The following is a 57,671-nucleotide window of genomic DNA, read 5'->3' as shown; positions in this document are numbered from 1 at the left end:
ATGTACCGCCAGCACCGACAACGCCACCATGATCAACGGCTGCCCCATGCCCCGCACCACGATCGAAGGCACGATCACATTGCTGGCACTGTCAGCCGACAGGTGCGCCCCCATCCAGCAGCCCAGGGCCATGATCGCGAACCCCGAGGCCACCAGCATTTTGGCGCTGACCCACTTCATCAAACGCGGCAGAAACGGCGCCATGATCAATTGCACGAGCCCATACGCAATCAAGCTCACACCAATCTCACGGGCGTTGTAGTGCTGCAATTGCGACAGGTAATTGGGCACCAGAAACACCAGCCCATAGGTGCTGGCACCGAAGATGAACATCGCCACACTGGCCACGCCAAAGTTGTAATGCCCCAGCAGCCGCAGGTTGATAAAGGCATGGGCGCCCCACAATTGCCGGGCAACAAAGCCGATCAAGCCCACCACCGCCAATAACGTCATCCACACAATAAAGGGCGAACCAAACCAGTCCTTGCGCCCGCCCTCCTCCAGCACGATCTGCAACGCGCCCAGGCCCAGCACCATGCAGCCGATGCCCAGCCAGTCGCCCTGGCGCAGCAGGCCCAGCTGCATCGGCTGGCGGTCGATGGACCACGCCACCGCCGCCAGCAACGCGATCCCCGGGAACAGTTGCAGGTAAAAGATCCAGCGCCAGGAATACACGTCAGTCAGCCAGCCGCCAATGGACGGCCCGGCCGCCTGGGCGACGCTGTTGGCCAGGCTGAACAACGCCATGCCCAGCGGAATCTTGCTGGCCGGCAGCTCGGTGATGATCAGTTGAAACGACAAGGGAATCAGCACCGCCCCGGCCGCGCCCTGCACCACCCGAATGAAGATCATCACTTGCAGGTTCGGCGACAGCGAACACGCCACCGAGGCCAACAGGAATATCCCCGAGCCCCACAGCATCACCCGGCGCAGGGAGAACACCTGCACCAGCCACGCCGTGAGGGGAATCATGATGATTTCGGCCACCAGGTAGGCGGTGGAAATCCACGAGCCTTCCTCAAAGGTTGCGCCCAGTGCGCCTTCGATTTCCGGCAGCGCCGCGCTGGTGACGTGCACGTTCATCCCGGCCATGAAGCAGCCGAACAACCCGCCGATCACCGCGACCCAGGCGCGAAATGGCACACGCCCTTCACCCTCCATGGACGTGCTCCTGGCGTGCGGCCGGGCGGGTGTCGACCGTGGCGATCACCGACATGCCCGGCAGCATCCGCGACTCGCCCGGCTCCAGGCGGATCTTCACCGGGAACCGCTGGACGATCTTGGTGAAGTTGCCGGTGGCGTTGTCCGGCGGCAACAGGGCGAACACCGCACCGGAGCCGGGGGCGATGCTTTCCACTTGGCCGTGCCAGTGCGCACCGGAAAAACTGTCTACCGAAATGTCCACCGATTGCCCCGGCGCCATGTGCTGCAACTGGGTTTCCTTGTAGTTGGCAATCACATACGCCTGCTCCACCGGCACCACCGCCAGCAGCGGCAGGCCGGGCATCACGTACTGCTGGCGACGGACCTTGCGCTGGCCCACCACCCCGTCGAAAGGCGCACGGATCTCGGTGTCCTTCAGCGCATTGCGGGCCAGGGCCAGGTTGGCCTGGGCTTCACCGACACGTGCCTGGTACTCAACAATGTGCGCCTGGGCCTGTTGCCGACGCGCCTGCAACACTTGCAACTGCGCTTGCTGCCGGGCGACCTGGGCGTTCGCTTGCACCCGCGCGGCCTGGGCCTTGGCCTGGCTGGCGCTGACGGTTTCCAAATGCTGGGTGCTGGCGACCTGCTGCGCGACCAATTCGCGGTAACGCTGGTAATCGAGCCCCGCGCGCCGGGCCTCGGCCTCGCTGCTGCGCAATGCCGCCCGGGCCTGGGCGATGCGTTGCTGCTGCTCGCTCATTTGTGCGTCGAGGGTCTGTACCGAGGCCTGTTGCGCCGTCGCGGCCGCCTGGGCCTGTTGCAGTTGCGCCTGGGCACTGTTGAGGCGCTCGGTGAAATCCCGGTCGTCGATACGCACCAATACATCCCCGGCCTTGACCGGCTGGTTGTCTTCCACCAGCACCTGGGCCACATACCCGGCGATCCGTGGGCTGATGGCGACCCAATCGGCGCGCACATAGGCGTCGTCGGTTTCCTCAAGAAAGCGTCCCCACTGCCACCAATACCCGGCGAACACGGCGAGCCCCAACAACGTCGCGAGGGACGCGGTGGTCACCAGGGTACGACGATGACGCTGCATAACGGTCAGGCGAATGGGTTCAACAGCCTGGTTCATGGCTTGGCTCCAGCAACGATGGGTAAGGGGGCGGTTTGATCGTCACGCTGCCAGCCGCCGCCGAGGGCCTGGAACAGGTCGATCTGGCGGTTGATCACACGCAAGTCGGATTCGGCCACGCGGGCTTCAAGGCCCACCAGGCTGCGTTCGCTGTCCAGCAGTTGCAGGGCATCCAGCGCGCCGGCGTGGTAGCCCCGGGAGGCCAGGTCGAAGGCGCGGCGGTTGTTGTCCAGGGCCGCGGCCAGGGCCTGGCGACGTTGCTGTTCGCCCTGGTACAAGGCCATGGCCTGCTCCACCTGCTTCAGCGCGTTGAGCACCGTGCCGTCAAACGTTGCCAACGCCTGGCGCGCTTCGGCCTGGCTCTGCTTGACCTGCGCCTGGGCGATCTGCCGATTCGGAAAGCGCCAGGACACCAGCGGCCCAACGGAATACACCGTCGCGTAGCGGTCACCCAGTTTGCCCAGGCTGCTGGCGGACGAACCGAGCATCGCGCCGAAGGTAATCCGCGGGTAAAGCTCGGCCCGCGATAGCCCCACCCTCGAAGTGGCGGCACGCAGTTGCCCTTCAGCGCGGCGGATATCCGGCCGGCGTTGCACCAGCGCCCAGCCCTCGCCCACCGGCAGCGGTGCCTGCAACTGCAGGCCTTGGGAACAGTGGTGTGGGGTGACCTGCTCCGGCGGCAAACCGCTGAGCACGGCCAGCTCATACAACGCGCTGCGGCGCCGGGCACTGAACAGTGCCAAGGGTGCGCGGGTTTCTTCCAGCAGGCCTTGCAGGCGACTCAAGTCCAGGTCCGTCGCCGCCCCGGCCTTTTGCAGTTTTTGCGTGACCGCAACGCTTTGCTCCAGCACCTGCACCGAGTGCGCCTGCACCTGCGCCTGCAATCCATAGACACAGGCCTGGGCATAGGCGCGCGTGGTCTGCGCCGCCACCGTCACCCGCAACTCGTCCTCCAGCGCCCGCGCCACGTGGGCATCGGCCCGTGCAGCAGCGATGCGATACCGCACCTCGCCCCACAGGTCCAGGGTGTAGCTCAGGGAGAATTCCGGGGTGTGGCTCCATTCGGCGCCGGCATGACCATGGGTAGCCTGGGCCAGGGTCTGGTCATCACGGCTGCGACCGTAGGCCAGGCCATAGTCCAGGGATGTGGACGGCAGGCGCTCGCCATCGGCCTGTTCCAGCCGCGCCAGCAAGGCGTCGACGTGGGCGGCAGCGGCCTCAAGGTCTTTGTTCTGGCGCAGGGCCCGCGCCACCAGGGCGTCCAGCTGCGGGTCACGGTACAGCTGCCACCAACGGGCCGGCAGCGGCGCGGCCGATTCAGCCGACAGCCGCGGCGCTGGCTGCGCCGTGACAGTCGACCGCTCGCCGGACAGGCCACTGCACCCCGCCAGCACGCTCAACAGGCCGCAGGTCATCCATCGATGAAAAGAAGGGCTGTGCATCACAAGGCTCGCTCAAGAAGGAGCCTTGCAGGTTAGGCAGGTGGCGTGTCCGGTTCGCCCGCGTCAGGGCCATGCATCGTCGCTAAACGGACAATATGTTTGCTTAACGCAACTCGAAGCGTTGCTCCTGGACCGCTTGCGAATCCAGGCCCACCTGCACCTTGAACTCACCGGGCTCGGCAACGTAGTGCAGTTGGGCGTCGTAGAACTTCAGGTCATTCTCATCCAGGGTGAACTCAACCACCGTGTGCTCACCGGCCTTGAGCATGATTTTCTGGAAGCCCTTGAGTTCCTTGACCGGTCGACTGACAGACGCAACCACATCACGCAGATACAGCTGCACCACCGTTTCGCCGTCACGCGGGCCGGTATTGGCCAGCGTAACGCTCACCGTGAGCGACTCCCCCCTGTGCAGTACCGGCGTTGACAGCTGCAGGCCCGAAAGCTCGAACCGGGTGTAGCTCAAACCATAGCCGAAGGGATAGAGCGGGCCGTCGGGCTCGTCGATGTATTGGCTGGTGTATTTCTCGGACGCAGCAGGATTGAACGGACGCCCGGTATTCAAGTGGTTGTAATAGACCGGAATTTGCCCCACCGACCGGGGAAAAGTCATCGGCAGCTTGCCTGACGGGTTGTAGTCGCCAAACAACACATCAGCCACCGCGTTGCCGCCCTCCGTACCACTGAACCAGGTCTCCAGCAGCGCATCGGCCTGCGCCTGCTCCTGGGTCAAATCCAGAGGGCGACCGTTCACCAGTACGATCACCAAGGGTTTATTCAACGTCTTCAGTGCACTGAGCAATCGGCGCTGACTGGACGGCAAGTTGATATCCGCCCGACTGATAGATTCATCATTGAAACTCCAGGGTTCTCCCACCACCGCCACGATAACCTCGGCTTGACGAGCAACCTCCAGCGCCTCGCCCAGAAGCGTTTCGGGCGAACGCGGATCAAGCTCCAATGGCGTCTGGTAGAACTTCAGGCGTTCAGACAACTGCTCGTCCGTGGAGACATTCGCACCTTTGGCATAAACCAGCGTTGCCTGGCCTTGAACGGCGCGCACCATGCCGTCGTAGAGACTGACCACAGGCTGGTCGTCGCAGTCACCGCAATAGCTGCCCAGCAAATCACGCTGGCTCTTGGCCAAAGGGCCGACCAGCGCAATGCGGGTCTGCTTGCTCAACGGCAGTGTCTGATGAGCATTTTTCAATAACACAAACGTCTTGCGGGCAATGTCGCGGGCGGCTGCTCGCTGCAGGCGCGCCGCAATGGGCGGCAACGCTACGCTGCCGAGCGTGCGATACGGATCGTCGAACAACCCCAGGTCATATTTCAGGCCGAGCACATGGCGGACAGCCTCATCCAGTAACGCGACATCGACGTCCCCCGACGCAACCAATCCAGGCAAGTACTTGCCATACGCGTCATCGCACAGTTCCATGTCGACCCCTGCACGCAGCGCCAGCGCAGCGGCCTGCCGGGGATCACGGGCGACACCATGATCAACCAACCCCTCAATCGCCCGGCAATCACCCAGGGTTACACCGCCAAATCCCCATTGATGACGCAGCACGTCCCTGATCAACCACCGGTTGGCGGCAGCCGGTACACCGCCGATAGCGTTGAACGCGATCATGACCATGCCCGCGCCGGCGTCGACAGCGGCACGGTAAGGCGCGAAGTAGAACTGGTACATGTTCGCGGTGCTCATCTCGACACTGTTGTAATCCTTGCCGCCTTCAACCGCACCGTACAACGCGAAGTGTTTGACGCCGGCCATAAGGCTGTCGGCGGCGTGAGGATCGTCTCCCCGATACGCCTTGACCAGCACCCCCGCGATACGGGAGGCCAGGAACGGATCCTCACCGTAGCCTTCCGAGACTCTGCCCCACCGAGGGTCGCGGGTCATGTCCACCGACGGACCAAACGTTAAATGAGCACCCTCGGCGCTCGCCTCCCGGGCGCTGATACGCCCCGCCAGGGCAATCGCCGCCATGTCCCAGCTGGCCGCCAGGCCCAGGCTTACCGGAAATACGGTGTGCACGCCATGAATCACATCCGCCGCAAAGAACAGCGGGATCTTCAACCGGCTGCGTTCCATTGCGACGCGTTGCAACGCCTGCCCATAAGGCGGTGAAGCGAGGCCAGCGATACCACCGACCAATCCGGCAGCAATCCTTTGGCGGATATGGGTGTCCGTCTGATCCCGGTCAATACCCACCAGTTCCAGTTGACCGACTTTCTCGGCAAGGGTCATCTGCCCCAGCACGTGCTCAATAAACGCGGCCTTCGTGAGCGAGGGTTGCGCCATAACCTTGCCGCCAGACAGGCTGACAAGCAGGCAAAGCAGCAGGGTTTTTCCCATGAGGCCCATCCTCTGGACGCGTCATTGATTGCCTGCAGCGTTAAGGATTGGGGCGCGAGTGTCTACTGTCAGAACTCACAGGTAGGCTGCCCTTCGGTCATCGGCCACGCCTGTGAAAACCCTACCCAACCGGGCGGAAATGACTCGGCGGATAACCCAACGACTTGCGAAACATCGCACTGAACGCACTTGGGCTCTGATACCCATGTTCCAGCGCCACCTCCAGAATCGACACGCCCTGGGCCAGCAACTTCAAGCTCAAGGCCAGCCGGGCGCGCTTGCGCCATTCGCCGAAGCTCATACCCAACTCGCGCTGGAACACCCGGCTCAGGGTACGGGCGCTCATGTTCAGGCTGTCGGCCCAGGATTCCAGGCTGCTGTCGTCAGACGGGTTGCGGATGAAATGGGTGCACAACCGCGCCAGCCGCGGCTCGCCGGGCACCGGCACGTGCATCGCCACCACGGGCGCGGTGAGCAGCTCCATGCGGATCAATTCGACCATGGCCTGCAGCCGCGGGCTGTTGTGCCCGGCGATCAGGGTGGCGGCGACAATCAGCTCGCGCAACAGCGCTGACACTTCGATCACCTGGCAAGTGCGGCCCAAGCCCGGCTCGGCCTCGGGCATCAGGAACAGCGTGCGCATATGCACCTCGCCGGCCATGCGGATTTCATGGGGGGTACCGGCAGGCACCCACAACGCATGCCCGGACGGCACCAGCCAACTGCCCTGAGCGGTGCTGACCACCATCACCCCGGACACCCCGTGGATCAGCTGCGCCTGGGCATGGCAATGGGGATGCACCACGTCGTCGTTGCGGTAGTTGTCGGCATAGGCTTCAAGCCAGGGCCTGGGCGGGAGGGTCATGGGGAAACGTCTCGTCTCGATCAGGTGTTGATTCTAGCGAAAAGCCCGCTGGCGAAAACGATAGATATGGACAGCCATCGTCGCATTCCAGACAGCCGGTGAACTTGTGGCCCACCCCGCCAGTCAGCTAACTGGGCACTCTGAAAAAGGTTGGGTGGACGATGCGCATTTCGTTGGAACAACAAGTGGCACTGGTGACGGGCGCCAGTTCCGGGATCGGCGCGGGGGCCGCCAAGGCCCTGGCGGAGGCCGGTGCCGCCGTGGTGCTGAACTACAACGCCCAGGCGGCGCCAGCGCAAGCCCTGGCGGCGCAGATCAATGCCAGCGGCGGCCGGGCCATTGCGATTGGCGCCGATGTGTCGAAAGAGGCCGATGTGGAACGGCTGTTTGCACAAACCCTCGATGCCTTCGGCACCCTGGATATTCTGGTGGCCAACTCGGGCATGCAGAAAGACGCCGCCGCCGTCGACATGACCCTCGACGACTGGAACGCTGTGATCGGCGTCAACCTGACGGGCCAGTTCCTCTGCGCCCGCGCCGCCTTGCGCATCTTCAATCGCCAGGGCGTGCGCGAAGGTGTTTCCCGGGCCGCTGGCAAAATCATCCACATGAGTTCGGTGCATCAGGTGATCCCCTGGGCCGGGCACGTGAATTACGCCGCGTCCAAGGGCGGCGTCGAAATGCTGATGCGTACCCTGGCCCAGGAGGTCAGCCAGCAACGCATCCGCATCAACGGCATTGCGCCGGGGGCGATTCGCACGGCCATCAACCGCGCCGCCACTGAAGGTGCGGCCGAGGTGGAGCTGCTCAAATTGATTCCCTATGGCCGGGTCGGTGATGTCGAAGACGTTGCCAATGCGGTGGTGTGGCTGGCCAGTGACGCCTCCGATTACGTGGTGGGCAGCACCCTGTTTATTGACGGCGGCATGAGCCTTTATCCGGAGTTTCGTGGCAATGGTTGACCTGAAAAACGAACCACAAAGTGCCATTGATGCCCACGGCATCATTGGCGACATGCGCAGTGCGGCGCTGGTGAACGACAAGGGCAGCATCGATTTTTTCTGCTGGCCGGAGTTCGACAGCCCCTCGATTTTTTGCTCGCTGCTGGATTCCCCCAGCGCCGGGATTTTCCAGCTCACACCGGACCTGCCCGACGCCCGCCGCGAGCAGATCTACCTGCCAGACACCAACGTGCTGCAAACCCGCTGGCTGAGCAACGACGCGGTGGTGGAAATCACTGACTTCCTGACCATCAGCGAAGAAGTCGACGACCTGCCCATCCTGATTCGCCGGGTGCGGGTGGTCAGCGGCAAGGCGACCCTTCACCTGCGCTGCGCGGTGCGGCATGACTATGCCCGCGCCAAGACCCGGGCCACGCTGGACGACGGCGACGTGTGCTTTGACGCAGCGGACCAGCCCGGCCTGCGCCTGACCGGCAGCCACGCCATGCAGCTGGACGGTGACGCCGCCGTCGCGACCTTTGACCTGGGCCACGAAGAAGGCGCCGAATTTGTCCTCGGCGCCCGGGACGATGTCCGGGTCAAAAGCGACTGCACCGACCTGTGCCTGGAGCGCACCTTGAAATTCTGGCGCGGCTGGATCGCCCAGTCCAACTACCGCGGGCGCTGGCGCGAAATGGTCAACCGCTCGGCCCTGGCCTTGAAGCTTTTGACCTCGCGCAAACACGGCGCCATCCTCGCTGCCGCCACCTTCGGCCTGCCGGAAAGCCCCGGCGGCGAGCGCAACTGGGACTACCGCTACACCTGGATCCGCGACGCCTCGTTTACCGTCTATGCCTTTATGCGCCTGGGGTTTATCGAGGAAGCCAACGGCTACATGCGCTGGTTGAAAGGCCGCGTCGGGGACTGCAGCGATCAGCCGATGAAAATCAATATCCTGTACGGCATCGACGGCCGCCAGGAGCTGCCGGAAACCGAGCTGAGCCACCTCAGCGGCCACGGCGGCGCGAAACCGGTGCGCATCGGCAACGAAGCCTACGACCAGGTGCAGCTTGATATCTATGGCGAACTGATGGACGCGGTGTACCTGGTCAACAAATACGGTGAAGCCATCTCCCACGAGGGCTGGAAACACACCGTGGAAGTGGCCGACCAGGTGTGCGAAACCTGGAACCAGAAAGACGTGGGCATCTGGGAAATGCGTGGCGAGCAGCATCACTTCCTGCATTCGCGGCTGATGTGCTGGGTGGCCCTGGACCGGGCGATTCGCCTGGCGTCCAAGCGTTCGCTGCCGGCGCCGTTTGCCCGTTGGGACCAGACCCGCCAGGCGATTTACGCGGATATCTGGAGCAATTTCTGGAACGAAGAACGCGGCCATTTTGTGCAGCATACCGGCAGCACGGCGCTGGACGGCTCGATGCTGTTGATGCCGTTGGTGCGCTTCGTCGCGGCGACAGATCCGCGCTGGTTGTCGACGCTCAAGGCGATCGAGAAAAGCCTGGTCCGTGACGGCATGGTGTACCGCTACCGCAACGACGACAGCCAGATTGACGGCTTGCAAGGCACCGAAGGCGCCTTTGCGGCGTGCTCGTTCTGGTACGTCGAATGCCTGGCCCGGGCCGGGCAAGTGGAGAAGGCCCATCTGGAGTTTGAACAGCTGCTGCGCTATGCCAATCCGTTGGGGTTGTATGCCGAAGAGTTCGATAACCAGGCACGGCATTTGGGTAATACACCACAGGCGTTGAGCCACTTGGCGTTGATCAGCGCGGCGACGTTCCTGGACCGCAAGTTGAGCGGGGTGAAGACGGTGTGGCAGCCGTGAGGCCGTGCCCCCTCTGACCCCACATGAGTAACCCTGTGGAAGCTGGCTTGCCTGCGATAGCGGTGCTTCAGTTATTGATGCATGAGCTGATCCAACGCTATCGCAGGCAAGCCAGCTCCCACAAGGACCGCACCAGACTTGGAGGCCAAGTATTCCCGATGCACAATGCGTAGCCCTTCGATCCCTGCCAGGACTCCAATGCGCCAGGTTCTACTGATCATCGACGTGCAACCCTCCTTCGCCCCGCCCGACTGGCTGGTGGACGGCACCAACGCCCTGCTGGGCCGCATGCCGTCAGTGGCCACCGTCGAACGTCACGACGAAAGCATCACCCCGTTCGCCCGCCAACTCGGCTGGCAACCAGCGCCCGACGACAACAGCCTGATTGCCGCCGACCATGTCTTCATCAAACACGGCTACGCCCCCACGCCCGAAACCATCAGCCACCTGAAAAGCCTCGCACCGGAGCGGGTACTGGTGTGTGGCATCCAGACCGACACCTGCGTACTGGCGGCCGGGTTTGCGCTGTTTGATGCGGGCTTGCAACCCACCCTGATCAGCGACTTGACCGTGGGTTCATCGCTGGATCGCTCGGGGAAACTGGGCGCGGATTTGTGGCGGCATCACTTCAAACACATCGTCACCCGCGCAGAAATTTGACCCGCCCCCACTGTGGCGAGGGAGCTTGCTCCCGCTGGGGCGCGAAGCGGCCCCAAAAAGCTCACCGCAACCTGCCAGAAAGCACACAGTTAACAAAGCGGTCTGCTGCGCAGCCCAGCGGGAGCAAGCTCCCTCGCCACAGGGTGATCGTCTAGACAAGTCAAGCAATTGCAGCCTTTCGGATGACGTTTGGTCACCTGTTTGGTCTACAGTTGCCCCACGTTCCCTCCTCCCTCGGAGCCTCCATGCCCGCCCTCGCCCCACTGCTGCACATCCGCACCCCCATGCTCGATATCGCCTACGAAGCCCATGGCCCGGAAGGCGCTGAGGTGGTGATTCTGTTGCACGGCTTCCCCTACGACCCGCGTGGCTATGACGAAATCGCCCCGGTGGTCGCCGCGCGAGGCTACCGGGTGCTGGTGCCGTACCTGCGCGGTTACGGCCCGACGCGTTTTATCAATGCCGAGGTGATGCGCTCCGGCCAGCAGGCAGCGCTGGCCAAGGATTTGCTGGATTTCATGGACGCGCTGTCGATTCAAACCGCCACGCTGGTGGGCTATGACTGGGGCGGACGGGCGGCGTGTATCGTCGCCGCGCTTTGGCCCGAGCGGGTGCGGGGGCTGGTGACGGGCGATGGCTACAACATTCAGGATATTGCCGCGTCGACCCGGCCTCGGGCGCCGGAAAAAGAACACCGCCTTTGGTACCAGTTTTACCTTCACACCCAACGCGGCGTGGACGGCTTGACCGCCAACCGGCGTGAGTTCTGCCAGTTGCTGTGGGCGCTCTGGTCGCCGTCCTGGGCCGAGGGGCCAGGGCTGTATGGCAAGACCGCGCCGTCGTTTGATAACCCGGATTTTGTCGAGGTGGTGGTGCACTCTTACCGTCACCGCTTCATGTATGCACCGGGTGACCCGGCACTGGAAAGCATCGAGCAGGCGCTGGTGCAGCCGCCGCCGATTTCGGTGCCGAGCATCTCGTTATGCGGCGCTGATGACGGCGTGGGCCCGGCTCCGGTGGAGGATGAAGACCTGGGACTCTTCAGCGGGTTTTATCGGCGCGAGGTGCTGGCCGGGGTGGGCCACAATATTCCCCAGGAAGCGCCACAGGCCACCCTTGAGGCGATCTTCGAATTGCTGGGCCTCACCCGCCGGCCGGGAGCCTGAAACTGAACACACTGCCCTGACCTGCCACGCTTTCAGCCCATAGCGTTCCGCCGTGGGCCTCGATGATGCCGTGGGAAATGTACAACCCCAGCCCGCTGCCGGTGGGGTTGCCCTCCCGGGAGGTCCAGTAGCGATCAAAGATATACGGCAGTTGCGCCGGGTCGATGCCGATGCCGTTGTCGCACACCCGGAACAACACCTCGCCCCCGGCCGCCTCGGCAATCACTTCGATCACACCGCCCGACGGGGTGAATTTCAGGGCGTTGCCCAGCAGGTTGGAAAACACCTGGAACAAACGCTCCGGGTCGGCCTGCACACACAGCCCGGGCGCCGAGCGCCAGGTCAGGTCCACGCCCTTGGCGGCCGTCAGCGGCTGCCACATCGCGCAGATCTGTTCCTGGGTCGCCGCCACATCGAGCGGTTGCAGCGAAACGCTGTAGCGCCCGGCCTCGATGCGCGAGATATCGATCAAGTCTTCCAGCAGCGTGTTCATGCGGGACGTGGCGTTTTGCATGGTTTCGATCGCGGAGTTGAGGCGCCGGTTCGCCTTGTTGTCGTCGGTCGGCAGCAGGCTGCGCATCATGCCGCATTGCATCAGCAGGATGGTCAGCGGGCTGCGCAGGTCGTGGGAGACCACCGCCACCAGTTCATCACGGGCCCGGACGGCTTCGTGTTCGCGCTGAACCTGGCGTGAGAGGTCATGTTCCAGGGCGTTGCGCCGCAGGTTTTCCACCGCCTGCAATTGCGAGCGTGTCCAATACAAGGCCTTGCCGTCGACCTGCTGCTTCCACAATTCAAACGACAGGCGCGGGCTCAAGGTCGTCCCGCCCGGTTCCTGGTGTTTGACCGGCTGGCCGCTCCACTCCACCGTGGACTGAACCTCCGGGCGAAACCAGATCACCGCGTTGTCCACCGGCTTGGGCAGGCAGAACGCCAACAGACCACTGGCGTGGGCCTGATAGGCCGCCGCCGGGGGAAAGTCCACAGACAGCTGGTGGCTGTGCACCACGCCTTTGCCCTGCCCGCGCACCCATTGGTACAGCGCGCGGATTTCGGCGCGTGTGGGGCAGACGCCAAACAGATGCAGGCGCTCTTCCACCAGTATCGCCAGGCCACCGGCGGCGGTCAGGTTCAGCAGGGTTTGTGCATAGGGCAGCAGGCTCTCCATCACGTCGCACTGATTCGCCGTCATGACTGCCACCAACTCTTCGATCATGGCGGCCTTGTCGAGTTGCTGTCGGCGCTCCTGCTGCTCCTGGAGCAAGGTGATCTGCATCGACAACAACTGGCCGATGCTGGTGCAGCCGGTGCGCAGCTCATGGGACACACGTAGCGGTTCCCGATGCCCACAGGTGATCAGGCCCCAGAGCTGGTCGTCCTTGAGCAGCGAAATGCTCATGGAGGAGCGCACCCCCATGTTCTTCAAATAATGGCAGTGCACCGGGGACACGCTGCGCAACACGGCGAAGCTGAGGTCCAGGGGTGCACCGGTGTCGGGGCGCAGGGCCGGCAGGATCGGCACCGGTTGGTACTCGGCGTCCGGGATCACCCGCACCCAGTTCAGCCGGTACAACTCCCGGGCCTGGGGCGGGATGTCCGAGGCGGGGAAACACAGGCCCAGGTAGGGTTGCATGTCGTCGCTGAGGGCTTCGCCGATGACCTTGCCGTGACCTTCCTGCTCGAAGCGGTACAAGGTGACCCGGTCATAGCCGGTCAGGGCGCGGATTTCGGTGACGCACACCTGGTACAGGCTTTCGAGAGTCTTGGCCGACTGCAGCCGGCGCAACGTGCGGGCGAGTTGGTTTACGGCACCGTACTGAACCGTCAGGGCTCGCTCCAGTTCGAGAAACAGCAGGCCCTGATGGCGGTGCAAAAGGATGTCGTAGGCGTAGCCTTCAAGCGTCAGTTGGTGCAGTTCATCTTCGTCGGCGTCCAGGTCTGCCAAGGCGAGAACCACCTGCGCCGCGGCCTTGCTGCCCAGCACGCTGGCCAGGGCCTGGCCCGATACGCGCTCGGCGTCCAGGCCCAATGCCACGGTCAGGTTGCTGCTGGCTTGCAGCACCTCGAGTGCCGGCTCGCTCAACGTCAACAACAGGCCGTGGGGCTGGATCGACCCGGGAATGTGGATGGGTTCGCGGGCGCAATCGTCTATCAGTGGATCGACCGTGGTCATCGCAGCACCTCGCAGCGGTCCAGCCACTGCTCGAAACACAGAAAGGTCGACGCGCCGACATTCACCGCCGCCAGGCGTTCGGCGGGGGCTTGCAGGCGGTAAAGGCACTCGAGGAAACGCTGCCACAGCGCGCTGGTCTCAACGCCGTACACATTCATGAATGCACCGCCATTGGTGGAGCCGACGCCAATCTTGATCTCGATCAGGTTGCGCAGCACCTGGCCGCCGAGGGTCGCGCCTTCCAGCACGTAGAGGGCACCGAAGGCCTCGGCCACGCTGGTGATGGCGGGCAGTTCCGGGCACATCGGCAAGGCGTCGATGTGCGCGTCTTTGAGGCCCAGCGCCAGCAAGTCCGCGTACAAGTAAGGGGTTTTGCTGCGCCGGCCCCATTCCAGGTCCGAGATGATTTCGCCCCACGGCGCCAGGGCACGCTCCAGCGGGTGATAGAAGCCGTAGTAGGCGCTCATCAGCTCGCGGTAGAGCGCCAGGTCCATGCGGGAAAAAGGCAGGCGGGTGTCCAGGCGTCGATGCAGCGCCATGGTCGCCGCGCGCAATTCGACAAGGATAGGGGGGATTGAATTCATAGGCAGTGCGTACGCCGAAAGGGTCGAAACCGCGACGTAGAGGCCTGGGATCAAGTCACTGCGCAATGGACTGTGGGTAACATAGCACCTTGCTGGAAAAACGTTCCTATTCGTTCAGCTTTGATCAATTTTAACAGGGCGACGAAAATCGTTCGCGGTAGGCCTGGGGCGTGATCGACACCGCCCGCAGGAAACTGCGGCGCATAGTCTCTTCGCAGCCAAAGCCGCAGTGCACGGCAATGCGCTTGATCGACGCACTGCTGTCGGCCAGTTGCCGGCGGGCGGTTTCCACGCGGATCAGCTCGACGGCCCGTGCGGGCGTCTGGCCGGTGTCGGCGCGGTAGTGGCGTACAAAACTACGCTCGCTCATGCCCGCCTGGGCCGCCAGGGTGGCGATGTTCAACTCCAGGCTCAGGTGTTCGGCGATCCAGGCGTGCAACTCGGCAAAACGACTGCCGCCCTTTTGCAGGGACAAGGTCACGCTGAACTGGGACTGCCCACCGGGGCGCTTGAGAAACACCACCAGGTGCCGCGCCACTTCCAGGGCCACGGCGCGGCCCAGGTCCTCTTCCACCAGCGCCAGGCACAGGTCGATGCCGGCGGTGACCCCGGCGGACGTCCACAGGTTGCCCTGCCGGATGAAAATCGGATTGGCCTCCACTGTCAATTGTGGGTACTTGCGGGCCAGCTCTTCGCAGCGGGTCCAGTGGGTGACCACACGGCGGCCGTCCAGCAAACCGCTGGCCGCCAGCAGAAAGGCACCGGTACACACCGAGGTCATGCGCCGTGATCGCCCGGCTTTTTGCCGAACCCAGTCCACCAGGGCCGGGTCTTCGGCGGCGCCGTATACGCCCCAACCGCCGGCGATCACCAGGGTGTCGCATGGCGCGTCGGCGGCCGGCAGCGGCTCGGCCACCAGGGCCAGGCCCGCCGAGGTCATCACCGGTTCTGCCTGGGCGGCGATCACACTGACGGCATAAGGCAGCGGCAAACCCTGCTGGCGCGCCAGGTCATTGGCTGAGGCAAACACTTGCAAGGGCCCGGTGACGTCGAGCACCTGCACATTGGGAAACGCGAGCACGTTGATGATTCTGGGCATGATTGGCGTGATTCGTGGGCTCAATGGCGTATTCGCCAAAGCCTAGGTGACTAGAGTGAAGCCGTCCATCCCTTTATCAGGAGTATTCCCCATGACCTTGCAGATCGGCTTTCTGTTGTTCCCCGGCATCCAGCAACTGGACCTCACCGGGCCCTACGACGTAGTGGGATCGCTGCCGGATGTGAAGCTGCACCTGGTGTGGAAGGACTTGGCCCCGGTCACCTCCAGCACCGGGTTGGTGTTTACCCCGAGCACCACCTTTGAGGAGTGCCCCACGCTGGATGTGATCTGCGTGCCCGGCGGCTCGGGTGTCGGCGCGTTGATGGAAGATGAGCAGACCCTGGCGTTTCTCAAGGCCCAGGCGCAGACCGCGCGCTATGTGACCTCGGTGTGCACCGGCTCCCTGGTGCTGGGCGCGGCCGGCTTGCTGCGCGGGCGTCGGGCAACCACCCACTGGGCCTACCACGACCTGCTCGCCCCGCTGGGCGCGATCCCGGTGCAGGAGCGGGTAGTGCGTGACGGCAACCTGTTGACCGGTGGCGGGATCACCGCCGGGATCGACTTTGCCTTGACCCTGGCGGCCGAGCTGTACAGCGAGGCGGCGGCGCAACTGGTGCAGTTGCAGATTGAATATGCCCCGGCCCCGCCGTTCAACGCAGGCCGGCCGGAGACTGCGCCGCCCCATGTGTTGGAAGAAGCCCGCAAACGCACCGCCGAGTCGCGTAAGACGCGGGGTGAAATCGTGGCGCGGGCGGCGGCGAGGTTGGGTTAAGCGTTCGCACGCCCGTGGCGGTCGGCGGGCACCAGATGCCCGATCGTGCCGTCGCCATACGCCCGCTCCACCTTGGAAATCACCACGTGATAACCACCGTACCAGCGGCGGTACAGGCGCTTGGCTTCCAGGTGGGTCGGGTGGCTGGCAAAGGCGCGGATTGACGCTTCATCGCGCCAGTAATAACTGGCGTTGATCAACCCGCCATCCGCCGAGCGCCACGACTCGGCCCCCACATATCCCGGCAGCCTTGCCGCCAGTGCGTCGATCAAATCCGTGAGGCGCTGGAACTCGTCATCCCGCTCACCCGGCTTGTAGATAAAGGCTGCGATGTACATGGGTAACGTCCTTTTATCAGTGGTTTATCACGCTGGCCGAGACATCAGCGCCAACCGCACGGCCAGCACCATCAGCACGGTGGCCAGACCCCATTTCTGTAAGCCTGCGCTGCCCGGTTTGCCGGCAAAAAACCGGCTCACCGCCCCGCCAAAAATCCCCAGCACGGCATGAAATACGCCGCTGATCAGCGTCAGGATGACCCCAAGTTGCACCAGTTGCAGCGCGATCGGCCCCGCCTCGGGGCTGACGAATTGCGGCAAGAACACCATGAAAAACAGCAACGCCTTGGGGTTGAGCAAACTGTTGAGCATCGCCCGCACAAACACCCGGCCCAGCGGCACGCGGGTGACGTGGGCGGTGTCGAGGGCCGGTGTTTTTTGCAGGGTCTTGAACACCAGCCACAGCAGGTACACCACCCCGGCATAGCGGATCAGGTCGAAGGCCGGCGGCCAGCTGGCGACCAGTGCGGTGACGCCGGTCGCGGTCAGGGCCGTGAGCAGCAGGTCCGCCACGCTGATGCCCAACCCAGACGCCACCCCGCCACGCCAGCCATAGGTCACACCGTGGCTGATGACGAAGGCCATGTTTGGGCCCGGCGATAACAACAGCAGCAGGACTGCACCAGAGAAAACAGCCAGGGTTGCGAGGTCGATCATGCTCAAGCCATCCACCGGGAAAGCCTGTAGATTAATCAGCTCACCTGATACAAACAAAAAATTGATCTAGATACGCTTTGCACAGGAACACGCCATGGCTCAGGTCCGCTACAAACTGATCGTCGATGAACTGGCCACGCGGATTCGTGCCGGAAAGTTACCGCCAGGCACCCAGTTGCCGACCGTGCGCAACCTGATGAACAGCCATCGCATCGCCCTGGCCACCGCCTTGCGGGTGTACAGCGAACTGGAGGCCAGCGGCCTGGTGGTGGGTGAGCCGGGGCGCGGCACTTTTGTGCGCGACACCACGTTGCTGCGGGGCATGGGCCTGGTACAACAGCCGCTGCAACCGGGCACCGTCGACCTGAGCCTCAACTACCCTTCGCTGCCCGGCCAGGCCGAGATGCTGCGCGACGCTTTGCGCGCCATTGCCGCCTCGGGAGACCTTGATGCCCTGCTGCATTCTGCTCCGCAAGGTGGCCGCGCCCATGAACGGCAGACAGCAGCGCGGCACCTGCGCAATCGGCAGATTCGCGTGGGTGGCGAGCAGGTGCTGATCGTCAATGGTGCGCAACAAGGCCTGTCCGTGAGCCTGATGGCGCTGCTGCAACCTGGGGATGTGCTGGCGGTAGATGCGCTGACCTATCCCGGCCTGAAAACCCTGGCCCAGTCCCAGCGCATAGACCTGGAGCCGCTGCCGCAACCGGCTGGCCATACGGATCTGGATGCGCTGGAGGCCCTGTGCAAACGGCGCCCGGTGCGGGCGTTTTATTGCATGCCCACGTTGCACAATCCGCTGGGCACGGTGATGGGTGAAGCTGACCGCGAGCGCCTTGCCGCGTTGGCTGAGCGCTACGATTTTCTACTGATCGAAGACGGCGCCTACGCCTTTCTGGCCGAACCCGCGCCCAAGCCGTTGTTCACCTATGCGCCGTTGCGCACGGTGTATGTGTCCGGCCTTTCGAAGAGCGTGGCGTCGGGGTTGCGGGTGGGGTTTATCGTGGCACCCAACGCGTGGGTGCCGGCGTTGGAGCAAGCCATTCGCGTCTCGACCTGGAGCACGCCGACGCTCACGGTCAACCTGGCGTGCCGCTGGATCGAATCCGGCGCGGTAGATGTGCTGGAAGAACAAAAGCGCACGGATGCGCGCCAACGTCAGGCGCTGGCCCGGGAGGTCTTGCAGGGTTGCGAGGTGATTGCGCATCCGGCGTCGTATTACCTGTGGCTGGTATTGCCCGAAGGCCTGCGGGCGGATGCGGTGGTGGCTGCGCTTGAGGGCCAGGGTGTGCGTGTCACCAGTGCCGAGCCGTTTGCCTGTACGGCGCATGTGCCCCATGCGTTGCGGGTGGCGCTGGGGTCGATTGATCTGGCGACATTGCGGGTGGCCTTGGGGAAAATTCGCGAGGCCATTCGGATATGAATAAAGGGCCAGCAGGGTAAATCCCTTTAATTTGCGGGACGTTTCCGAGACAATCTTTCGGCCTTGTGCCTGTCGGAACCGGTGGCTAGTCTTCGCCCCGTCACTGCTCATCAGTGAACGGGTTTAGTCGCCCGTACCTTCACAAGGCGCATGGTTTCATCATGAGGTTTTATGGTGGCTGTGCGCAGGGCACCCTCGGGTGCGCCGGATTTTCCTTGTGGCCGGTCGACTAACCTGCGTACAGCCGCCACCCATCGTTTAGTCGCGACGGGATCGGCTCCTAATCTCATAAGGAGTTACACCATGAATAAACCCGTCCCCGACCCACCCCTCGACCAGCTTAAAAACCGCGCCGCCTTCAATCGGGCCCTCGAACACTACCTGCCCTCCCAGGGTTTCCACACCGTGAACGAAGACCTGAGCTTCGAAGACGCCCTGCTCTACACCGCCAGCCTGCTCAGCAGCGCCTCGGCCACTGCCCTCGACTGCGGCGAACTGCTGCGAAGCCCCGAACGGGCCAGATTGTTGGCGGTTTGGCATTTGCTGGAAATTGCCAAGACCACGGTTGACCGGTCGATTGAATGTTTGCACGTGCGCAAACCTCAGCACCACGCCACGTAACCCTCAATTTCAAAGGCAGCTTTTAAGCCTAGTCCCCCCAATGTGGTGAAGGCCCCCCTGCCCTCACCACTCGTCGCTTGTCCCCCAAAACCCCCGCATCCCACCTCCGTCAAAAAAAGGTTTTCCTCCCCGACAGGAAAATTCTCAAATTTGTTCCTACACTCCAAAACGCCAGCATTTTGTTCCCGTAAAACCCGGGAACCCGACCAAGACAGTCAACAAACTGTCGCGCGGAGGAGTACCTGAAGTGTCTAGGACGCCAATCTTATAAAAATGTCAAAACCTTGACGAGTCGAACAAAGGGCACCATCATTTAGCCATAAGCCCGCAAATTCCCTGCAAATAGATAGGTGATTGCGTATTACCCAGCGAAGCAAGCCGTTCGTCTGGCGCCTTTTATAAAGCAAGCCCTGCCTTTATGGATGAGCAGCCGAACATGGAAGCCCTGGTGTGCAATGAGGGATGTTTTTATGCGCGAGAAGTCGTCAGTCGACAGCCTGTTTTTAACCCGGGCCGGTTTTATTGAGTTCTTTGTTGTTTTCGTAAAGTTGATGCACGGCCTCACCGCCGTTTTACCCGCACTGATCCTGCTGTTTTATCCAGAGCCGATGTCTTCAGAGTTGCGCGCCCACTTTCTCGGCTTGCTCCTGTTCTTCGGGGTCCTGACGATTATTCTGTTCCAGGCCATGGGGGTGTACTCCGAGGAGCTGTTCAGCAACCGCCTGCGGTTTCGCACCATGCTGGTGGCCTGGTCTTCGGCGTTTTGCATCCTGCTGTTCATGTACCAGATTCTGCTGATGTTTCCGCAGCTGAGTCCGCGCAACCTGGCGTTCTGGTTTGTCACCAGCCTGGCGTTGTTCGGGCTGGAGCGGATGGTGATGCTGCGCCTGTTCCGCAACCTGATGATGAACGGCAAATACCTGCAACGTACGGTGATCCTGGGCTTCACCGACACCGCCGTGCACGTGGCCGACCACTTGCAGCGCAACGGCGATATCCGCTCCGGCCTGATCGGTTTTATCGACGACCGCACCGAACGCATCCCCAAGGAATTGAGCAACCTGCCGCTGCTGGGCAATACCCGCGACCTGGAAAAACTGATCCGCTCCGAGCAAGTCAACCAGGTGATGATCACCCTGCCCTGGGCCGCCGAACAGCGGATCAACGGGCTGGTGAAGCGCCTGCGCCAGATGTCGGTCAACGTGATGCTGGTGCCCGACATGGCCGCCCTGCGCTATGGCCACAGCCGCATCACCGACGTGGGCGGCATCCTGATGTTCAACACCTCCCACGTGCCGCTGCGGGGCTGGTCGCCGTTTATCAAGCGCTGTGAAGACCTGATTCTGGCGGCCCTGGGCCTGGTGGCGTTGTCGCCGATCATGCTGATCACGGCGATCGCCATCAAGCTCGACTCCAAGGGCCCGGTGCTGTTTCGCCAGAACCGGTTTGGCTACAACGACAACGTGATCCGGGTGTTCAAGTTCCGCTCGATGTACGCCGAGATGAGTGACTTCAACGCCGACCGCCAGACCACCCGGGGCGACCCGCGCATTACCCGCGTGGGCCGGTTTATTCGCAAGACCAGCATCGATGAGCTGCCGCAGTTGTTCAACGTGCTGCTGGGCAACATGTCCATGGTCGGCCCGCGCCCCCATGCCACCGCGACCAAGGCGGCCGGGGTGCCCTACGAAGTGGCCGTCAGCGAGTACAGCTCGCGGCACCGGGTAAAACCGGGCATCACTGGCTGGGCGCAAATCAACGGCTATCGTGGTGAAACCGACACCCTGTTCAAGATTCAGAAACGCGTTGAGTACGACCTGGAGTACATCTCGAAGTGGTCGGTGTGGTTCGACTTGTACATCGTTTTCATGACGGTCCCGGCCGTCCTATCGACCAAGGAAGTCTATTGATGAACACCCTCAACGGATTAATCCCCTGCATCATTTCCGGTGGCTCGGGCACTCGCCTGTGGCCGGTGTCGCGGCAGAACATGCCCAAGCCCTTCATGCGCATGCGTGACGACCAGAGCCTGTTGCAGAAGACGTTCCTGCGGGCCAGTCACTTGCCCGGGGTGGAAAGCGTGCTGACGGTGACCAACCGCGACCTGCTGTTTCGCACCCTTGATGACTACCGCGTGGTGAACAAGACCCACCTGGCCCTCGACCTGCTGCTGGAGCCGTTCGGGCGCAATACCGCCGCCGCCATCGCCGTGGCCGCCCTGCATGTGCAGGAAAATTTCGGCAATGAGGCACAGCTGCTGGTCATGCCCGCCGACCACCTGATCCTCGATGAAAGCGCCTTCGCCGACGCCGTCGCGCAAGCCCGCGACCTGGCGGAAGCCGGCTACCTGGTGACGTTCGGCATCCAGCCCGACCGCCCGGAAACCGGTTTTGGCTACATCGAACAAGGCGAGACACTGGGCCTGGGGTTCCGGGTCAAGCGCTTCGTCGAGAAGCCCGACCTGGCCACCGCCCAGGGTTACCTGGACGGCGGCAAGCACCTGTGGAACGCCGGGATGTTCTGCTTCAAGGCCAGCGCCCTGCTGGAAGAACTGGCGCTGCACGCCCCCGCCGTACTGGACGCTGCCAAAGCCGCCCTCGACCACAGCCACAGCCTGAATAACAACAACTGCCGCCAGCGCGAATTGAACGCTGAAGGTTTTGGCACCGCGCCGGATATCTCGATCGACGTGGCACTGATGGAAAAATCCGCGCAAGTGGCCGTGGTGCCCTGCGACATCGGCTGGAGCGATATCGGTTCCTGGGAAGCCCTGCGCCAGCTCACGCCGAGCGACGCCAATGGCAACCAGGTCAATGGCGAAGCGATCCTGCATGACGTGCACAACTGCTACATCGACTCGCCCAAGCGCGTATTGGGCGCGGTGGGGGTGAGCAACCTGATCATCGTCGACACCCCGGACGCGATCCTGATTGCCGACGCGAACCGCAGCCAGGACGTGCGCTACATCGTCGCCGAGCTCAAGCGCCAGGACCATCCGGCGTTCAGCCTGCACCGCACCGTGACCCGGCCATGGGGCACCTACACCGTGCTGGAAGAAAGCAGCCGCTTCAAGATCAAGCGCATCGTGGTCAAGCCGCGCGCCTCGCTGTCGTTGCAGATGCACCATCACCGCAGTGAACACTGGGTGGTGGTCAGCGGCGCGGCGATGATTACCAACGGCGACCGTGAATTCCTGATCAACGCCAACGAGTCCACCTACATTCCGGCCGGGCACAAACACCGCCTGACCAACCCCGGCATCATCGACCTGGTGATGATCGAAGTGCAGAGCGGCGAGTACCTGGGGGAAGACGACATTGTGCGCTTTGACGATATCTACGGGCGTGCGCCTGTAGAAGTGAAGCCTTGATATGCGTACCGCCCTGATCATCCCGACCCGCAACGCCTCCAGTCATCTGGACAAGCTGCTGCCGGCGCTGCGCATGCAAACCCTGCAACCGGACGAAACCCTGGTGGTCGACAGTGCCTCCAGCGATGACACCGTGGCGCGTTTTCGCGCGTTCGGCGTTCGGGTCGAGGTGATTGACGCCAAGGATTTCAACCATGGCGGCACGCGCCGCTGGGCCAGCGAGCAAGTCGACGGCGACGTGCTGATCGTCATGACCCAGGACGCGATCCCCGCCGAACCCGAGACCTTCGCCCACCTGGTGGGTGAGCTGGAACTGGACCCGCTCAACGGCGTTGCCTATGGCCGCCAATTGCCGCACCCGGACGCCGGGGTACTGGGCGCTCAGTCACGCCACTTCAATTACCCGCCGCAAAGCCGCAGCAAAACCCTGGCTGATGCGCCGGAGCTTGGGATCAAGACCTGTTTCAGCTCGGATTCATTTTCGGTGTACCGGCGCAGCGCCCTGCAAGCCGTCGGTGGCTTCCCCGCGGATGTGATCGGCAGCGAGGACGCCTACGTCGCCGCCCGTATGCTGCTGGAGGGCTACAAGGTGCGCTACGCCGCCACCGCCCTGGTCTATCACTCCCACGATTACCGTCTCATGGATGAGTTTCACCGCTACTTCGACATTGGGGTTTTCTACGGCCGCGAGCCGTGGATTCGCCAGGCTTTTGGCGATGCCGGCGGTGAAGGTAAACGCTATGTACTGGCCGAGCTTCGAGCATTACGCGAAGCCGGTGCATTGCACCGCGTACCCGAAGTACTGGTGCGCAGCGCGTTCAAATTGCTCGGCTACCGGCTGGGCCATCTGGAGCGCCAGCTCCCCCTCGCCCTTAAGCGGCGCATCAGCATGTTCCCCGGTTATTGGAGGTGAGCATCATGACCTACAGGAAGACCCCTTTGATGAAACGAACCTTGCTCGTCCTGGCCATGATGGCATTGGCCGCCTGCAATACCCCGGCGCGGATCGTCGCGCCCGACGGGAAGACGGTGAATGAGGGCAAGCAGGCCCTCGACCGCATGGCCCAGTTACCGCCGGCGGTGGAGCGGATCCGCATCGGCGACCAGCTGCGTATCGTGCGCGATGCCGGGGAAATGCCGACCCTGTCGGCGTTCAACGTCAGCACGATTTATGAGCTGACGCTGTACACCGTGCAGAACGACGGCAAGATCAACTACCCGTTCCTGGGCCCGGTCCAGGTGGCGCGGCGCACGCCGGCGGAAGTCGCCGCCGAGCTGAGCCAGAAGCTCGCACCGGTGTATCGCGAGCCCCGGGTGACGGTGAACATCAACCAGGCGCCGGGCAATACGGTGATCGTGGGCGGCGCGGTGTTCAACCCGTCGGCTATCTCCATCGCCACGGCCCCCACCATGGAACAGGCGATTCTCGGAGCCGGCGGCGTCAGCCCGGTGGGCAACGCGAGCATGGTCGCCCTGTTGCGTGAGGATGGCCAAGGTGTGTACCACGCCTACTTCCTCGATTTCAGCCAGTACCTGAAGAACGGCGCCCTGGGCCGCAAGCCCGTGGCGCTGCAACGCGGTGACGTGGTGTTTGTACCCAAGTCCAACGTCGGCGAACGGATCCAGGGCGTGGACACTTACCTGAACCAGCTGATTCCCTTCACCAAATCCATTGGTGTGGGCTACAGCTACACCACGAACCACTAAAGGAGCGACATCCCATGATCGAGATCCGTTCTTTTCGTGATCTTCTGCGTCTGTTCTTCATCTTCAAGCACGAGTTCAAACTGGCGGCGATTGCTGCGCTGGTGATCATTTTGCTGGGGGCGTTTTTGCTCCCGGCCAAGTATGAATCCACCGCGCGGCTGCTGGTAAAACCGGGGCGTGACTCGACGATGCCGATCGAGGTCGACAACCGTCAGCCGATCGTCATGCCGAGCACCCAGCGCGACCCGATTGTGGACGAAGAGCGCCTGCTGACCGGGCGCCCCATCGTGCGTGCAGTGGCCGAGCATTACCTGGACGTGATGGACAAGATGCAGCCGCCGGAAGGCGTGTGGAAGCGCACCAAGTGGTACGTCAAAAAAGGCATCAGTTCGGTGTTTGACGGTGTGCGGGTAGTGCTGGAAACCGTCGGCATCGTTGAAGAAACCACCCCGGTGGAACGCCTGGCGAAAAGCCTGGAGAAAAACTTCGACGTGACCCACGCCGTCGGCTCCACGGTGATGGACATCAGCTTCACCTGGGATGACCCGCAAATCGCCCAGGCAGTGGTCAAGGACTGGGTTGAGACGTACATCGACGAGCGCACCCAGGCCCTGGGCCGCAAAAGCCTGTACGCCTTCTATGAAGGCCAGGTGTCGTCCAGCGCGGCGCAGATCAAGAGCTACAAGGACCAGATCCTCACGCACTTGAATGTCATCGGCGCGTCGAGCATCACCGATCGCCTGGAAGACTTGTCCGAGCGGATCAACGTGCTGCGCGGCGAAGTGTTCAACTCCACGCGCCTGATCGCCTCCTCCGACGTGGCGCTGCAGAGCACCCGTGAGCAACTCAAGGGCCAGCCCAAAGAGGTGACCACGGTTCGCCAGATCGCGCTGAACCCGCAACAACAAGACTTGCGTCGCCTGCTGAACCAGAAGCTCCTGGAAAAGGCCGACATGATGCGCACCTACACGGATAACGCGCCGCCGGTGAAAGCCCTGGACGCCTCGATCCGTGCCATGCAGGCCCAGGTGGCGGGTGAAAGCGACACGGTGCAAAGTTCTGAGAACCGCGCGCCGAACACCCTGGAAATCCACCTGCAACGGGTACTGCTGGATGAAACCAGCCGCAACCAGTCCCTGCGTACGCAGTTGGTGCAACAGCAAAAGCAACTGACGGAACTGGAAGCCCAACGCAAGGACGCCCTGGCCATCGAGCCGGAACTGGCGCGCCTGGCCCGTGAGCTGAACGGCACCGAGAAAAACTACGCGCTGTATGTGGACAGCCTGGAGAAATCGCGGATCGACCGTGAACTGGACAAGAGCCAAATCAGTAACATCGCGGTGATCGAAGAAGCCACCCTGAACCCTGGGCGCGTCTTCCCGAAAACCCTGCTGATGCTGTTGCTGGCGATCCCGTTCTCCATCGTGGTGGGGCTGCTGGTGATCTACCTGTGCTACCTGCTGGATCAACGGATCCACGATGGCGGCCTGGTGGAAGGCAAGTTCGGCCTGCCGCTGTGGACCACGCTGCCGGAGCTGGACACCAGCACCGCGCAAAGCACCAACGCCTTCAACGCGAGCATCTACCGCCTGTACGGCTTGCTGCCGCTGGAGCGGATTGCCGAACAGGGCCTGACCCTGGGGCTGACCTCGGCGCGACACGGTGAAGGCGTGAGCTTTATCGTCGAGCAGTTGCGCCAGTTGCTGGAAGAGAACGGCGTGCGGGTACGGGTCGGCGGGATTGAACCGGCGATTCCGGGCCAGGTGGTATTGCTGGATGCCTCGGCGCTGCTGGACAACCGCGATGCCTTCATCAACCTGCGCCGTGCCGACCTGATTGCGCTGGTAGTGGAAGCGCAAAAAAGCACGGTGCCGGTGGTGGAACACGCCCTGTCGATCCTCACCACGGCGTTCGGCAAGGTCGATGGCATCATCATCAACCGCCGCAAGTTCGAGGTGCCGCTCAAGGTGCTGAAAAACATCGCCAAGTACCGGGGTTCGTTCTGATGCGCATCGCCCTGCTCGCTCCCCTGCCGCCGGAAAAGAACGGGATCGCCGACTACGCGAACCATTTCAAGACGGCACTGGAGCAACTGGGCGTCGAGGTGATCACGCCCCTGGCGGGCGTGGTCGGCAGCACGGCGTCGATCAAGCAGGCCATTGCCGGTTTCGACTGGCAGGGTGTCGACCTGGTCCACGCCGAGTTGGGCGGTGGGCGGCTGGGGGAGTTTTTGGCCCTGCGCGAATTGCGCATGGCCTACCCCGCGCTGCCACTGACCGCCACGGTGCACGACCCTGAACGTATGGTCTGGCGGCGCGAGCAATTGCCCTTTCCGCTGAACCTGCTGGAATCCTTGCCCAGCCCATTGCCCCAGGCGGCGGTGGTGCTGGCCGACCCCTTGACCCTGCGCGAAGAACGTCACGTCGCCCAGGGCCTGACCCGGCTGGTGACCCTCACCCGCTTGGGCGCCGACTGCCTGACGGCGCGCATGCAACTGCCCGCCGGCAAGGTGGCGGTGATCAACCACGCCAACCTGGATATTCCACCGGTGGCCTTGCCGCCGCTGGACACCCTGCACCTGCTGTATTTTGGTTTTATCTACCGTGGCAAAGGCATCGAAGACCTGTTGCAGGCACTGGCCGCCGTCTTCGAAAAAGCCCCCGAATTGCGTGACCGTGTGCGCCTGACCCTGGCCGGTGGCACTGCCGCCGAAATGGCGTTTGGCGCAGGCGGCAATTACCTGGAGCAGTTGAACAGCCAGATCGCCGAACTCGGCCTGGCGGGCTCCATCGACTGGCGGCTGAATTTGCCGGCCAGCGACATTGCGCAGACGATCCAGGCGCACCATGTGATGGTGCTACCGTATCGCGAATCGAAAAAACTCGGCCTGTTGGGCCGCCAGCGTGGCACCAGCGGCGCGTTGTCGTGGGCGACAGCGTGCGGGCGTGGCGCGATCACCTCCGATGCCCGGGCGTTTGCCGAGGAAGTCGCCACCGGTAACGGCGCCATCTACGCACAAGGCAATGTGGCGGCGTTGAGTGAGCAACTGCTGTTGCTCGCGCGCCACCCGCAAATGGCCAAGGAGTGGGCCGAACGCGCCACCGCCATCGGGCGTGAACGGCTATGGCCGCTGACCGCGCAGAAGTTTGCGACCCTGTTTGAACAGGCCATTGCAGGAGGCAACCATGGCACGTAAACGGACTTACCTGGCGACCCTGGCGGTCGTGGCCGCACTGGGTTTGACGGCCTTTTTGTGGGGCCGCCCGGCCGATGCCGAGAGCCATGTGCTCAAGGGCAGCAAAGAGATCGTGTGGAAGGATTTCCTGGGGGTGAACGCGCAGTTCCTGTGGTTCAGCCCCGAGCGTTATCAAAAGCAGATCGACCGCCTCAAGGCCCTGGGCCTGGAGTGGGTGCGCCTGGACTTGCACTGGGACCAATTGGAAACCGCCGAGAACCAGTACAACGTCGCAACCCTCGACGAGCTGGTAAACAAGCTGCAACAGAACCAGATCAAGTCGGTGTTCTACCTGGTGGGCTCGGCGAAGTTCGCCACCACGGCCCCGGCCTCCTCGCCCTATCAGGACCAGTTCCCGCCCAAGGACCCGGCCATCTTCGCCAACCGTATGGCGTTGCTGTCCCAGCGTTACCCCAGCGTGGATGCGTGGCAGGTGTGGAACGAGCCGAACCTGTTGGGGTTCTGGCGCCCTGCTGCCGACCCGGCCGGTTACGCCAGCCTCTTGCAGGTCACCGCCGCCGCATTGCGGGTGGTGAACCCGAACAAACCGGTGGTGGCCGCCGGCATGGCGTTTTTCAGCGAAATGCCCAACGGCCAGAACATGCTCGACGGCCTGCTGCAGCTGGGCGTGCCAAGCCTGAACACCGTGATGTCCTATCACCCCTACACCCAGTTGCCCGAAGGCAACGAGCCGTCGAACCTGGACTTTGTCGCCAAGACCAGCGCACTTAACCAAAAACTGCGGGCCGCCGGGGTCAAGACCCTGTGGAGCACCGAGTGGGGCTGGTCGAACTATAAAGGTCCGAAAGAAGTGCAGGACTTCATCACCCCACAAGGCCAGGCCGACTACATCGTGCGCCGCCTCGCGCTGATGAGCGCCCTGGATTTCGACAAGATCTTCCTGTTCACCCTGAGCGACCTGGACCAGCGCGCCAGCGTGCGCGACCAGAGTTATGGGTTGCTCGACATCGACACCAATCCCAAGCCGTCGTACACCGCCTTGCAGAATTTTCTCCAGGTGAGCGGGCCAAAACTGACCCCCGGCGACCCACCCACCGCCGACCAGTTGCCCGACGGCCTGTTCAGCATCGGCTGGACCCGCGCCGACGGGCGCAAGGTGTGGTTCTTCTGGTCGGCCCGTGGCGGCAATGCGCACTTGCCGGGCATGACCACTGCCACTTTGTATGACCCATTGCGCAGCACCGAGACACCGTTGAGTGGCACCAATGGACTGGACGTACCGGTCAAGCCGAACCTGCAAATTCTGTTATGGGATTGAAGCCACCCATGCGCATCCTCTGGATCCTGCCCTACTCGCCTTGGCCCGCTACCAGCGGCGGCAAGACGCGCCAGTTTCATTTGCTGCGCAGCCTGGCGGCACGCGGGCACCGGATCACCTTGCTGCTGCATGACAAGCACGCAGTATCGCTGACGGATCGCCAGGTGCTGGAAGCCTTTCTGGAACAACTGATCATCGTCCCGCGCCGCCCCGTGCGCAGCCTGAAAACCCTGGTGGCCGGATTGTTTGCGCCCTACCCGCTGCTGGCCAGCGTGAATGGCCTGTCGGGCCCGCTGCAAGACACCTTCGAGCAGTTGCTCAACGAACATTGGGACGTGGTGCAGATCGAACACACCTACACCTTCCAGCCCTACGAAGATGCGCTGGCACGTCACTCCCAGCCGTTTGTGCTGACCGAACACAACGTTGAATCGTCGCTCGGGGCCGCCACCTACGACCGCTTTCCGCGCTGGGCCCTGCCGTTCATTCGCTACGACCAATGGCGCTACACCCGCTGGGAACGCCGGGTGATGCGCCAGGCAGCGCAAGTGGTGGCGGTGACCGACGTCGACGCCCAGACCCTGGCGCAGATTGCCGGTAAACCCGTGCCGGTGGTGGTCAACGGTGTGGACTGCGCGCACTTCGCCTCCGCCCGGCCAGACCCGACAACCCGCCGTGTGCTGTTTCTGGGCAACTATGAATACGCGCCCAATGTCGATGCCATCGAATGGGCGCTGGATGAAATCCTGCCGAAGGTCTGGGCCCGCTGCCCCGACGCGCGCATGAGTGTGTGCGGCTTCGGCATGCCGCAAAGCTGGCGCGAACGCTGGAAAGACGGGCGTATCGAATGGCAGGGTTTTGTCCCCAACCTGTTGGCCCTGCAATCCAGTTGCTCGGTGTTTTTGGCGCCGTTGCGGCACGGTGGCGGCTCCAAGCTCAAGGTGCTTGAAGCCCTGGCCGCCGGCCTGCCGCTGGCGAGCACCGACCAGGGTGTGTCCGGGCTGGACCTGGTGGAAGGCCTGGACTACCTCGGCGGCCAGAGCGCCGACAGCCTGGCCGATGCGGTGGTGCGCCTGCTGCAACAACCTGAACTCGCCGCACCGATGGGGGAAGCCGGGCGCGCCTATGTGCGCCGCGCCCACGACTGGAGCGTCGCCGCCAGCCAGTTGGAGCAGGTGTACGCCCACCTGTCGCCCCTGAGCCAAAAGGAGCCGGCATGCGCATAGGCCTCGATTACCGCACCGTCGGTACCTCGCCGCAATCGGGCATCAGTCGCCAGGTGTACGCCCTGGAAGACGCCCTGCACGCCATGCCCGGCGTCGAGCTTGAGCGCTTTACCGTTGCGCCGCTGGGGGATGAGCTGCGCCTGAGCGCTCACTGCCCGGACTGGGGCTGCGCCAAGACTGCCATGCACCAGCCCCATCAGCGCCTGCGTTTCGAGGCGGGGTTCTTGCCCAAGGCCCTGCGCAACGAGCACATCGACCTGTACATCAGCACCTTCAACATGGGCCTGCCGCTGCCGCCCAAACCCAAGGGCCTGCGGACCGTGGTGCTGCTGCATGACCTGTTTCAGATCACCCTGGACAACTACCATGCCAACCGCCTGAAGGCGCTGATCTACAAGACCAGCGATCGCCTGTCGATCACCTATGCCGTGCACACGGCCGACCGGGTGTGGACGCCCTCGCAGTACAGTGCCGATGAAACCGCGCGGCTGTTTCCCAAGGCGGCGGGCAAGATTCGGGTGTTGCCCAACCAGGTGGTCGGCTTTGTCGGCTTGCCGGCGGACCTCTCGGCCCGGCAACTGCCCGAGCGCTATTGGCTGCTGGTGGGCACCCGGGAATTGCGCAAGAACGTGCCGTTCCTGGTAGAGGCCTGGCAGCAGGCCCGCAGCCAATCCCCCAGCGTGCCGGAACTGGTGCTGGTGGGCAGCCTGGAGCATTTGCCCGAAGCCCAACGCAGCTATCCGGGGATACGCGCGTTGAGCGGCGTGTCCGATGCCGAGTTGCACGGGCTCTATCGCAAGGCCTCGCGCCTGTGGCAGCCTTCTTATGCGGAGGGCTTTGGTTTGCCGGTGATCGAAGCCCTGAGCGTCGGCACCCCGGTGGCGGTGGCCAGCGGCACCTCGCTGGATGAAATCACCCCGCCGCTGGCGCCACGTTTTTCACCCACCGACGGCGCAGCGCTGGTGCAGTTGATGCTGCACCTGGCCGACCAACCCGTCGAACAGCCACCTGAACAGTTACGCAGCTGGGCCGAACGTTTCAACCACCAGGCCTACCGTCGGCGCCTGGCCGAACTGATCGAGGAATTGAATTGAGAATCTCACTGAGTAGCCTCGTCGCCATCCTCTTCGGCCTGCTGTTTGGTGGGTTGATCCTGTTTCTTTCCCCGGCCAAGGCCGTGCTGGCGGTGATCGGCCTGGCCGCTGCCGTGACGATTTTGCGGTTCCCGTTCTGGGGCCTGCTGCTGTTCGCCCTGGTGGCAACGTTCATGCCCTACTCCACCCTCAACCTGGGGATTCGCAGTACGGTCAGCGAAGCGCTGATCGCCCTGACCTGGGCGGCGGTGATCTGGCACGGTTTCCTCTCGCGCCTGCCGGCTGCGCCACCGCTGTCGCGGCGCCCTACCGACCGCATGTTGATGTGGCTGATGATCTTCACCGTGGTGCCGTTTATCGTCGGCCAGGTCAGCATCACTGCCGAGGCCAGCGGCCTGGCGAACTGGTTGCGCTGGTTGCTGAACCTGTCGGTGCTGTTCCTCGCCGCCAAGCTTTTGGTTGAACAGAAGAACCGCGAAGCCCTGGTGATCGCCTTGTTGCTGGGCACCCTGGCGATGCTGGTGATGTCCATCGGCGTATTTATCCGCTCGCGCTCGGCCTCGGGCATGTTGCCGATCCTGACCTTGATGAACTACGGCAGCCTCGACACCCTGTCCCTGGGCCTGGGTGCCATGGCGTCGCGGATGGGCTCGCCATGGATGCACCCGAATGCCACCGGCGGGATCATGGCGCTGCTGCTGCCGTTGGCGTTCTGCTACGGCATCACCAACACCGGCTGGAAACGCGGCCTCGGCCTGGGCGTTGCCTGCCTGGGTGCGGCAGCCCTGCTGTTGGCCAGTAGCCGGGGGGCGATGGTCAGCCTGGCGCTGGTACTGATCTGGATGGCGTCGCGCCGGGTGCCCTACACCGGGCGTTTGCTGATGATCGGCGTGGCGTTGGCCGTGGCGCTGGTGCTGTCGTACCCACCGCTGCAGGAACGTCTGGCGACGATCTTTTCGGCGCAGAACGCGAGTACCGAAGTGCGCTTCGACGAATACCGGATGTTCCCTCAGGCCGTGGCCAGCTACCCGCTGGGTATCGGCTTCAAGGTTGACCCTCCGGTACCGGGCACGCACTTGCTGGGGATCTCCAACCTGTGGCTGAACTTCGTCTACAAGACCGGCGTGATCAGCATGCTGCTGTTTATCGCCGTGACCTGGCGCTGGTGGCGCGAGTCCCGGCCGGAGATCGGCCCGATCCGCCTGACCAAGGACAACGCGATCTGGCTGGGCAGCACGGCGGGGATTCTGTCGGCACTGGTCAGCGGTTTTTTTGACCACTACTTCAGCTTCGCCCTGGTGATGATTGCGCTGTTCTGGCTGATGGTGGGGATCAACGTGCTGGAGGCGCGGCGACTGTTTCCGGCGCGCCTGCCAAAGGCCAAGACCGTGTCCTACCGCAAGCCCGTGCTCGATAGCGTCGGGCCCTAGGCATGCTGGGATCGGCGTTCTGGTTGACCCTGGCGACCTTGCTGGGGCTGTGCCTCGGGTTTGCCCGTGAGTGGTTGTTGGTGGCGGCCTGGGGTGCGGGCGAGCGCAGCGATGCGTTTCTGATCGCGCTGTTTTTGCCCGAAGCGTTGCGCATGTCGCTGGCCGGGGGGGTGCTGAGTGCCGCCGCCCTGCCGCTGTACCTGCAACGCAAGGACGGCGAGCGCCTGGACTGGCTGGCGGTGTTGTTCCCGGCGCTACTGCTGATCGCCCTGGTGACCAGCCTGCTGCTGACGGTGCTGGCGCCATGGCTGGTGCAACTGCTCGGCCCGGGGCTGGCGGCGACGGCCACCAGCCTCGCCAGCAGCAACTTGCAGATTCTCGCCTGGAGCGTGCCGGGGCTGATGCTGCATGCGCTGTTCAGTATCCCGCTACAGGCCAACGAGCGCTTTGTGGTCGCAGGGCTCGGCTCGTTGCTGTTCAACCTGCCACCGGTGACCTACCTTGCCCTCGCCGGTACCGCCACGCAACCGCACTCGCTGGCACTGGCCTGCCTCACCGGCAGCCTGCTGATGCCGCTGGCGCTGTTGCCGTCGATGCTGCGCCTGGGCTGGCGGCCGTGGCGGCTGAGGGCTTCAACACTGGAATTACGCGAGCTGGGCGCACGCATAGGCCCGCTGCTTTTAAGCAACGGCGCCAGCCAGGGTTTGGCGTTGATTGAACGGCTGGTGGCGTCCTTGCTGGGTGAAGGCGCGGTGACCTGGGTCAACCTGGCCCGCAAGCTGATGAACTTGCCGTTGATTGCCCTGATGAGCCTTAACCAGGTGCTGCTGGGCATGATGAGCCGCCGCCAGGGCGATGAGCGCCTGGCCCTGCTCAAGCGCGGCGTGGAAACCGCCAGCCTGCTGACCCTGCCGGCCGGCGTCGGCCTGGTGGCGGCGGCGCCAAGCCTGGTGGGGTTGCTGCTGCCGGCGCAGTCGGTGGATTCGCCGTTGCCGCTGCTGTTGGCCTGGTTCGCCGTGCCGCTGGTGTTCGGCGCCTGGAATGCCCTGCTGGCGCGCTACGCCTATGCCGCCGGCGACACCCGCCAGCCGCTGCGTTGCGAGCTGTTGGGGAGCCTGGTGAACGTATTGTTGCTGGGTGTGCTGCCGTTTGTGTTTGGCCTGGCGGGCATCCCGCTCGCCGCCCTCGCCGGGGTGCTGTGCACCGCGTTGCTGTTGATGCAACGCCAGGGCTTGCTCGGCGCCCTGCCCTGGAAGTGGCACTGGGTGTTGAGTGGGCTGGTGATGGGTTTGGCCGCGTTGGTGTTGTTTCGGATTCAAGGTATTTGGCTGCAGCTGGGGTTGAGCACCCTGGCTGGGGCCGTGGTGTTGCTGGGCATGGGCCTGTGGCTCAAGCCGTGGCGCAAGGCAGATTTATAGAGTGGGAGCAGTCAGGTGAAAAAACGCTGGATTCAAATGGATATTGCCAAGGGCATTGGCATCCTGATCATCGTGTTCGGGCACGGCTGGTTCGTGGAGCATTCCCCGAACTTGCTGTACCCGATACTCGCGGTCTTCATCCTGCCGCTGTTCTTCTTCCTCTCCGGGGTGTTCTTCAAGCCCGAGCAGCCGTTTGTTGAAATGGCGGTGCGCAAGGCCGATGCCCTGCTCAAGCCGTTCTTCACCACGATGCTGGTGTACGTATTGGTGCGCGACATCCTGCGCGGCCAACCGCTGCTGCCCGACATTGGTGGCGTGCTCTACGCCTCGGTGGACACCCTGCCGTGGCAGGCCTTGTGGTTTTTGCCGCACTTCTGGGTAGCGATACTGTTTGGCTGGGTGATGCTGCGGCTGATGCAACGCCTGGGCCTGTCCCTGGTGTGGAGTTGCGTGGTGGTGGGCGTGCAGTTGCTGCTGGGGGTCTGGACCCTGGACTGGTTCTGGCAGGTACCGATCACCATCGGCGGCCAGACCTGGACGATGCCGGGGCTGCCCTTCAGCCTGGACGTGACGCTGATCAGCAGCACCTATTTCATCCTCGGCTACCTGCTGCGGGACATTCTGCGCAAACACCAGAGTTCGCTGCTGAGCATGGTGGTGGCGCTGGTGGTGTACTTCGCGATTTTCATCCCGACCTGGGACACCATGGACCTGGCTCAACGCCGCTATGACCATTGGCTGTGGACGAGTGCCCTGGCGGTGATCGGTGTGTACATCTGCTGGGCGCTGGCCGGGTTGATGATGACGTCTGCGGTGCTGACCCGCGCCATGACTTACATCGGACAGTCGACACTGATCCTGTTGATTTTCCACGGCGAGATCCAGCACAAGACCATTGCCCTGCTGCAGCACCTGGGGTTGCCGGATGTGGCGGCGGCGTTTATCGGGCTGGTGGTGGCGGTGGTGGTGCCGTTGATGATCGGCGAAGTGATCAAGCGGGTGGCCTTCCTGCGGTTTTTCTACTTCCCGTTCCCGGTGCGCAAGGCGCCGGTGGTGGCCGGGGAAAAGCCTGGGGCATAAACCCCAGGCCTGCGGCCCCTAGAAGTCGTACTTGAGGCTGGTCATCAGGTTACGCGGCGCACCATACATCCCGTGGTTGCCCGCGTAGCTGAGGTACTCCCGGTCAAACAGGTTGTTGAGGTTGACCGACGTGCTCAGCTTGGGCGTTATGTCGTAGCGCACCAGCAGGTTGGCGATCGCATAGCTGCCTTGGCTGAAGGTGTGCAGGTCCTCCCCCACCTTGCTCTGCCAGTTCACCCCACCGCCCACGGTGAGCCTGTTCAAATCACCCGGCAGGCGGTACGTGGTGAAGGTCTTCAAACTCTGGCGCGGCAAGGTGGTGACGATGCGCTTGTCGTCGGCATCGGTGCTCACCGCGTATGCGTAGCCGGCGGAGGCTTGCCAGCCTTCGGCGAGTTCACCGCTGAGTTCCAGCTCCACGCCTTCGGTGGTGGTGCCTTTCTCGTTGCGATAGGTATTGCCGCCCGGGGTATCGATCCAGATCGCCAGGTTGTCCTGTTCCAGCTTGAACAAGGCCAGGCTGGTGTTGAGCTGCTCATCGAAGAAGCTGCCCTTGAGCCCCACCTCGTAACCTTTGCCCTCCATCGGTTCCAGGGGCTTGTTGTTGATGTCCCGCACCCACGTCGCCTGGGGGTTGAAAATCTTGGTGTAGCTGGCGTACGCCGACCAGTGCTCGGTGAGGTCATACACCACCCCGGCGTAAGGAATGTAGACCCCGGTTTGCGATTCATCGGTACGGGTCGCATCGCCCACATACGGCCGGTCCCGGGTTTCACGCTTCCAGTCGATCACCCGGCTGCCGAGGATCACGCTGAGGTCATCGGTGACCCGCAGCCGCGTGCTCAGGTACGCCGCGTACTGGCTCTCGTCTGCCGAGGATTTGCCGGTGACGTTGAAGTCAGGCTTGGCCGAATGCCCATCCCAGGTGAACAGATTGTCGATCGCGCCCGCCGGCGAGCCGGAATAGTCGTAGTGCCAGCCACCATAGCTGGGCACGCTTTCGCGGTATTTGGACAGGGTGACACCGGCGATCAGCTCATGCTCGCGCCCCAGCAAGTCGAACGGCCCGGTGGCATAAAGGTCGAGGTTGTCCTGACGCGGGGTGCCCGAGAAACGCACCGGCAACTGGGTGGTGCCGCTGCCGTCACTGTTGAGGGAACCGTTGACGTAATTGAAGACCTCGTCGAACTGGTTTTCGCTGTGGGTGAATTCGGCTTTGGCACTCCAGCCGTTATCGAACTTCTGCTCGATGGAGGTGAAGAAACTGGTTTGTTCGTGATCATTGTAGGACCAGGCCGGCGCGGTGTTCAGCGAGCGGCCGAGGTTGGTTCGCGAGCCATCGGCAAAGCGTGTGGGCAAGCCGGAACGGGCCGGCGAGTCGACGTCGGTGCGCAGGTAACTGAAGCCCAGGGTCAGCAACGTGTCTTCGCTCAAGTCGAATTCGGTGATGCCATAGAGCAGTTGGGTTTCCTGTTTGTAGCGGTCGATCCAGGCGTGTTCGGTCTTGTAGTCCGCCACCAGCCGCCCGCGTACGTTGCCGGTCTCGGTCAGCGGGCCGGACACGTCGAAGCCGCTGCCATAACGGTCCCAGTTACCCGCCTCGGCCGTCACGCTGGCCCGGGCTTGCGCCGTCGGGCGTTTGCGAATCAGGTTGATGGTGGCCGAGGGGTTGCCCATGCCGCTGATCAGACCGGTGGCGCCGCGCACGATTTCCACCCGGTCGTACATGGCCATGCTTTGGGTGTAGTTGTCCATGCGGGTGACGGTGGGCACGCCGTCGATTTCGAAGTTCTGGATCTGAAACCCCCGGGAGAAATAGCCGTCGCTTTCCGAGCCCAGGCCGTCGCGCAATACGATGATGCCAGGAGTGGCGTCGAGGGTATCGCTGAGGGTGCTCAGGCGTTGATCGTCCAGGCGTTGGCGGGTCATCACCGTGAGCGATTGCGGGGTTTCCCTGGGAGTGAGGTTCAGGCGCGTCGAGCTGCTGGAGGACTGGGTGGTGTAGGAGCCGGTGCCCTCGGTGGTCGAGCCCGGGGCCTTGCCGGAGATTGACACGGTGCCCAGCTGCAAGGCCCCGCCGGTGGGGCGCGGCTCCAGGGAATAGCTTTCACCACTGCCGCGTACGGCTTGCAGGTCGGTGCTGCCGAGCAGGATCGCCAGGCCGCTGTCCAGGTCATGCAGCCCTTGCAGGCCGGCGCTGGTCTTACCCTCGGTGAGCGCCGCCGGGTACGACAGCAGGATATGCGTGACCTGGCCAAACTGGTTCAGCGCACCCGCCAGGGAACCCGGCTTGATATCGAACCTGTATTGCTCAGCCGCCTGTACCCACGCCGGCGCCAGCAGCACCGGTGCTGCCATGGTCAGGCCGGCAATGCCCCGAACCATTGCAACGGCCAATGTCTTCTTCAATGTTGTACGTATCGGTTGCCGCGCTTGCATACCTTGCTCCCCAGTAAAGTTGGCTTCTGGGGATACGAGTCTCGTGAGAAACGCAAACGGACCACCCTCGGGCAAAAAATAAATTCAGACCGCGTGACGGCGCGGCTTCAAGGTGACCCAGAAACGCGTGAAATGGGCCACGTCCAGCTTCAGGGTTTGCCCCAGTGTCGTGAGGATGCGGTCGGTGTCGCCCAACGGAAATGTGCCGGACACCCGCAGGTCACTCACGGCCGGATCACAGGCCAGGTGGCCACGCCGGTAGCGGCTCAGTTCATGGAGGAAGTCTTCCAGGCGCCGCCCCTGGGCGACCAGCATGCCGCGACTCCAAGCCAGTTCGCCGTCGCGCTGGGGCCTGCGAGCCAGCAGTGTGTTAGCGTCGAAACTGATGATTTCCCCGGGTTGCAGACTGATGGTGCCCATGGGGATTTGCGCCGAAAGCACACCCTGGTCGGCGCCCAGTTGGGTGAAGCCACCACGCTGGCGAATGCTGAAGCGACTGGCGGTGGCACGGGTCAGGCCTTCGGCGGTTTTTACCCACAGGGGGCGCGTATCCGCCGGGTTGGGCAGCACCAGGATTTCGCCACGCAACAGGCTGATCTGCCGAACGTCCTCGGTGTATTTCACGTCGATGGCCGTGTCGGTATTGAGCTGGACTTCGGTGTTGTCCGCCAGGTCGATACGCCATTGTTCGCCGACACCGGTGCTGTACTCGCTGGTCCAGTGCTGCACCAAGGGTGTATCCCGGGCCGCCCATGCCACGCTGCCGGCTGCCAGTAGCAGCGCAAGGTTCTTGATCACCCGGCGCCGCGACAAAGCCGGCAGCAGTGCCGCATTCACCAAGGCCTGGTGAGCCGGCGCACGCACGTCGTGCATGCGCTGAAAAAATCGTTGCGAATGCTGCCACGCCAGCTCATGGGCCGGGTCTTGCTGGCACCAGGCAAGCCAGGCGGCACGGGTCTGTTCGCTGACATCCGGCGATTGCAATTCCAGTTGCCAATGCATGGCCTGCTCGGCCACCTCCAGGGACAGTGGCGAAGGTTTCATCAGCGCTGGCTGTCCAGCAGGATGCACTGGGCGCCGGCCTTGACGATGTAGCGCTTGACCGTGGTGATGCTCGCGCCGAGGCGCTCGGCAATTTCGCCGTGGCTCAGGCCATCGAGTTGCGACCAGAGGAATGCCTGGCGCACCGGCAGCGCCAGGCGGCTGAGTACTTCGTCGAGGGCAGCCAGGGTTTCGAGGAGGATCCACTGGGTTTCGGCGCTGGGGGCCGACTCTTCCGGCAACAGGGCCAGGGCCTGCATATAGGCCTTTTCGAGTTTTTGCCGGCGAAAGTGATTGGACAGCACGCTCTGCGCGACCTTGGCCAGAAAGCTGCGGGGCGCCAGGACTTCAAGCGGCTGGTTCTTGGCGAGCAAGCGCAGGAAGGTGTCCTGGGCCAGGTCGGCGGCGCTCTGCGAGCAATTCAAGCGACGCCACAGCCACTGCTGCAACCAGCGGTGTTGCTGCTGGTAAAGCGTGGCCAGGTCAGTGGGAGTTGTCGCAGGAGTCGGGGACATGAAAGGCGCGCAGAGTGCAAATGATAACGCTTATCATATGACTCATGACGCCAGCGCTGCAAGTTTCTACCGCAAGGGCCGGCTGGCGGCCACTTGCGGGTGTTCAATCATCCAGTGCCGGTTGGGGCGCTGGATGCTTGGTGTTCTTGCCGGCCTTGGCGCCAGGCTTGGCAGCCGCCGGGGCCGCGGGTTCAGGCTCGGCCGGGGCAGCCAGGTCCTTTTCCGCCTGGGGCATCTGGTCAATCGCGCTGAAGAAATCCGCCAGGTTGAGGGTGTCCGGCGGCACGGTCTTCTCGAGTTTCTTCTCGCCGTCCTTGCCCACCAGAATCACTTTGGTGCCACTGCCGGCACCCAGCTTGAGTGCACGGATCAGCGCGTTGGTTTCAGGCGGCGCGAGCTTCTTGTTGTCCTTTGCGTCCTTGGCGAACTTCTCGCCCTCGGCACCGATGCTGCCGAAGGACACGGTGTAGAGCACCATGTTGCGCTCTTCAAAGGACTGCTTGTTGGCAGGCTCGTCCAGCTGTTTCTTGAGGGTGGCCAACGTCGGGTTACCGGAGTCGAGTTCCACCACCACCAACGGGCGTGACTTGCCCAGGTCCTGCTTGAGCGGATTGAGATCATCCGCGGCCAGCAGCGGCCCCGTAAAAGCCATCAAGGTAGCCAGGGTCAGCGACCGGATGAGCATGCACACCTCCTTTGAATTCGATGCAGGGTTCTTGAGTTTCATGTCTGCGACAGTCAAATTCAAGGATGATTCCTACGACAACTTCAGAAAGCGTAGGTCAGGACGCCCGCGAAGCAAGGCGTTTAGCCACCTTACGCCTCATTGTTTCTTTTGATTGCGGATGCTCACCGCGGCCAGTGTCGGGCAAACACCGGCGCTACGTCGGGGTCGGTATCCACCTGTGCCAGCACCCGGGCGAACCCAGGCCGCGATTGCTGTAGCGCCTCACGCCCTCCCGCCCATCGCGACACCGCCGCAGCCATGACCCCCAGTGCATTCGGCCCCTGCGCCGGGGTGAACAGTTGATCGGCAAATTGATCGGCAAACACTTCCCAGGCCCCATGCAGGCGGCGACGGGTGCCGCTGACCAGCTGTTCATGCTGCTGCGCTTCGGCGCTGTCGGTCCAGCGTTCCGGGTAGTCGATGATGCCGATCGCCGAATAACAGTTGGCCGCGATGTACACCAGGCCACGAATGACTTGGGTAGGCGCCTCGGGCAGCAGGCCGGAGGCAGGAAATTGCAGGCCGAGGTGAATCAGGATCGCCGCACTTTCGGTCAACACGCTGCCATCGGGCAGTTGCAGGGTAGGAATTTGCTTGAGCGGGTTGATCCGCGCCAGGGCCTCGCTGCCCGCGCTGTGCTCCCAGGAGCAGGCGTCAACCTGACGCCACTCAACACTGCAACGCTGCAGGGCGATTTCGATGATGCACGAGCCGGTGCCTTGGGTTCCGTAAAGGGTGTACACGGTGCCGAGCCTCCTGGCAGTGGGTTGAGGTGTTAGGCTAGGCCGTTCAATCGTTCAACGGGAAGCCATCATGCACAGTAAACGCGTCACGATCGAAGACTGGGACGGCGACGGCGCCATTCGCCTGCCAGACGAAGCCTTGCAGGAGTTGGGGCTGGATGTGGGCGACACGCTGTATATCGTCGAGACCTATGTGGGCACGCAGAAAGGCTTTGTGTTGTCGACCACACCGAAAATCGCCGACCGGATGGATGAGTTGGTGGAGGAGTTGAGCCACAAGCCCTGAGGCTTGCGGCAACCCTCAGTAAGCCAGCTTGGCCAGCAAACCCGCCTTCACCTGCGGCCATTCCGGATCAATGATGCTGAAGCGCACCGAGTTGCGCTTGCGGCCATCGGGCATGATGCGTTCGTGGCGCACGATCCCTTCCTGTACCGCACCGAGGCGCAGGATCGCGGCCCGGGATTTCTCATTCAGTTCATCGGTGGTGAACTGCACCCGCACACAGTCCATCACTTCAAACGCGTGGGTCAGCAGCAACAGCTTGGCCTCGGTGTTGACCCCGGATTTCTGCACCGACTGGCTGATAAAGGTGTGGCCGATCTCCAGCTTGCGGTTGACCCGGTCGACCTTCCAGAACCGCGTGCTGCCAACGACCTCACCGGTGTCACGACGCACGATGACGAACGGCATCATGGTGCCTGCCTCACGCCCGGCCAGGGCGACGTCCACGTATTTTTCAACGGTGTCGGGGCCCGGCACGTTGGTCACTTTGAGGTTCCACAATTGCCCGTCGGCAGCGGCCTGTACCAGCGCGGCCGCGTGTTCGCGTTGCAAGGGGCGGAGTTCGACCGTGGTGCCGGTCAGGGTGATTTCAGTCATGGGAGCGCTGCGCTGTCGGGTGGTCGTCAGTGGCCAAGATTGCAGGCTCTGGCCACGTGAAGGCAAGCCGTTTTAGAACAAGCCCATCTGGCCACCCACCAGGGTGCCGAAGTCGTCGTTTACAAACGGCAGGATCGCATCCGCCACCGGCTGCAGTTGCCGGGTGACGTAGTGGTCGTAGTCGATCGGCGCCTGGCGCACTTCCAGCGGTTCCGGGCCGTTGACGGTGATCACGTAGCGGATCCAGCCACCGTTCTGGTACTGGCGCGGGCGGCCCTGGCGGTCGTTGTATTCGTCGGCGAGCCGCGCGGCACGCACGTGGGGCGGCACGTTGCGTTCATAGTCCCCCAGTTGCCGGCGCAGGCGTTTGCGGTAGATCAGCAGGTCGTCGAGCTCACCGTTCAAGGTGCGGCGTACGTAGTCGCGCACGTAGTCCTGATGAGGCTCGCGGTGGAAGATGCGCTGGTAGAGTTCCTGCTGGAATTGCCGGGCCAGGGGCGACCAGTCGCTGCGCACGGTTTCCAGGCCTTTGTAGATCATTTCTTCGCTGCCGTCGGCGCGGGTGACCAGGCCGGCGTAGCGCTTTTTGCTGCCCTCCTCTGCGCCGCGAATGGTCGGCATCAGGAAGCGGCTGAAGTGGGTTTCGTATTGCAACTCCAGGGCGCTTTGCAGGCCGAACTCATTCTGCAGGCGCTCGCGCCACCAGGTGTTGACGTGTTGCACCAGGTCCAGGCCGATGCGCGTGGCGTCTTCCTGGGAGTGGGCGCCGCCGAGCCAGACGAAAGTGGAGTCGGTGTCGCCGTAGATCACTTCATAACCCCGGGCTTCGACCAGTTCGCGGGTCTGGCGCATGATCTGGTGGCCGCGCAGGGTGATGGACGACGCCAGCCGGGTGTCGAAGAAGCGGCAACCGCTGGAGCCGAGTACGCCGTAGAAGGCGTTCATGATGATCTTCAGGGCCTGGGACAGCGGCGCGTTGTGTTCGCGCTTGGCCACTTCCCGGCCTTCGGAAACCCGCGCGACAATCGATGGCAGGCAATGCCGGGTGCGGGAAAACCGTGCACCGCGAAAGCCTTCCACCGACTCACTGTCTTCGGGGTGACGCAGGCCTTCGATCAGGCCCACCGGGTCAATCAGAAAACTGCGGATGATCGACGGGTAGAGGCTTTTGTAGTCGAGCACCAGCACCGATTCGTAGAGGCCCGGGCGCGAATCCATGACAAACCCGCCAGGGCTGGCCTGGGGTGGTTTGTCTCCCAGGTTCGGCGCGACGAACCCCTGTCGGTGCATCAGCGGCATGTACAGGTGAGTGAACGCGGCCACTGAACCGCCGTTGCGGTCCGCCGGCAGGCCGGTGACGCTGGCCCGCTCCAGGAGGAATTTCAGCAGCTCGGTCTTCTCGAAAATCCGCGTCACCAGCTCGCAGTCCTTGAGGTTGTAGCGCGCCAGTGCGGGCTTGTCCTCGGCGAACATGCGGTTGATTTCGTCCATGCGCTGGTACGGCGTAGAGATCGATTTGCCTTCGCCGAGCAAGGTCTGGGCGACGTTTTCCAGGCTGAAGGATTCAAAACTCCAGGTCGCCGACCGCAGGGCTTCGATGCCATCGATGATCAGCCGCCCGGCCGCCGCGGCGAAGTAGTGATTGCGGCTGCCGTGTTCGCGCCAGCCCATGGCATCGCCGCCACGGCCCAGCAACAGCGGCACGTTCAGGCGCTGGGCATGTTCGTGCAGCACACGCAGGTCGAACTGCACCAGGTTCCAACCGATGATTGCATCGGGGTCATAGGTGGCGAGCCACTGGTTCAGACGCTCGAGCAATTCGGCGCGGGTGTCGCAGTAGTCGAGCTTGAAGTCCACCGCGTCGGTTTTGTTCGGTGGGCCGAGCATGTACACCTGGCGCTCGCCGCAGCCTTCGAGGGCGATGGAATACAGGTCGCCCTGGGCGGTGGTCTCGATGTCCAGCGATACCAGCTTGAGGGGCGGGCGGTAGTCCGGCGCGGGTTTCATCTGCGCCTCCACCAGCATGCCGCCCTCGCCCGGCGTGCCGCCGAACCACACCGGTGCGGTGATGAAGCGTTCCATCATGTAGCGATCGGGTGGGCGCACATCGCCTTCGTAGACGTCGATGCCGGCTTTGCGCAGGCGTTTTTCCAGGTCCATCAATTGACGATGTTGTTGGGTGTAGAGGCCGAGCACCGGGCGATGGTGGAAGTCGCAGAGCGCCAGGTCGCGCCACTCGACGCCGCGCTCACCCTTGAGCTGCAGCTCCGCCGGCTTGCGATGGGCCTGGGGGATAAACATCACGGAGGTCTGCACCGGCAAGCGCACACACCTGGGGCCTTGATCGGTAGCCAGCCAGAAACTGACCTCCGTGCCCGCCGGGGTGTCGCGCCAATGCCGGGTCAGGACAAACCCCTGCTGTAAATCCACCTTGCCACACCTCAAGAATCACTTTCAGGGCGTGATTCTACTCGGCCTGTGACAAGGCGCGGCGATTTAACGGAAATGACCTACGCGTACGCAGACAGCAATCTCACAAACTTGTTGCAGAATGTTAATGACAATTACTATCATTCGTACCGGAGTCGTATCCGCGCAGCGAGGACGCGCAACGTTGTTGCCCTTTTCCTCACAGTGACGGTTCGCCGTCAGGATCGACCATGCCCACTTCCACCCGTTTGGCTGTGCCGTTTCGCCCTACCCTGCTCGCCCTTTGCTGCTCCCTGAGCCTCGTCGCTCACGCCGCCACCCCAGAAGCTCCGCAGGATGCGAACAACCGTCAGGACGGCAAGGCGCTGGAATTGGGTGCCACCACCATCAGCGCCGACGCGGTTACGCCTAACGCCCTGCCCCCGGTGTATGCCGGCGGCCAGGTCGCTCGCGGCGGGCAACTGGGGGTGCTGGGTAATCAGGACATCATGGACGTGCCCTTCAGCATGTCGTCCTACACCGAAAAACTGATCCGTGACCAGCAGGCCGAAAACGTCGGCGATGTGCTGCTCAACGATTCGTCCGTGCGCCAGGCGTCGGGCTATGCCAACCAGGCCCAGGCCTTTGTGATCCGTGGCCTGCCGCTCAACGGCGATGACATTTCGTTTAACGGGCTGTACGGCATCCTGCCGCGCCAGATCATGTCCACCGACGCCCTGGAACGGGTTGAAGTGTTCAAGGGCCCCAACGCCTTTATCAACGGCGTGACGCCCGGCGGCTCCGGGATTGGCGGCGGTGTGAACCTGCAACCCAAACGCGCCGATGATGTACCGTTGCGCCGCTTCAGCACCGACATCAGCAGCGATGGCCGGGTTGGCGAGCACCTGGATATCGGCCAGCGTTTTGGTGAAGACAATCGCTTTGGCGCGCGGGTGAATATTTCCCAGCGTGAAGGCGATACCGGCATTGATGATGAAAGCCAGCGCTCGAAGCTGTTTGCGGTTGGCCTGGACTATCGCGGTGATGCGCTGCGTTTGTCGGGGGATTTTGTCTACTCCAAACAGCAGATCAATGGCGGCCGGAATACCGTGTTGCTGGGCCAGAACCTGACCCATATCCCCAACGCGCCTTCGGCCGACACCAACTACGCGCCGAGCTGGGGCACCAGCAGCCTGGAAGACACCTTCGGCATGCTGCGCGCCGAATACGACCTGAACGACACTTGGACGGCCTACATCGCCGGCGGCGCCAAGCACACCAACGAAATCGGCCGCTACTCGTCCGTCACCCTTAATGACACCCTGGGCAACGCCACCGTCGCCGGCTCGCGCATCGCCCACCAGGAAGACAACACCAGCCTGATGGCGGGCCTGAACGGCAAGTTCCAGACCGGCTCGGTCAGCCACAAGCTGAACCTCGGGCTGACCGGAATCTGGGCCCAGACGCGCAACGCCTATGACTTCGACTTCACCGGCCACGCCAGCAATATCTATAACCCGGTGGACGTTGCCGAGCCGGTCAAGGGCGGCTCGGTGGGCGGCGACTTGAACGACCCGGGCATCACCGCCAAAACCTTCGCCCGCAGTGCGGCGATCTCCGACACCCTGGGCTTTATGGATGATCGCGTGCTGGTGACCGCCGGTTTGCGCCGCCAGGAACTGGTGGTTCAAGGGTATGCCTACGGGTCGGGGCCACGCACCGCCGATTACGACAAGTCGATCACCACGCCGGTGTATGGCCTGGTGTTCAAGCCGTGGGACCATGTGTCGTTCTATGCCAACCATATTGAAGGTTTGGCACAGGGGCCGACCGCGCCAACCACCTTTGGCACCGCCCAGGTAATCAACGGGAACCAGGCCTTTGCACCGGCTCGCTCCAAACAGAGCGAAGCCGGGGTCAAAGTCGACATGGGCACCTACGGCGCCACGCTGGGTGTCTACCGAATCGAGCAGCCAAGTGATGGCTATTCCCAGGTGACCGGCGTCGACGCACTCGGCAACCCCGTCGCGACTTACTTTCGCCAGGGCGACCAAATCAACAAAGGCGTAGAACTCAACGTCTTCGGCGAACCCATTGCAGGCCTGCGCTTGCTGGGCGGCGCCACCCTTATTCACACCGAACTCAAAGGCACCCAGAACGGCGCAAACGACGGCAACCGCGCCGTCGGCGTACCCAGCTTCCAACTCAACGCAGGCGTGGACTGGGATGTACCCGGCCTGCAAGGCGTGACCGTTGACGGCCGCATGCTGCGCACCGGTGGCCAATACGCAGACCAGGCCAACAACCTCAGCCTGCCCGCCTGGAACCGCTTCGACGTGGGCGCCCGCTACACCTTCAAGGTGGATCAGCGTGACGTCACCCTGGGCGCCACTGTGGAGAACGTCGCCAATACCAAATACTGGGAATCGGCACTCGGCGGCTACCTGACCCAAGGCGACCCGCGCGTGGCCAAGTTGTCGGCCAGCATCGACTTCTAACCAATCGATGTGGGAGCTGGCTTGCCTGCGATGCAGGCACCTCGGTGTGTCAGATGCACCTCGGTGATGCTATCGCAGGCAAGCCAACTCCTACAGAAAAGCAGATCTGCTTTCAGCCCTTTTGTTTGGCCGGATATTGGACAGCCGCGTGCCAACTGCGTAGTTTTTCACCCACTGCGCACAAGGACCCCGGCATGTCCCCTGACCTCACTTCCATCGAGCTGTTCCTCAAGGCGGTCAAGCTGGGCAATCTGTCCCGGGCGGCCGAGCAATCCCATCTCTCCCTCTCTGCCGCCAGCCGACGCCTGTCGCTGCTGGAGCAGCACTTCAAGGTCGCCCTGCTGACCCGCACCTCCACTGGCGTTTCACCGACGGCGGCCGGGGAGGTGTTGGCCCAGCATGCGCAGTCGATCCTGCGGGCGGTGGACGGCATGCACGCCGACCTCGCCGACTACGCCAAGGGCGCCACCGGACGGGTGTGCCTGTACGCCAACAGTTCGGCGATGAGCCAGGAACTGCCGCGCCAACTGACCCAGTGGAACACCTTGCACCCGGGCATCCGTCTGGACATTCGCGAAGAGCGCAGCCGGGAAATTCTCCAGGCGGTGCGCGACGGCGTGGCGGATGTGGGCATCGTCACCACCCGGCCCAGTGAAGAGCTGCGCTTTGAACCCTACTGCCAGGACCGCCTGTGCCTGATCGTACCCAACGACCACCCACTGAAAATGCGCCACGCGCGCTTTGAAGCGTTGCTCGGCTATGACTTCGTCGGCCTGGAAGACAACGCCGCCATCACCCCGCTGATTACCGAAGCCGCCGCCGCGATCGGCATGCCGTTGCGGCTGCGGATGCAGGTGCGCAGTTTCGAGGCGGTGTGCCGGCTGATCGCCGCCGGCCAGGGCGTGGGCGTGTTGCCACAGGGCGCGGTGCAGATTTTCCGCAAGGAGATGGCCTTGCGCTTTATCGAAATCGACGACAGCTGGGCCGACCGGCAGATGTACCTGTGCATGCGCAAGGAACAGCCTTCACTGACCAGCCTGGCGCTGTTCGACTACCTCTGCGCCAACCCGGCGTAAACCTTCGGCCTTCGAATTTTGCGAAGGCCGATTCCACAATAAGCAATTCCCCTGTTGCCGCAGCTGTGCCAAGAATGCCCCCGCCAGACCTTCCTATAAAAACAACACAGGAGACACGGCGTGTCCCAATCCCCCACCCGCTCCACCCACCGCATCGCCGTGATTCCCGGCGACGGCATCGGCCGCGAAGTGGTGCCCGAAGGCCTGCGGGTACTGGACGCCGTCAGCCGGCGCTTCGGTATTCACTTCCACTTCGACCACTTTGCCTGGTGCAGCGAGCACTACCTGGCCCACGGCACGATGATGCCCGATGACTGGGCCGAGCAGATCGGCAGCCATGACGCGATCTTCTTCGGTGCCGTCGGCGCGCCAGACATCATTGCCGACCACACCGCGGTGTGGGAGTCGCTGCTGAAGATCCGCCGCCAGTTCGACCAGTACGTGAATATCCGCCCGGTGCGCCTGATGCCCGGCGTGCCCTGCCCGCTGGCCGGCCGCGTGCCGGGGGACATCGACTTTATCGTGGTGCGGGAAAACACCGAAGGCGAATACTCCAGCGTCGGTGGGCGTATGTGGGAAGGCACCTCGCGGGAAATCGCGGTGCAAGAATCGATCTTCTCCCGGGAAGGCGTGGACCGCGTGGTGGACTACGCCTTCAAACTGGCGCAACAACGGCCCCGGAAAAACCTGGTGGCGGCGACCAAATCCAATGGCATCTCGATCACCATGCCGTTCTGGGACGAGCGGGTGAACGAGATTGCCCGGCGCTACCCGGACGTAAAAACCGCCAAGTTCCACATCGACATTCTGTGTGCGCACTTCGTGCAGCATCCCGACTGGTTCGATGTGGTGGTGGCCTCCAACCTGTTTGGCGACATCCTGTCCGACCTCGGCCCGGCGTGCACCGGCACCATCGGCATTGCGCCGTCGGCCAACCTCAACCCGGAGCGGCGCTACCCGTCTTTGTTTGAACCGGTGCACGGCTCGGCGCCGGACATTGCCGGGCTCGGCGTCGCCAATCCCATCGGGCAGATCTGGTCGGCCGCACTGATGATCGAGCACCTGGGTGACGGTGATCCGCTTTATCAGGAAGCCGCGGCGGCCATCGTGTCCGCCATCGAAACGGTGCTTGCCGAAGGCCCGCGCACCCGGGAAATGGGCGGCAGCGCCAGCACCGTCGAAGTGGGCCGCGCCATCGCCGAATGCGTCGCAGGGAACAGGAGCTGAACATGACCAACGCACATTACATCGCCAACCAATGGCAGGCCTCGACCTCGCGGGAAGACATTCCGGTGATCGACCCGAGCACCGGCGACACCTATTCGAGCATTGCCCGAGGTACGGCCGCCGATATGGATGCGGCGATCAGCGCCGCGCGTGAGGCGCTGGGGGAAACCTTCGATGGACCGTGGGGAAAATTGTCTGCCGTGGAGCGCAGTCGCCTGCTGGCCAAGCTCGGCGTGGCGGTGCTGGACCATCATGAAGAGCTGGCGCAGATCGAAGCGCGGGACACGGGCAAGGCGCTGAAAGTTGCCCGGGCCGATGCCACCGCCCTCGCCCGCTATTTCGAGTACTACGCCGGGGCTGCCGACAAGTTGCACGGCGAAACCCTGCCCTATCAGGCCGGCTACACGGTGCTGACGGTGCGCGAGCCCCACGGCGTGACCGGGCATATCATCCCGTGGAATTACCCGATGCAGATTTTCGGGCGCAGCGTCGGCGCGGCGTTGGCGGCGGGCAATGCGTGCGTGGTCAAGCCGGCGGAAGATGCCAGCCTGTCGTTGCTGCGCCTGGCGGAAATTGCCACCGAGGTGGGTTTTCCGGCCGGGGCGATCAATGTGGTCACCGGTTATGGCTACGAAGCGGGTGCGGCGTTATGCGCGCACCCGGGCATCGATCACATCTCGTTCACCGGCTCCACCGCCACCGGCACGGCAGTGTCGAAAGCCGCCGCCGAACGCCACTGCCCGGTGACCCTGGAACTGGGCGGCAAGTCGCCGCAACTGGTGTTCGCCGATGCCGACCTGGATGAAGCGCTGCCGGTGCTGGTGAACGCCATCGTGCAGAACTGCGGGCAAACCTGCTCCGCCGGCAGCCGCTTGCTGGTGGAACGCAGCATTTACGAACCCCTGCTGGCCCGCCTCAGCCAGCGTTTTTCCGAGCTGCGCGCCGGGCCTTCGGCGCTGGACCTGGACATGGGCCCGCTGATCAACCAGAAGCAGCAACGCCAGGTGCGGGAGTTTGTTCGCGAAGCCGAACAGGCCGGGATCACCGTCGCCGCGCGCGGCACGGTGGTGCCCGAGGCCGGCAGCGGCGGGTATTTCCAGGAAGCGGTGCTGTTTCGCGATGTGCCACCAGACAGCCGCCTGGCGCAACAGGAGGTCTTCGGCCCGGTGCTGGCGGTCATGCCCTTCGACGATGAAGCCGAAGCGATCCGCCTGGCCAACGGCACCGAGTTCGGCCTGGTGGCCGGCGTATGGACCCGCGACGGCGCCCGCCAAATGCGCCTGGCCCGCAAGCTGCGCTGCGGCCAGGTGTTTATCAATAACTACGGCGCCGGTGGCGGCGTTGAACTGCCATTTGGCGGGGTAAAGGCCAGCGGTTATGGCAGGGAAAAGGGCTTCGAGGCGCTGCTGGGCTTTACCACCTTGAAGACCATTGCGATCAAACACGGTTGATTCCTCACAACAACAAGAACGGAGAACACACCATGCGTTTAGCCAATAAAATTGCGATCGTCACCGGCGCCGGTTCGGGTTTTGGTGAAGGCATCGCCAAGACCTTTGCCCGCCAGGGCGCCAAAGTCATCGTCGCCGATATGAACGCGGTCGGCGGCCAGCGGGTGGTCAATGAAATCGCCGAAAGTGGCGGCCATGCGCATTTTATCGAGGTCAACGTGGCCAACGATGAAAGCATGGGCGCCCTGCTGCGCGGCACCCTGGAACAGTTTGGCGGCCTGGATATCGTGATCAACAACGCCGGCACCACCCACCGCAACCGGCCGATGCTGGAGGTCGACGAGGCCGAGTTCGATCGGGTGTTTGCGGTCAACGTCAAAAGCATCTTCTTGAGCGCCAAGCATTTTGTGCCGCACTTTCGCGGTCAGGGCGCCGGTGTGTTCGTCAACATTGCCTCGACGGCGGCGATCCGTCCGCGTCCGGGACTGGTCTGGTATAACGGCAGCAAGGGCGCAGTGGTGGTCATGAGCAAGACCATGGCGGCAGAGTTGGGGCCGGACAATATCCGCGTCAACTGCGTGAACCCGGTGGTGGGGGCCACGGCATTGCTCAGCGAATTCATGGGCGTGCCCGACACCCCGGAAAACCGCCAGAAGTTCATGGCAACCATTCCCCTGGGGCGCTTTTCCACCCCGCAAGACGTGGCCAACGCCTGCCTGTACCTGGCGTCGGACGAAGCGGCGTTCATTACCGGCACCTGCCTTGAAGTCGATGGCGGGCGCTGCGTGTAACTCACTCTCACAGGGACCGGAATTGCTATGTGTGATCTTCATAACAAGAACGAACCGAACACTAAACAATTGCTTGAAGGCCTGCCAAAGAACTGGGGTAAATGGGGACCGGACGACGAAGTCGGCGCCCTCAATTACCTGACTGAAGCCGAAGTACTGCGCGGAGTCGCCTCGGTGCGCCAGGGCAAGACCTTTACCCTGCAAGTGCAGATCGGCCACCCCGACGGCGACCCGATGTGGCCGGCACGCAACCCGTCGATGCGCTTCAACACCCTGGACCACAGCCACTACCACTTCGGCAAACAGCCCCACATGACCGGTGGCGCGGCGTACTCCGACGACGTGATCTTCATGCAACTGCAAGGCTCGACCCAGTACGACGCCCTCGGGCACGCCTGGTACGACAATCAACTGTGGAACGGCTACGACGCCAACACCACGGTCGGCGGCATGGCCAAGGCCAGTGTATTGGCCATCGCCGAGCGGGGTGTGGTGGGTCGCGCCGTGCTGATCGACATGGCCCGTTATCGCGGCAAGAAGTGCCTGGGCCGTGGCGAAACCTTCAACCACCTGGACCTGCTCGACGCCGCCAAAGCCCAGGGCGTGACCATTGAAAAGCGCGACATCCTGATTATCCGCACCGGTTCCATGGGGGCGTTTTATGAACTGGGCAAGACCGAGTTCTTCAAGGACCTGATGGAGCCGGGGCTGACCTATAGCCGGGAGCTGGTGGAGTGGTTCCACGCGATGGAAATCCCCAACCTGGTGACCGACACCATCGCCAACGAAGTGATCACCGACCCGGTGTCCGGGGTGCAGATTCCGCTGCATTGCGCGCTGATGCGCAACCTGGGGATCGCCTTCACCGAAATCGTATTGCTGGAGGAACTGGCCGCCGATTGCGCGGACGACGGCCAGTGGAAATTCCTCTACACCGCCGCCCCGCTGAAGATTGTCGGGGGCAGTGGCGCGCCGGTAAATCCGGTGGTGATCAAGTAGCCGTTCACTCCAGTGGCGAATTTGCGAATCCCAAACTCGCCACTAGACTCAGGACTCCTCTTACATGGAAGTCCATTCAATGAACGTATTTCGCCCTCTTCGCCAGGCAATTGCCCTGGCAACCCTGCTGTCCGCCGGCGCCTTGACGGCACATGCCGCCGATATCCCACTGTCCAAGTCCCTGGAAGCCGATGAGGTGACCACCAAGGTGCTTAAAGTAGATGCCGCCAGCCATCAGGTGGTGCTCCAGGGCGCCGAAGGCCGCGAGGTGCATGTGCAGCTCAGCGATCAGGCCAAGGACCTGGGCAATCTCAAGGTAGGCGATCAGGTCAAAGTGCTGGTGACCCACTCGGTCGCCGCCGTGCTGGACACCGACATCGACAAAAGCGCACCGGACGCCACCGAGAAAGGCGGCGTGCTGCGCGCCACCGCGGATAACCCGAACCCCGGCGGCGCGGCTTTCCGCCAGGTACAGGTGCAGTTGAAGATCACCCACATCGACCTGAAGAAAAACCAGGTAACCCTGGAAAATCCAGCGGGCCTGAGTAAAGTGCTGACCGTGGAGAAACCGGAAATCCGCGCCGGCCTCAAAGACCTCAAGGTCGGCCAAAGCGTGTTGGTGACCTACACCGACACCCTGGAAATCAGCACCGCCCACGAGGGCTGATGACTGTGGCGTCCCATCAGCTCAAGGCTGATGGGATTTCGCCAAATAGTCTTCGATGTTGTTCATCTGATCATCCCAGCCTCGGGAGTTCTTCTTGTAGGCCTTCTGGCGGCGAGCCTGCGGGATCGCGTCAAACCCGGACTCCACCACCCGCAACAAGATGCCTTCGGCGTGATCCTCAAGGGTGAATTCCACCAGGGTCGGGGTTTCCGCCTCGTAGTCCACCTCCTTGTCTACGGCGTAGGGATGCCAGCTGAACGAGAACTGCGTTTGTGGTTCAAGGCGCTCGATTTTCGCCTTCCACACCACATGCTCGTAACCCGGGTAAGTGATCTGGGCTTCAATGGCCCGGCCCGGGGCAAACTGCTTGCCCTTGAGGGCGATGCCAAACCAGCTGCCGAATTGCTCGGCGTCGGTCAGTGCTTCCCAGACGCGTTGACGTGGAGCGTTGAGCAGGACTTTACGTTTGATTTCATTTGATTCGTGCATGAGACACCTCCTGTATTGACAGTAGGCGACATCGACCAATGCGCAACCTTTAAGAAGGGATAGGGCATGACTCACGTCATGCCCGCGTAGCCTTAAACGTGGGGATCACCCGGAGCCTTGCTGGGGGTCGCGTATTGCGGCTTCAAGTGGCCTTCCTGATCGAGCAGCCAGGCGTCCATGATCTGGCGCACCACCGGACCTGCCACGCGGCCACCGGCCTCGCCGTTTTCGATCATGACTGAAATCACGATCCGCGGGTGCTCCGCCGGGGCAAAACCGACGAACAAGGCGTTGTCACGGTTGCGCTCCAGGGTCTTGAGGCGGTTGTAGCGCTCGCCCTGCTTGATCGCCACAACCTGGGCGGTACCACTCTTGCCGGCAATCCGGTATTGCGCGCCGACGGCTGCCGCCCGGGCGATACCGCGCGGGTCGTGCATCACCAGTTGCATGCCGTGGTTGACCTGCTCCCAATCACGCGGGTCCTTGAGGACCACATTGGGCATCGGGTTTTCATCCACCGGTGGCACGCCATTGATGGTCTTGGCCAGGTGCGGGCGGTTCCACACGCCTTTGTTGGCGATCAGCGCAGTGGCCTGGGCCAGCTGCAACGGGGTGACCTGCATATAGCCCTGGCCGATGCCGAGGATCACGGTTTCACCCGGGAACCACGGTTGGCGCCGGGTGGCACGCTTCCAGGCCTGGGAGGGCATCAAGCCGGCCGACTCTTCGAACATGTCCAGGGAGACTTTCTGGCCAAGGCCGAACTCGGCCAGGTAATCGTGGAGGCGGTCGATGCCCAGCTTGTGGGCCAGGTCATAGAAGTAGGTGTCGTTGGAGCGCATGATCGCCGCGTCCATGTCCACCCAACCGTCGCCGCTGTGGTTCCAGTTGCGGTATTTGTGGTCAAAGTCGGGGAGTTGGTAGTAACCGGGGTCGAACACACGGGTTTGGGCGGTGACCACGCCGCTGTCGAGACCGGCGATGGCCACTTCCGGCTTGATCGTCGAGCCCGGTGCGTAGAGCCCGCGCAGCACGCGGTTGAACAGTGGCCGGTCGAGGGAGTCGTGAAGCGCGGCGTATTCCTTGAAGCTGATGCCGGTGACGAACAGGTTCGGGTCGAAGCTCGGCTTGCTGACCATCGCCAGCACTTCGCCGGTGGCCGGGTCCAGGGCCACCACCGAGCCGCGCCGATCACCAAGGGCGTCTTCCGCGGCCTCCTGGAGTTTAACGTCCAGGCTCAGCACGATATTTTTCCCAGGGATCGGGTCGGTGTGCTTCAGCACCCGCAGTACGCGGCCCTGGGCATTGGTTTCGACTTCTTCATAGCCGACGTGACCATGCAACTCCGACTCATAGAAACGCTCGATACCGGTTTTACCGATGGACTGCGTGCCCCGGTATTCCACCGAGTCGAGGGCCTTGGATTCTTTTTCGTTGATCCGGCCGACGTAACCAATGGAGTGGGCAAAGTGTGCACCGAAGGGGTAATGACGGACGAATTGCGGCTCAACATCCACGCCTGGCAGGCGGAATTCGTTGACGGCCAGCAAGGCGATCTGTTCTTCGGTCAGCTCATAAAACAGCGTAACGGGCACAAAGGGATGACGCGCCTGCTTGAGCGCTTTATCAAACACGCCGCGGTCTTCGGCGGGCAGATGCAGGAGGCTGACAATCGCGTCCAACTCACCCTTGAGGTCGGTGGTGCGCTCACGGGTGATGATCAGGTTGTAGCTGGGACGGTTGTCGGCAAGTACTACGCCGTTGCGGTCATAGATCAGGCCACGCGTCGGTGTAATGGGTAAGACGTGGACGCGATTGTTTTCGGAAATCGTGGAGTGATAGTCATACTGCACCACCTGCAGGAAGTACATCCGGCCTACCAGGGCGCATGTGATGCCAATGACCAGCAGTGCACAGGCCAGCAGCCGCTTGTTAACCAGGCGGTTTTCTTTTTCGTGATCCTTGATCGGTATCGGTTCAGGCATTTCTACAGCATCTCGTTGAATAAGGTCGACGCCGCTTCCTGCGGAGGAGAAACCAGTCCCTGTGAAAATGTGCTGCACCATACCAAAAATGCAGAAACACTTTGCATCGATTTCCCTGAACGGTGTGCTTATAGGGCGTCTTCATGCACTTTGGTTTGGGCCGCTGACCTTATTCATGCGTTTTTATGCTGAGAAATCAGCTTAGGATCGACTTGGGCTCCAGAAAGGCTTCAAGGCCGAATGTGCCGTACTCACGGCCAATACCCGATTGCTTGAAACCGCCAAACGGTGCAAGCGGCTCATGGGCCAAGGTATTGATCAGAACGCGGCCTGCGTCGATGTGGCTGGCTAACCGGTGAGCGCGTTCGGGATTCGATGACAGGATGTACGCCTGGAGGCCGTAGGGTGTGTCGTTGGCGATAGCCAGTGCCTCTTCCTCGGTTGTGTAGGTAATGATCGAGAGTACCGGGCCGAAAATCTCCTCGCGGGCAATCGTCATTTGGTTGGTCACACGGCTGAATACGGTCGGCCTTACGAACCAGCCCGCGTTGATGCCCTCAGGCAAACCGGGGCCGCCCGCTAATAGATGAGCGCCCTCTTCGATCCCTATCTGAATGTAGCGCTGTACGCGCTCCCATTGTTTATGACTGACCATGGGACCGACTGCGGTGGCTGGGTCACGCGGGTCCCCGGCGTGTACGTCGGCTGCCTCCTTGATCATCAGCGCTTCGACTTCAGCCAGGCGACTTTCAGGGACCAGGATTCGTGTACCGGCAATGCAGGCCTGGCCGCTGTTCATGAAGCCGGCCTGGAGCGCCAGGGGGATGGCCGTCTTGAGGTCCGCATCATCGAGGATCAGCACCGGTGATTTACCGCCCAACTCCAGGGTGACGCGCTTCAGGGTGTCGGCGCCGGTACGCAAGATCGTTTTGCCCACAGCGGTTGATCCGGTGAAGGAGACTTTTGCGATATCTGGATGGGCGCTCAACACCGCGCCTACGGTTTCGCCACGGCCAGTGATGATATTGAACACGCCAGGAGGTAAACCCGCGTCATGGAGCGCACGGGTCACTATAGCGGTCTGGATTGCGCTCATCTCGCTGGGTTTGATCACTGCAGTACAGCCCGCGGCCAACGCCGCAGCGAGCTTGCCGCAAATAAAACCCGCGTTGCTGTTCCAGGGAGTGATCAACCCGGCCACGCCCAAGGGCTGCATGACCACCTCGGCGATACCGATACGCCGGGAGAATTTGTAGCTCTGAAGTACTGAAGCAGCATCCTGCAGGACGCTGGCGGCGTGTTTGGCCATCCAGCGTGCGCGGGAAATTGGGGCGCCATATTCCTCGATGATTGCCTGGGTGAGTTCGTCTTCGACGCCTTCAACGGCGGCGTGCATGCGCTTGAGATAGCCGATACGGGCATCTTTCGAGCTTCGGGAGAACTCGGCAAAGGCGCCCTTGGCCGCAGCGATAGCCGTGACTGCGTCCTGTTCATTTGCCAATTGAACCTGGCCGATACGCTGGCCTGTAGTGGGGTTGAACAGATCAAAAAGCTCTTTGCCTTGGGGCGTCACAAAGGCGCCGTTGATGTAAATCTGGTTGATGTGGTGCATAAGTCCTCCGGGACGCTGAGCTAGTGCGTCTTACGGTAAATCACTATGATTGAGCTGATAAGCCGCACAAATCGGCATGAGTTGATGAGCGATCCAGGACAATGAATACATCCGGACTGAATGAGCTGGAAGCCGTGTTGGCCGTGGCGCGACATCGCAGTTTTCGTGCTGCAGCGACCGAGTTGAATGTGTCGACGTCGGCGTTGAGCCACTCTATCGCAGGGCTTGAAGCGCGGATGGGGGTAAGGCTGTTCAATCGCACCACGCGCAGTGTGTCGTTATCTGAGGTGGGCGCAGAGTTTGTCCAGACCATTACCCCGGCATTGTTGAGCATCCGAACGGCCTTGGAACAGGCGGGAAACCGCAGCGCGGAACCCAGCGGTACCTTACGCCTGAATACCTCGGCGGGAGCGGCAAAGCAGGTAATGCCATTGCTGTTGGAATACCTGCGGCGTTATCCACGGATGAAACTGGATATCGTCACTGAGGGGCGCTTGGTGGATATCGTTGCGCAGGGGTTTGATGCTGGGATACGGCTGGGTAATACCGTTCCTCAAGACATGATTGCAGTTGATATCAGCCCGACCCAGCGTTTTGCGGTAGTGGGCAGCCCGGACTATTTTGCCAGTCACTCTATTCCCGTCAGCCCTATGGATCTGCGGGCCCACCAATGTATCCGTAGCCGGATGCCCAGCGGTGCGATCTATCATTGGGAGTTTGAGCGACGGGGCGAAGCGCTTGCCGTAGAGGTGCAAGGTGCTTTGACCCTGGATAATCCAACGCTGATGCTTGAGGCCGCCAGGGCGGGAATGGGTCTAACCTACCTTACGGAATGGAACGCAGCTGCGGATTTGGCGAAGGGGACGTTGGTGCGCGTCCTGGAGGAATGGACACCGTCTTTTGACTGTCTGCGCCTCTATTATCCAGGCAGGCGCCATGTGCCGGCCGGGTTAAGGGCTCTGATTGAGTTGATCAGGGAGCAAGGGGTTTAAACGGCTTAGGGCTGGAAGGTGGCCCGCCGATACTTTCCGACCGCCAAAAACAAAACCCCTGATCGCG

General features: G+C 62.8%; 48 protein-coding genes (1 of these 48 running past the window's edge). 28 read left to right on the top strand and 20 right to left on the bottom strand.

Translation table 11 applies throughout. From position 1 onward, the window contains the following. The 5 genes from HX855_RS26795 to HX855_RS26775 form a co-directional block, all read right to left on the bottom strand. Window positions 1-1,161, bottom strand: partial view of an MDR family MFS transporter gene (locus HX855_RS26795; protein WP_177089911.1) — the 5' portion only. Its footprint begins 351 nt before the window's first position; only the first 1,161 of its 1,512 coding nucleotides appear in the window; the start codon lies at window positions 1,159-1,161; its stop codon lies beyond the left edge, outside the window. After that, window positions 1,151-2,281, bottom strand: a complete 1,131-nt coding sequence (locus HX855_RS26790; RefSeq protein WP_177089912.1) for an HlyD family secretion protein — start codon at window positions 2,279-2,281, stop codon at window positions 1,151-1,153. The genes HX855_RS26795 and HX855_RS26790 overlap by 11 nt, the downstream gene beginning before the upstream one ends. Continuing rightward, the gene (locus tag HX855_RS26785; RefSeq protein WP_177089913.1) at window positions 2,278-3,723 is read right to left on the bottom strand and encodes an efflux transporter outer membrane subunit; all 1,446 of its coding nucleotides are present in this window, start codon (window positions 3,721-3,723) and stop codon (window positions 2,278-2,280) included. The genes HX855_RS26790 and HX855_RS26785 overlap by 4 nt, the downstream gene beginning before the upstream one ends. A gap of 103 nt (window positions 3,724-3,826) precedes the next feature. Next, on the bottom strand, window positions 3,827-6,088 hold the full coding sequence (bglX, locus tag HX855_RS26780) for a beta-glucosidase BglX (RefSeq protein WP_177089914.1): 2,262 nt from the start codon (window positions 6,086-6,088) through the stop codon (window positions 3,827-3,829). Window positions 6,089-6,209: 121 nt separating this feature from the next. Then, complete coding sequence (locus tag HX855_RS26775) at window positions 6,210-6,953, bottom strand: helix-turn-helix domain-containing protein (protein ID WP_177089915.1); 744 nt, start codon at window positions 6,951-6,953, stop codon at window positions 6,210-6,212. Window positions 6,954-7,114: 161 nt separating this feature from the next. Between HX855_RS26775 and HX855_RS26770 the strand changes: the two genes are divergently transcribed. From HX855_RS26770 to HX855_RS26755, 4 genes are all read left to right on the top strand, one after another. Beyond that, entirely contained in the window at window positions 7,115-7,915 is an 801-nt protein-coding gene (locus HX855_RS26770; protein ID WP_177089916.1) for an SDR family oxidoreductase, read from the top strand. Next, window positions 7,908-9,734, top strand: a complete 1,827-nt coding sequence (locus HX855_RS26765) for a glycoside hydrolase family 15 protein (protein ID WP_177089917.1) — start codon at window positions 7,908-7,910, stop codon at window positions 9,732-9,734. The genes HX855_RS26770 and HX855_RS26765 overlap by 8 nt, the downstream gene beginning before the upstream one ends. Before the next feature lie 198 nt (window positions 9,735-9,932). Continuing rightward, complete coding sequence (locus tag HX855_RS26760; RefSeq protein ID WP_177089918.1) at window positions 9,933-10,394, top strand: cysteine hydrolase family protein; 462 nt, start codon at window positions 9,933-9,935, stop codon at window positions 10,392-10,394. A gap of 245 nt (window positions 10,395-10,639) precedes the next feature. Next, window positions 10,640-11,560 carry an alpha/beta fold hydrolase gene (locus HX855_RS26755; RefSeq protein ID WP_177089919.1) on the top strand — a complete coding sequence of 307 codons (921 nt, stop codon included), beginning with the start codon at window positions 10,640-10,642 and terminating at the stop codon, window positions 11,558-11,560. On the opposite strand, the gene HX855_RS26750 is transcribed toward HX855_RS26755, so the two are convergent. The 3 genes from HX855_RS26750 to HX855_RS26740 form a co-directional block, all read right to left on the bottom strand. Continuing rightward, the gene (locus HX855_RS26750; RefSeq protein ID WP_177089920.1) at window positions 11,538-13,733 is read right to left on the bottom strand and encodes an ATP-binding protein; all 2,196 of its coding nucleotides are present in this window, start codon (window positions 13,731-13,733) and stop codon (window positions 11,538-11,540) included. The two genes, HX855_RS26755 and HX855_RS26750, sit on opposite strands and share 23 nt — an antisense overlap. Beyond that, on the bottom strand, window positions 13,730-14,317 hold the full coding sequence (locus HX855_RS26745) for a biliverdin-producing heme oxygenase (RefSeq protein WP_177089921.1): 588 nt from the start codon (window positions 14,315-14,317) through the stop codon (window positions 13,730-13,732). The genes HX855_RS26750 and HX855_RS26745 overlap by 4 nt, the downstream gene beginning before the upstream one ends. A 130-nt stretch (window positions 14,318-14,447) precedes the next feature. Then, the gene (locus HX855_RS26740) at window positions 14,448-15,416 is read right to left on the bottom strand and encodes a GlxA family transcriptional regulator (RefSeq protein WP_177089922.1); all 969 of its coding nucleotides are present in this window, start codon (window positions 15,414-15,416) and stop codon (window positions 14,448-14,450) included. A 91-nt stretch (window positions 15,417-15,507) separates the two neighbouring features. On the opposite strand from HX855_RS26740, the gene inhA reads away from it, so the two are divergent. Further along, window positions 15,508-16,188 (top strand): isonitrile hydratase, encoded by a 681-nt coding sequence (inhA, locus tag HX855_RS26735; RefSeq protein WP_177089923.1) that lies wholly within the window; start codon window positions 15,508-15,510, stop codon window positions 16,186-16,188. Here the strand turns inward: inhA and HX855_RS26730 are convergent. Both HX855_RS26730 and HX855_RS26725 read right to left on the bottom strand, forming a co-directional pair. Next, complete coding sequence (locus HX855_RS26730; RefSeq protein WP_177089924.1) at window positions 16,185-16,526, bottom strand: antibiotic biosynthesis monooxygenase; 342 nt, start codon at window positions 16,524-16,526, stop codon at window positions 16,185-16,187. The genes inhA and HX855_RS26730 overlap by 4 nt on opposite strands. Before the next feature lie 27 nt (window positions 16,527-16,553). After that, window positions 16,554-17,183 (bottom strand): LysE family translocator, encoded by a 630-nt coding sequence (locus HX855_RS26725; RefSeq protein WP_177089925.1) that lies wholly within the window; start codon window positions 17,181-17,183, stop codon window positions 16,554-16,556. A 94-nt stretch (window positions 17,184-17,277) separates the two neighbouring features. Here HX855_RS26725 and HX855_RS26720 point away from each other — a divergent pair, with 94 nt between their 5' ends. The 14 genes from HX855_RS26720 (at window position 17,278) to HX855_RS26655 (ending at window position 35,063) form a co-directional block, all read left to right on the top strand. Continuing rightward, on the top strand, window positions 17,278-18,603 hold the full coding sequence (locus HX855_RS26720) for a PLP-dependent aminotransferase family protein (protein WP_177089926.1): 1,326 nt from the start codon (window positions 17,278-17,280) through the stop codon (window positions 18,601-18,603). Window positions 18,604-18,906: 303 nt separating this feature from the next. Beyond that, entirely contained in the window at window positions 18,907-19,224 is a 318-nt protein-coding gene (locus HX855_RS26715; RefSeq protein WP_177089927.1) for a DUF6124 family protein, read from the top strand. Window positions 19,225-19,694: 470 nt separating this feature from the next. Next, window positions 19,695-21,134: an undecaprenyl-phosphate glucose phosphotransferase gene (locus HX855_RS26710; RefSeq protein WP_177089928.1), complete on the top strand. Its 1,440-nt coding sequence runs from the start codon at window positions 19,695-19,697 to the stop codon at window positions 21,132-21,134. Continuing rightward, entirely contained in the window at window positions 21,134-22,594 is a 1,461-nt protein-coding gene (locus HX855_RS26705) for a mannose-1-phosphate guanylyltransferase/mannose-6-phosphate isomerase (protein ID WP_177089929.1), read from the top strand. The genes HX855_RS26710 and HX855_RS26705 overlap by 1 nt, the downstream gene beginning before the upstream one ends. A 1-nt stretch (window position 22,595) precedes the next feature. Further along, window positions 22,596-23,507: a glycosyltransferase family 2 protein gene (locus tag HX855_RS26700; protein ID WP_177089930.1), complete on the top strand. Its 912-nt coding sequence runs from the start codon at window positions 22,596-22,598 to the stop codon at window positions 23,505-23,507. A gap of 29 nt (window positions 23,508-23,536) precedes the next feature. Beyond that, window positions 23,537-24,301, top strand: coding sequence for a polysaccharide biosynthesis/export family protein (locus tag HX855_RS26695; RefSeq protein ID WP_177089931.1), 765 nt, complete (start codon window positions 23,537-23,539; stop codon window positions 24,299-24,301). 14 nt (window positions 24,302-24,315) lie between these two features. After that, window positions 24,316-26,307 (top strand): exopolysaccharide transport family protein, encoded by a 1,992-nt coding sequence (locus HX855_RS26690; protein WP_177089932.1) that lies wholly within the window; start codon window positions 24,316-24,318, stop codon window positions 26,305-26,307. Then, window positions 26,307-27,497, top strand: coding sequence for a glycosyltransferase (locus HX855_RS26685; protein ID WP_177089933.1), 1,191 nt, complete (start codon window positions 26,307-26,309; stop codon window positions 27,495-27,497). The genes HX855_RS26690 and HX855_RS26685 overlap by 1 nt, the downstream gene beginning before the upstream one ends. Then, a complete protein-coding gene (locus HX855_RS26680) occupies window positions 27,487-28,815 on the top strand; it encodes a cellulase family glycosylhydrolase (RefSeq protein WP_177089934.1) in 1,329 nt (442 codons plus the stop codon). Before HX855_RS26685 ends, HX855_RS26680 begins: the two co-directional genes overlap by 11 nt. 8 nt (window positions 28,816-28,823) lie before the next feature. Further along, window positions 28,824-30,041, top strand: a complete 1,218-nt coding sequence (locus HX855_RS26675) for a glycosyltransferase family 4 protein (protein ID WP_177089935.1) — start codon at window positions 28,824-28,826, stop codon at window positions 30,039-30,041. Next, a complete protein-coding gene (locus HX855_RS26670) occupies window positions 30,032-31,135 on the top strand; it encodes a glycosyltransferase family 1 protein (protein WP_177089936.1) in 1,104 nt (367 codons plus the stop codon). Before HX855_RS26675 ends, HX855_RS26670 begins: the two co-directional genes overlap by 10 nt. Before the next feature lie 2 nt (window positions 31,136-31,137). Continuing rightward, window positions 31,138-32,565 (top strand): O-antigen ligase, encoded by a 1,428-nt coding sequence (locus HX855_RS26665; RefSeq protein ID WP_177089954.1) that lies wholly within the window; start codon window positions 31,138-31,140, stop codon window positions 32,563-32,565. A 2-nt stretch (window positions 32,566-32,567) separates the two neighbouring features. Beyond that, the gene (locus HX855_RS26660; RefSeq protein ID WP_177089937.1) at window positions 32,568-33,983 is read left to right on the top strand and encodes a lipid II flippase MurJ; all 1,416 of its coding nucleotides are present in this window, start codon (window positions 32,568-32,570) and stop codon (window positions 33,981-33,983) included. A gap of 15 nt (window positions 33,984-33,998) precedes the next feature. After that, on the top strand, window positions 33,999-35,063 hold the full coding sequence (locus HX855_RS26655; RefSeq protein ID WP_375140094.1) for an acyltransferase family protein: 1,065 nt from the start codon (window positions 33,999-34,001) through the stop codon (window positions 35,061-35,063). Window positions 35,064-35,081: 18 nt separating this feature from the next. Here HX855_RS26655 and HX855_RS26650 read toward each other — a convergent pair whose 3' ends face one another. From HX855_RS26650 to HX855_RS26630, 5 genes are all read right to left on the bottom strand, one after another. Continuing rightward, window positions 35,082-37,502 carry a TonB-dependent siderophore receptor gene (locus tag HX855_RS26650; protein ID WP_177089938.1) on the bottom strand — a complete coding sequence of 807 codons (2,421 nt, stop codon included), beginning with the start codon at window positions 37,500-37,502 and terminating at the stop codon, window positions 35,082-35,084. Between the two features lie 84 nt (window positions 37,503-37,586). Then, the gene (locus HX855_RS26645; RefSeq protein WP_177089939.1) at window positions 37,587-38,546 is read right to left on the bottom strand and encodes a FecR domain-containing protein; all 960 of its coding nucleotides are present in this window, start codon (window positions 38,544-38,546) and stop codon (window positions 37,587-37,589) included. Beyond that, entirely contained in the window at window positions 38,546-39,058 is a 513-nt protein-coding gene (locus tag HX855_RS26640) for a sigma-70 family RNA polymerase sigma factor (RefSeq protein WP_029615745.1), read from the bottom strand. Before HX855_RS26640 ends, HX855_RS26645 begins: the two co-directional genes overlap by 1 nt. Window positions 39,059-39,161: 103 nt before the next feature. Continuing rightward, a complete protein-coding gene (locus HX855_RS26635) occupies window positions 39,162-39,743 on the bottom strand; it encodes a DUF4174 domain-containing protein (protein WP_177089940.1) in 582 nt (193 codons plus the stop codon). Between the two features lie 164 nt (window positions 39,744-39,907). Continuing rightward, window positions 39,908-40,528 carry a glutathione S-transferase N-terminal domain-containing protein gene (locus HX855_RS26630; RefSeq protein ID WP_177089941.1) on the bottom strand — a complete coding sequence of 207 codons (621 nt, stop codon included), beginning with the start codon at window positions 40,526-40,528 and terminating at the stop codon, window positions 39,908-39,910. Between the two features lie 70 nt (window positions 40,529-40,598). On the opposite strand from HX855_RS26630, the gene HX855_RS26625 reads away from it, so the two are divergent. Beyond that, window positions 40,599-40,814 carry an AbrB/MazE/SpoVT family DNA-binding domain-containing protein gene (locus HX855_RS26625; protein ID WP_003208231.1) on the top strand — a complete coding sequence of 72 codons (216 nt, stop codon included), beginning with the start codon at window positions 40,599-40,601 and terminating at the stop codon, window positions 40,812-40,814. 15 nt (window positions 40,815-40,829) lie between these two features. Here HX855_RS26625 and HX855_RS26620 read toward each other — a convergent pair whose 3' ends face one another. Beyond that, the gene (locus tag HX855_RS26620) at window positions 40,830-41,408 is read right to left on the bottom strand and encodes a GNAT family N-acetyltransferase (RefSeq protein WP_177089942.1); all 579 of its coding nucleotides are present in this window, start codon (window positions 41,406-41,408) and stop codon (window positions 40,830-40,832) included. A gap of 72 nt (window positions 41,409-41,480) precedes the next feature. Beyond that, entirely contained in the window at window positions 41,481-43,838 is a 2,358-nt protein-coding gene (locus tag HX855_RS26615) for a DNA polymerase II (protein WP_177089943.1), read from the bottom strand. 230 nt (window positions 43,839-44,068) lie between these two features. Here HX855_RS26615 and HX855_RS26610 point away from each other — a divergent pair, with 230 nt between their 5' ends. From HX855_RS26610 to HX855_RS26580, 7 genes are all read left to right on the top strand, one after another. Then, on the top strand, window positions 44,069-46,315 hold the full coding sequence (locus HX855_RS26610; protein WP_177089944.1) for a TonB-dependent siderophore receptor: 2,247 nt from the start codon (window positions 44,069-44,071) through the stop codon (window positions 46,313-46,315). 194 nt (window positions 46,316-46,509) lie between these two features. Continuing rightward, the gene (locus HX855_RS26605) at window positions 46,510-47,391 is read left to right on the top strand and encodes a LysR family transcriptional regulator (RefSeq protein ID WP_177089945.1); all 882 of its coding nucleotides are present in this window, start codon (window positions 46,510-46,512) and stop codon (window positions 47,389-47,391) included. Between the two features lie 120 nt (window positions 47,392-47,511). Beyond that, window positions 47,512-48,618 carry a tartrate dehydrogenase gene (locus tag HX855_RS26600; protein ID WP_169389222.1) on the top strand — a complete coding sequence of 369 codons (1,107 nt, stop codon included), beginning with the start codon at window positions 47,512-47,514 and terminating at the stop codon, window positions 48,616-48,618. 2 nt (window positions 48,619-48,620) lie between these two features. Beyond that, window positions 48,621-50,069: an aldehyde dehydrogenase family protein gene (locus tag HX855_RS26595; protein ID WP_177089946.1), complete on the top strand. Its 1,449-nt coding sequence runs from the start codon at window positions 48,621-48,623 to the stop codon at window positions 50,067-50,069. Between the two features lie 32 nt (window positions 50,070-50,101). Then, on the top strand, window positions 50,102-50,860 hold the full coding sequence (locus tag HX855_RS26590; protein WP_177089947.1) for an SDR family oxidoreductase: 759 nt from the start codon (window positions 50,102-50,104) through the stop codon (window positions 50,858-50,860). Between the two features lie 27 nt (window positions 50,861-50,887). After that, entirely contained in the window at window positions 50,888-51,859 is a 972-nt protein-coding gene (locus tag HX855_RS26585; RefSeq protein ID WP_177089948.1) for a cyclase family protein, read from the top strand. A gap of 79 nt (window positions 51,860-51,938) precedes the next feature. Beyond that, window positions 51,939-52,526 (top strand): hypothetical protein, encoded by a 588-nt coding sequence (locus HX855_RS26580; RefSeq protein ID WP_177089949.1) that lies wholly within the window; start codon window positions 51,939-51,941, stop codon window positions 52,524-52,526. Between the two features lie 21 nt (window positions 52,527-52,547). Here HX855_RS26580 and HX855_RS26575 read toward each other — a convergent pair whose 3' ends face one another. From HX855_RS26575 to HX855_RS26565, 3 genes are all read right to left on the bottom strand, one after another. Beyond that, the gene (locus tag HX855_RS26575; protein ID WP_177089950.1) at window positions 52,548-53,015 is read right to left on the bottom strand and encodes an SRPBCC family protein; all 468 of its coding nucleotides are present in this window, start codon (window positions 53,013-53,015) and stop codon (window positions 52,548-52,550) included. Window positions 53,016-53,107: 92 nt separating this feature from the next. Continuing rightward, window positions 53,108-55,000, bottom strand: a complete 1,893-nt coding sequence (gene mrdA, locus HX855_RS26570) for a penicillin-binding protein 2 (protein ID WP_177089951.1) — start codon at window positions 54,998-55,000, stop codon at window positions 53,108-53,110. A 196-nt stretch (window positions 55,001-55,196) separates the two neighbouring features. Further along, window positions 55,197-56,612, bottom strand: coding sequence for an aldehyde dehydrogenase family protein (locus tag HX855_RS26565; protein WP_177089952.1), 1,416 nt, complete (start codon window positions 56,610-56,612; stop codon window positions 55,197-55,199). A 101-nt stretch (window positions 56,613-56,713) separates the two neighbouring features. Here HX855_RS26565 and HX855_RS26560 point away from each other — a divergent pair, with 101 nt between their 5' ends. Continuing rightward, on the top strand, window positions 56,714-57,604 hold the full coding sequence (locus HX855_RS26560) for a LysR family transcriptional regulator (protein WP_177089953.1): 891 nt from the start codon (window positions 56,714-56,716) through the stop codon (window positions 57,602-57,604). Window positions 57,605-57,671: the final 67 nt, after the last annotated feature.

Source organism: Pseudomonas sp. IPO3778 (assembly GCF_013386825.1).
GTDB lineage: Bacteria > Pseudomonadota > Gammaproteobacteria > Pseudomonadales > Pseudomonadaceae > Aquipseudomonas.
The sequence above is the reverse complement of the archived record's forward strand: the minus strand, read 5'-3'. Positions and strand labels throughout refer to the sequence as shown.

Bases quoted from the DNA above. Each gene is read 5' to 3' on its own strand.
- HX855_RS26700 (WP_177089930.1), top strand. From the start codon at position 22,596: ATGCGTACCGCCCTGATCATCCCGACCCGCAACGCCTCCAGTCATCTG.
- HX855_RS26705 (WP_177089929.1), top strand. From the start codon at position 21,134: ATGAACACCCTCAACGGATTAATCCCCTGCATCATTTCCGGTGGCTCG.
- HX855_RS26770 (WP_177089916.1), top strand. From the start codon at position 7,115: ATGCGCATTTCGTTGGAACAACAAGTGGCACTGGTGACGGGCGCCAGT.
- HX855_RS26610 (WP_177089944.1), top strand. From the start codon at position 44,069: ATGCCCACTTCCACCCGTTTGGCTGTGCCGTTTCGCCCTACCCTGCTC.
- HX855_RS26595 (WP_177089946.1), top strand. From the start codon at position 48,621: ATGACCAACGCACATTACATCGCCAACCAATGGCAGGCCTCGACCTCG.
- HX855_RS26710 (WP_177089928.1), top strand. From the start codon at position 19,695: ATGCGCGAGAAGTCGTCAGTCGACAGCCTGTTTTTAACCCGGGCCGGT.
- HX855_RS26695 (WP_177089931.1), top strand. From the start codon at position 23,537: ATGAAACGAACCTTGCTCGTCCTGGCCATGATGGCATTGGCCGCCTGC.
- HX855_RS26660 (WP_177089937.1), top strand. From the start codon at position 32,568: ATGCTGGGATCGGCGTTCTGGTTGACCCTGGCGACCTTGCTGGGGCTG.
- HX855_RS26575 (WP_177089950.1), bottom strand. From the start codon at position 53,015: ATGCACGAATCAAATGAAATCAAACGTAAAGTCCTGCTCAACGCTCCA.
- HX855_RS26620 (WP_177089942.1), bottom strand. From the start codon at position 41,408: ATGACTGAAATCACCCTGACCGGCACCACGGTCGAACTCCGCCCCTTG.
- HX855_RS26775 (WP_177089915.1), bottom strand. From the start codon at position 6,953: ATGACCCTCCCGCCCAGGCCCTGGCTTGAAGCCTATGCCGACAACTAC.
- HX855_RS26585 (WP_177089948.1), top strand. From the start codon at position 50,888: ATGTGTGATCTTCATAACAAGAACGAACCGAACACTAAACAATTGCTT.
- HX855_RS26590 (WP_177089947.1), top strand. From the start codon at position 50,102: ATGCGTTTAGCCAATAAAATTGCGATCGTCACCGGCGCCGGTTCGGGT.
- HX855_RS26750 (WP_177089920.1), bottom strand. From the start codon at position 13,733: ATGACCACGGTCGATCCACTGATAGACGATTGCGCCCGCGAACCCATC.
- HX855_RS26740 (WP_177089922.1), bottom strand. From the start codon at position 15,416: ATGCCCAGAATCATCAACGTGCTCGCGTTTCCCAATGTGCAGGTGCTC.
- HX855_RS26715 (WP_177089927.1), top strand. From the start codon at position 18,907: ATGAATAAACCCGTCCCCGACCCACCCCTCGACCAGCTTAAAAACCGC.
- HX855_RS26765 (WP_177089917.1), top strand. From the start codon at position 7,908: ATGGTTGACCTGAAAAACGAACCACAAAGTGCCATTGATGCCCACGGC.
- HX855_RS26685 (WP_177089933.1), top strand. From the start codon at position 26,307: ATGCGCATCGCCCTGCTCGCTCCCCTGCCGCCGGAAAAGAACGGGATC.
- HX855_RS26675 (WP_177089935.1), top strand. From the start codon at position 28,824: ATGCGCATCCTCTGGATCCTGCCCTACTCGCCTTGGCCCGCTACCAGC.
- HX855_RS26790 (WP_177089912.1), bottom strand. From the start codon at position 2,281: ATGAACCAGGCTGTTGAACCCATTCGCCTGACCGTTATGCAGCGTCAT.
- HX855_RS26635 (WP_177089940.1), bottom strand. From the start codon at position 39,743: ATGCTCATCCGGTCGCTGACCCTGGCTACCTTGATGGCTTTTACGGGG.
- HX855_RS26720 (WP_177089926.1), top strand. From the start codon at position 17,278: ATGGCTCAGGTCCGCTACAAACTGATCGTCGATGAACTGGCCACGCGG.
- HX855_RS26650 (WP_177089938.1), bottom strand. From the start codon at position 37,502: ATGCAAGCGCGGCAACCGATACGTACAACATTGAAGAAGACATTGGCC.
- HX855_RS26730 (WP_177089924.1), bottom strand. From the start codon at position 16,526: ATGTACATCGCAGCCTTTATCTACAAGCCGGGTGAGCGGGATGACGAG.
- bglX (WP_177089914.1), bottom strand. From the start codon at position 6,088: ATGGGAAAAACCCTGCTGCTTTGCCTGCTTGTCAGCCTGTCTGGCGGC.
- HX855_RS26680 (WP_177089934.1), top strand. From the start codon at position 27,487: ATGGCACGTAAACGGACTTACCTGGCGACCCTGGCGGTCGTGGCCGCA.
- HX855_RS26725 (WP_177089925.1), bottom strand. From the start codon at position 17,183: ATGATCGACCTCGCAACCCTGGCTGTTTTCTCTGGTGCAGTCCTGCTG.
- HX855_RS26670 (WP_177089936.1), top strand. From the start codon at position 30,032: ATGCGCATAGGCCTCGATTACCGCACCGTCGGTACCTCGCCGCAATCG.
- HX855_RS26755 (WP_177089919.1), top strand. From the start codon at position 10,640: ATGCCCGCCCTCGCCCCACTGCTGCACATCCGCACCCCCATGCTCGAT.
- HX855_RS26580 (WP_177089949.1), top strand. From the start codon at position 51,939: ATGAACGTATTTCGCCCTCTTCGCCAGGCAATTGCCCTGGCAACCCTG.
- HX855_RS26645 (WP_177089939.1), bottom strand. From the start codon at position 38,546: ATGAAACCTTCGCCACTGTCCCTGGAGGTGGCCGAGCAGGCCATGCAT.
- HX855_RS26640 (WP_029615745.1), bottom strand. From the start codon at position 39,058: ATGTCCCCGACTCCTGCGACAACTCCCACTGACCTGGCCACGCTTTAC.
- HX855_RS26785 (WP_177089913.1), bottom strand. From the start codon at position 3,723: ATGCACAGCCCTTCTTTTCATCGATGGATGACCTGCGGCCTGTTGAGC.
- HX855_RS26625 (WP_003208231.1), top strand. From the start codon at position 40,599: ATGCACAGTAAACGCGTCACGATCGAAGACTGGGACGGCGACGGCGCC.
- HX855_RS26565 (WP_177089952.1), bottom strand. From the start codon at position 56,612: ATGCACCACATCAACCAGATTTACATCAACGGCGCCTTTGTGACGCCC.
- HX855_RS26690 (WP_177089932.1), top strand. From the start codon at position 24,316: ATGATCGAGATCCGTTCTTTTCGTGATCTTCTGCGTCTGTTCTTCATC.
- HX855_RS26605 (WP_177089945.1), top strand. From the start codon at position 46,510: ATGTCCCCTGACCTCACTTCCATCGAGCTGTTCCTCAAGGCGGTCAAG.
- HX855_RS26745 (WP_177089921.1), bottom strand. From the start codon at position 14,317: ATGAATTCAATCCCCCCTATCCTTGTCGAATTGCGCGCGGCGACCATG.
- HX855_RS26760 (WP_177089918.1), top strand. From the start codon at position 9,933: ATGCGCCAGGTTCTACTGATCATCGACGTGCAACCCTCCTTCGCCCCG.
- inhA (WP_177089923.1), top strand. From the start codon at position 15,508: ATGACCTTGCAGATCGGCTTTCTGTTGTTCCCCGGCATCCAGCAACTG.
- HX855_RS26560 (WP_177089953.1), top strand. From the start codon at position 56,714: ATGAATACATCCGGACTGAATGAGCTGGAAGCCGTGTTGGCCGTGGCG.
- mrdA (WP_177089951.1), bottom strand. From the start codon at position 55,000: ATGCCTGAACCGATACCGATCAAGGATCACGAAAAAGAAAACCGCCTG.